A 57,671-nucleotide genomic window follows, 5' to 3' on the forward strand; every position below is an offset into this window, starting at 1 on the left:
GGTCGCACGCAAGGGCAAAAAATCTGCGCAGTTCTCGTCCATGAAGGGTGTGTCCATTAAAAAACCGTGGACACATCCTGCGCTGTTTTCAGTTCAGGATCTATGTGAGGAGAAACTGCCGCTTACGATTCAAGGTAGGTGATCTGGTCGCGAAGACAAACAATTAAAACCGGCGTCATGCCAGCATTCCTGGCTCGCTGCAGCAGAGGTGCCCATCGCTCGGGTCGGCACAACGACCTTTCAAAATCTTCGCTCGACAGAATGACATTCCCGTCGAAGGATGAAATGGCTTCAAATAGCGTATCCAGATCGCCGTACCGATGATGGAAGCGCCGATCGTAGAGAGCGTCAAGCAGCGTGGCCGGTCAGCGACAACTATTTTGGCCGGTCAACGGGGTAGTTGTCGGTGGTTATCAGGTCATATTTGACGTTGCTCCTTCGTAGTTGTCGTTGCGTGATCGCGTAGTTGACGCTCATCGCTACTGCGTAACGTTGCCGTCGTCGGGCAATCGGTCGCTAAACGGGTTAGCAGGGTTGTCGTCGTGTAATTGACGCCGCCGTGCATTCTGTTTGTCGCCGGCCTTGCGGCGGCGGCAACTCTCGACGTTGAGCTCGAAGATCGTCGAGTGATGCACAAGCCGGTCGATGGCGGCGACCGTCATGCCGGGGTCGGGGAACACGTCATTCCAGCCCGAGAACGGTTGGTTTGCAGTTATCAGAAGACTTTTACGCTCATACCTCTCGGCAATCAGCTCGAACAGCACGCTGGTCTCGGCCTGGTCCTTACGCGCGTACGACAGGTCGTCAAGGATGATCAAATCGAAGCGGTCAAGCTTGGCCAGCGCAGAAGGCAACTGCAGGCTCTGGCGTGCGGCCTGCAGCTTCTGGACGAGTTCGCTGGTGCGCGTGAACAGCACGCGGTATCCGGCGTCGATCAATGCATGACCGATAGCCGATCCCAGGTGACTTTTCCCGACCCCGGGCGGGCCGAACAGGAGAACCGTGGCGCCTTTCTCCAGCCATGATTCGCCGGTAACCAGCGCCGTGACATGCGCTTTTGAGACCATCGGCACGGCGCCGAAGTCGAAGGCGGCGAGCGTCTTGGTCGGGTCCAGATGCGATTCGGTGCGGTGCCGCTCGATGCGTCGTTTGGCGCGTTCGGCCAGCTCGTGCTCAAGCAGTGCGCCGAGCAGGCGTGTGGCCGGCCAGCCTTCCTTGTCCGAGCGCTCGGCGAACTCGGGCCACAACCTGCTGATCGTTGGCAAACGCAGCTCGTTGAGCATCAGGGCCAGGCGGCCACCATCATGCGCGGGCGCGTTCATGCGGCCATCTCCTCGAGCAGTTCGTCATAGACGGCAACGGGCGGCATCTGAACCTCCACCTCGGGGCACTGGGCCTCACGGGGTGCGTACTGCTCACGCAGCGCCTTGAGATCGGGAAGCTCGCCGGCTTCGAGCAACGCATCAAGCTGCCCGGCCAGTACGGCCTCCACGCCGTGCAGGCCTGCGAGCTCAAGCAGGCCGACCATCGTCTTGCATGCGTCGCGTTGTGACAGGCGGGCATCGAGTTGTTCCCAGATTCTGCGGTACGCCTCGCGCGGGAACAGCGCGTCGCGAAACGCGAGCCCCTTGAATGCCTGGGGTTTGCGCTTCAGGGACTCAATGAAGTGGCGGTAATCGAGCGCGTGGCGGTTGTCGTGCGCACGCGAGCCCCGGGCGGTGCTGTGGACCAGCACGCCGGACCGGTAACAGTCGAGCCGGTCGCCGTAGATGCGCACCTTCAGCCGGTGGCCGATCAGGCGCGACGGCGCACTGTAGAGGATGCCTCGCACCGTAAACGTGCTGCAGCGGATCACAGGGGCCTCTTCCTCGACGAAGTCAGTGGTACGGTACTCCGGCAGATCCTGAAGCTGCTGGCGCTCGATACGGAACGCGGCGGCGCAGCGCCGGTTTCGGCGCATCACCTGTTCGCGGATGAATTCGTCGTAGGCGGCACGGTCACCGAAGTCGCGATGGCCACGCAGCATCAGGGCTTGATCGACTGCGTCCTTGAGATACCGGTGCGAGGATTCGACGCTCCCGTTCTCGTGACCCAGTCCGCGATTGTTGCGCGTGCCCTGCATCTCGTAGTGATCGAGCAGCGCCTTGTAACGGGTCGTGAAGTCCTCCTTCTCACTCAGGTTCTTGAAGGCGGCAGAGAGGCTGTCGGTGCGATGCTCGCGCGGGCAACCTCCCGCCTGCCACAGAGCATTCTGCAAGCCGTTGGCGAGCGCTTCGAAGCTCTCGCCGCCCTCGACCACGCAGGCGTACTCCCAGCGCGAGAATGCCAGTACGAAGTGATACAGCCGGTGCTCGAACGGTGCGCCGCCGATCGTCACGCACAGCTTGCTCATATCGGTGAAGTCGGACAGCCCGCGCACGCCGGGTTGATGCTCCTGGGGGAAGAAGATCTCCTGGCTGGGACCTTCGAGCGCCCGCCATTGAGAAATGCGTCGTTCCAGCGTGCGACGCATGCCGTCGGGATAGCAGCCCGGGTGATCATCCTGCAGCTTGCGCAGGATCGTGATGCCCATCAGATGTGGAGCGTTGCGCAGCAACGGCACGACCTCACTGTCCCAGACATCGGCGAACGGATCGGGACGGGTGCGCCAGGAGCGCCGCGGCTTCTGGGATGGCAACGTCGCGTCACGCTCGATGCGGCGTGCGCTGCGCACGCTTATTCCTGCCTTGGCGGCCGCGACTTCCTGCGGATGGTGTTTGCGCTTGTTCATGTAGAGGCGAACCTGTTGGTCGGTGATGCGGGTTCCAGACATGTGCTGACCGCTTCTTCTTTAAGAATCGATCAGCCATCCTATTGCCCCGCCGACGCGGCGCCGCCGGTGGTTCGTCGTCTCCGGCGGCTACGCCGCCTCCGACTCCTCACCACCGGCCAAAACAAACGTCAGCGACCGGCCAAGCTAATTGTCGCCGCCCAGATCGTGTGATACTTCCACGCGATATTGTGATGGCCACTGATATCCCCCGAGACGTCCGGTTTGCGGATATAGAAAACCCTGGGTTCGGAGCTTTTCGGCGTGGGTCCTCAGCACCACCTGCAAGGCGGTCGTGGCCGTTTTGTGCGATCCGCAGTGCAGGTAAAGCACTCTCATCGTTGTGTGGTCGTATCGGTGAGTCTGTTGTATCCGGGCGTATTGCGACGGTGTCGGGCATCCGGTGTCGTGGGCAACGGCCAATTGCCACTACGCGCTAGCGGATAAATAACTTTCCCGCGCCGCTCCCATTATCGTTTTTGCTGTTTCGCGTCCCGCTCGTGTTTCCTGACCTGTGTTTTTACCGTTCCTCGAGGTCCGGAGGGTCGACTCGGGGCGGGCTTTCCACGCATGTCTTGCCGCCGTCTGCCGGCCTTGTCCTGTCTGAAATGGCTGTTTCTGCGCGTAACAAAAGGAAAAGCAGGTTGCCCAGAACGGGTATTTTGAGCAAACTTGCGGCTTCGATGTGGCCTTATCCAATAATAAAGTGTCACGCATAAGACACGTTACTTTTTTCACATGAATACTACAAGTGAGCCGGGTAACGGAATCGAGGATCTGACCGTATCCTTGGTCGTTTATCGGCCAGATCTGCAGCAACTTGCACAGACACTGAAAAGTCTTGGGGCCGCTTACGATGCGCTCAGAGAGACGCATCCCGCTTTCCGAATGGCTGTTTGTCTCGTCGATAACGGTGGATTGCCCGATGCGACGGGTGCTCTCTTCGACGAGCTGCGCTCGCGCGGCGCGGCCTTCTCGATCATTGCGGGGCAGGGCAACGTCGGATATGGCCGCGGCCACAATCTGGCAATCGAGCGCGCTTGCAGCCGCTACCACCTTGTCCTGAACCCGGACATCGATCTCGACCGGGCGGCGCTGGTGCGCGCGCTCGATTTTTTCGAGCGGCATCCGGATGTCGGCCTGCTCACGCCGCGCATAGGCGATGAGGCGGGTCATATCCAATACCTCTGCCGCCGCTACCCGACGCTGCTCGACCTCTTTGTGCGAGGCTTCCTCCCTGCCGGCGCGCGCCGTGTTTTCGATCAGCGACTGGCGCGCTACGAAATGCGCGACGTGATCAACGAGCGCGACATCGTGTGGGACCCGCCCATTGTCAGCGGCTGTTTCATGTTGTTTCGAACGGATGTGCTGAAAACGCTTGCCGGTTTTGATCCGCGCTACTTTCTCTATTTCGAGGATTACGACCTAAGCCTTCGCACACATAAGTTTGCGCGCGTCGCTTACGCGCCCGCCGTGCGCGTGTTGCATCATGGTGGCGGAGCGGCCCGCAAGGGTTCCGGGCATATCCGCATGTTCGCGGCTTCCGCGTTCAAGTTCTTTAACCGCTTCGGCTGGAAGTGGCTATGAGTCATATCCTTGTGAGCGGAGCGAACGGCTTCGTCGGAAGAGCGTTGTGCCGCGCGCTCATCGACGCCGGGCATCGCGTGACGGGTCTCGTGCGCCGGGCGGGCGGTTGCGTGGACGGCACGACGGAATGGATCGATTCGAGTCCTGACTACGCCGGCGTCGGAGGGGCGTGGTCCGCCGACCTGAACGTCGACTGCGTCGTGCATCTGGCGGCGCGCGTGCACGTCATGAACGATCAAGCCGCTGATCCTGACGCCGCGTTTCGCGCGACCAATGTCGACGGTACGCTGCGTCTTGCAGCGGCGGCGCAGCAGCACGGTGTGCGCCGGTTCGTGTTCGTGAGCAGCATCAAGGCGGTCGCGGAACGGGATAATGGCTGGCCGTTGCGAGAAGACGACCCCGCCCGCCCGGAGGACGGGTACGGCCGCTCGAAACGCGCCGCAGAAGACAACCTCCTTCGCTTCGGCGAGGAAACGGGGCTGGACGTCGTCATCGTGCGGCCGCCCCTTGTATACGGGCCGCACGTGCGCGCAAACTTTCTGCGGCTAATGGACGCCGTATGGCGCGGCGTGCCACTGCCGCTCGGCGCCGTGCAGGCGCGCCGCAGCATGATCTATGTGGGCAATCTGGCCGACGCGCTTATGCGCTGTGCGACTGATCCGTATGCCGCGCGCCAGTGCTTTCACGTCGCCGATGCGAGCGCACCGACCGTTGCCGAACTGTCGCGCGCGCTTGCCCACCATCTAGGCAGGCCGTCGCGAATGCTTCCTGTGCCGGCCGGCTGGTTGCGCGCGGTGGGCCGGCTGACGGGCCGTTCGGGGCAGGTCGATCGTCTGATCGGCAGCCTGCTGGTGGACACGACGCATATTCGCGAGGTGCTTGGCTGGCGAGCGCCGTTCTCAACCGATGAAGGCCTGTCGGCGACCGCCGCCTGGTATCGTTCGACTCATTGAGCCATCATGGAAATACAAGCCTCGTCGTTGGCTCCCTGGATCGTGGGTACAGTCGCCATTCTGGCCGTTACTGCATGCGCGGCAATCCTGTATGCATTGCTCAAGACCGGCCTCGCCTGGCGGCTCGCAACCGATATTCCGAACGATCGCTCGCTTCACGCGCGTCCAACACCCCGTGTCGGCGGCTGGGGAATCGTGCCCGTCGCACTCGCAGGGATGCTCCTGGTCGCGCCGTCGCTGTGGTGCGCCGTGCTCGCAACGGCATTCCTTGCCGCTGTTTCTCAAGTCGACGACCGTCGCGGACTGCCCGCGCGCGTGCGGTTCGCCGCGCATCTGATCGCCGTCGTCGCGTTCGTCGCGCTCTTTCCTGCGGCGGCGCCGTGGTGGGCGCTTGCCGCGTTGGCGTTTTTGATGATCTGGCTCGTCAATCTCTATAATTTCATGGACGGTTCGGACGGCCTGGCCGGTGGCATGGCGCTGTTCGGCTTTGCAGGTTATGCCGCGGCTGCCTTGTCGAGCAGTCATCCCGCCTCGGAATTGGCGCTTGCGTCGATCGCGATCGCTGGCGCCGCGCTCGGTTTTCTGCTATTTAATTTTCATCCGGCCCGGATTTTTCTCGGCGATGCCGGGTCTATTTCGCTGGGTTATCTAGCGGGAGCCCTCGGCTACTGGGGCTGGCTCAAGGGAACCTGGCCCATCTGGTTTCCGGCGCTGGTGTTCGCGCCTTTCATCGGCGACGCATCGGTCACGCTGTTGCGGCGGCTCGCGAGAGGCGATAAGTTCTGGCAGGCGCACCGCGAGCACTACTATCAGCGCATGGTGCGTTCGGGAGTCGGTCATGCAGGGACCGCGTGGGCGTGGTACGCGGTCATGATCATCGGTATAGGACTTGCATTAGTTGCGCTTGGCTGTTCCCCGGCTGTTCAGTGGGGCATTGTCGTTGGTTGGGCCGTCGTGCTGGTCGTCATGGGAGGCATCGTCGATCTGCGCTGGCGTCGTTTCAAGTCAACACTGTCCAAACAATCCGAGGTATGACGCTGATGCTAAGAACCAAAGCCAGCTGGCTATCCTTCAGCGCTTTCCTTTTTGATCTGGCTGCCGTCGCAGCGGCGTGGCTGATTGCGTATCTGATTCGCTTCAACGGCGCCGTCCCAACAGACTTCCGCGACAGCGCCCTGCATGCGCTCGTCTGGGTGTTGCCCGTCTACGGCATCATGTTCCGCATCTTCGGCCTGTATCGCGGCATGTGGGTGTTCGCGAGCCTGCCCGATCTTTTGCGCATTTCGAAGGCGGTTGCAACGGGCGCCTTGCTCGCGATGATCCTCGCGGTGATGGTGCAACCCCTGCCGATCATTCCGCGCTCGGTGCTGCTGGTGTCGCCGCTCCTGCTGTTTCTTGCGATGGGCGGCTCGCGCGCGTTGTACCGCGCGGCGAAAGAGTTCTATCTGTACGGCGGACTAGTCGCGCAAGGCAAGCCCGTCGTCGTGCTCGGCGCAGGGACGGCGGGCGCGATGCTCGCGCGCGAGCTGTCGCGCTCGGGCGAATGGCGGCTGATCGGCCTGCTCGACGACGACGTGTCAAAGCATGGCCGCGAGATTTACGGCTACAAGGTGCTGGGCTCGTTCGCGCAGTTGTCCGAGATCGCCGAGTCGATGAAGACCGAGTACGCGATCATCGCGATTCCGTCGGCGCCCGTCGAGCAGCAGCGGCGTGTGGCGACGCTATGCGTGCGCGCGGGCGTGCGGGCGATGGTGCTGCCCGCGCTGACGGACGTCACGGAAGGGCAGGCGTCGCTTTCGCGCGTGCGCCACATCGATCTCGAAGATCTGCTGGGCCGCGAGCCCGTGCATATCGATACCCCTCACGTCGAGGCGCTGTTGCATGCGCGCGTGGTCATGGTCACGGGCGCGGGCGGCTCGATCGGCTCCGAGCTGTGCCGCCAGATTCTGCGCTTCAGGCCGGCGCAGCTCATCGCGTTCGATCTGTCCGAGTACGCGATGTATCGCCTCACCGAAGAAATGCGCGAGCGTTTCCCCGGTGTGTCCGTCGTGCCCGTCATCGGCGACGCGAAGGACTCGCTGCTGCTCGATCAGGTGATGGCGCGCTACACGCCGCACATCGTCTACCATGCCGCCGCCTACAAGCACGTGCCGCTGATGGAAGAGCAGAACGCATGGCAGGCCGTGCGCAACAACGTGCTCGGCACGTATCGCGTGGCGCGCGCGGCGATCCGTCACGGTGTGACCCGCTTCGTGCTGATTTCCACCGACAAGGCCGTCAACCCGACCAACGTGATGGGCGCGAGCAAGCGTCTCGCCGAGATGGCTTGCCAGGCGCTGCAGCAGACGAGCGAGCGCACGCAGTTCGAAACCGTGCGCTTCGGCAACGTACTCGGCAGCGCGGGCAGCGTGATCCCGAAGTTCCAGGAGCAGATCGCGAAGGGCGGCCCCGTGACGGTCACGCACCCGGAAATCACGCGTTTCTTCATGACGATCCCGGAGGCATCGCAGCTCGTGCTGCAGGCGTCCAGCATGGGACAGGGCGGCGAGATCTTCATTCTCGACATGGGCCAGCCGATGAAGATCGTCGATCTCGCGCGCGATCTGATCAGGCTGTACGGTTTCACCGAAGAGCAGATTCGCATCGAGTTCACGGGGTTGCGTCCCGGCGAGAAGCTCTACGAAGAACTGCTGGCAGATGAGGAAACGACGATGCGCACGCCGCATTCGAAGCTGCGTATCGCGCAGGCGCGCGGCGTGCCGATCAATCTGCTCGACGAATTGCTTCCGTGGCTGATGCAGCATCGCGTGCTCACGGACCACGAAGTGCGCCGCGATCTGCGCCGCTGGGTCGCGGAGTATCAGCCGACGCTGACCGCGCCGCCGTTGCGCAGTGTGCCAATATCTGTTGGGAAGCGGGCTGCGATGTGATGTCTCAGATGTGATGTGAAAAAGGCGCCGAGGCGCCTTTTTTCTTGCGTGTTCGCGTCCCACTCAAAACTGCCGCTTCTTCCTCACCACCAGCCATTTCGGCGACTTGAACCGCACAATACTCACATAAAGCCAGACATAAGTCGCCGCAAACACAACAACGAAACAGAACAGATGCAACGTATGCCGCCAGAATAGCGTAGCGGGAATAACCGCAATCAGACAAAGCAGCCACAAATAAGGCGACGTCAACGAATTGCGCCGCGTCAACTCTCGCGCAGTACGAGCGCCCACGGTCCACCGCATCAGCCGCTTATAAACGAGCATATGCAGATGCACGCCATCGGGAATCCCCGGCGAGATTCCGCGAATGAACTTCTTCCGGTAGATCGAGAAGCAGGTCTCGAAGATCGGGTACATGAAGAGCAGCACGGGATACCACGCCGACACGTCGCGATTGCGCATGACGAGCATGATCGAAAGCTCGCCGAGCATGAAGCCGATGAAATACGCGCCGCCGTCGCCGAGAAAGATCAGGCCGGCGGGGAAGTTCCAGATGAAGAAGCCCATCACCGCGCCCATCATGATCAAGGACGCCGACAGCACGATCGGGTCATGCACCTGAAACGCGACATAGGCGAGCGATGCGAACATCATGAACGCGACCATCGACGCGAGCCCGTTGAAGCCGTCGATGATATTGATCGCATTCGCCAGCGCGGCAACGGCCAGTACGGTCACGGCGCACGAAATCGCCGCATACGAAAGCAGAAAATCGAGCGGCGGCACGCTGATGCGCGTGACCGCGATCCCAAGCACGAAGTACGCGAGCGCCGCCGCAACCATCGTGCAGATCAGGCGCACGAGCGGCGAGACCTTCTTCGTCAGATCTTCGACCAGGCCGGAAGCGAACGCCGGCATCCCGCACGCGACAACGCCCAGGATGCCCGCCGACACGCCCGGATACGCGCCATGCAGCTGGATCGCCGACGCGACGAGCCCCACCAGAATCCCCGTTCCGCCGATACGCGGTACGGGCCGCGCGTGGAATTTCTGCACGCCGCCCAGATCGGTGTCCGCGAACGTTTCATGCAGATGCGCATAACGCACGATCACGAGCGTGACCAGTAGTGAAACGATGAAACCGAGCGCGAAACTGAGCATGAAAGTGGGGGCCGGAAAGCAAACGGGGGATTATACAAATGAAACGCAGCCCGCCCGGACGGGTTGACCGCGCGCGCCCGGCACGCGCCATCCCATATGCTGCGTCATGGATTTTCCCTATCCAGAGCGCGCGAGCCGTTGCCGTTAGCCATCGATGAGGCCGCCATCCCGGCTGCCCATTGCATGTCACGGACTTTCCATGCTCAACAACCTCACTATCCGACAGGGACTGACGCTCGTCATCTGCGTATTCGCAGCGCTTCTTTTGACGGTGATCGGCGTCGGTTGGGGCGCGCTCAAATTCAGCAACGACGGTCTGCAGAACGTGCAACAGACTTCGGCCGCGATGAACGCGCTTTCGTCGAGCTCGGAGAAGCTGTTGCAGGTCCGCCTGTCGCTCGGCAGCTACGAGACGCTCTTCAGCGTCGGCAAGGAAACGGAAGGGCTACTCGCGGCCGCGCACAAGATGCTCGAAGCGTCGAACGACGAGTTCCGCGTCTATATGGCCGGCCCGTTCGGCAGCGACGAAGAGCGCAAGCTCGCGCAGACCGTCGCGGACGCGCGCACGGCGCTCGTCAGCCAGGCGATCGAACCGGAGCACAAGGCCCTCGTCGATAACGACTTCAACACGTTCCGCACGATTCAGGGCGAAACGGGCGACCATTACTACGGCATCTACGCGAAGGCGATCGACGCGCTCAAGCATGCGCAGGCCGATAACAGGCAGCGCGAGGCGGACCAGCTGAGCCAGCGCTTCAGGATCTCGACGGGCATTTTCATCGCGATCGGCGTGGCCGCCATCGTTGTGGGCGCGCTGGCGCGCGCCGGTCTGTCCGCCGCTGTCGTGAAGCCCGTGAACCAGACGATCCGCCACTTCCGCAGCATGGCCGAAGGCGATCTGACCTCGACGGTCAAGGTGCGCTCGCGCAACGAAATGGGCCAGCTGCTGCAGGCGCTCGCGCAGATGCGCGACGGGCTCGTCGAAACCGTGTCGAAAGTGCGCGGCAGCACGCAGTCGATCACGCTGGGCGCGAACGAAATCGCCGCCGGCAACGCTGATCTGTCGAGCCGTACCGAGCAGCAGGCAGCGGCTTTGCAGCAGACGGCGGCGAGCATGGAAGAGCTGTCGGCGACCGTCAAGCAGAACACCGACAACGCGAAGCTGGCGAACCGTCTCGCGCAAGGCGCGCTGGAGACGGTCGTGCGCGGGAGCGACGTGGTCACGCGCGTGACGGAAACGATGGACGGCATCACCGAGTCGTCGCGCAAGGTCGGCGAGATCATCGGCATCATCGAGGGCATCGCGTTTCAGACCAATATCCTCGCGCTGAACGCGGCCGTCGAGGCGGCGCGCGCGGGCGAGCAGGGGCGCGGCTTTGCCGTCGTGGCATCGGAAGTGCGCGCGCTCGCGCAGCGCTCGGCGGCCGCGGCGAAGGAGATTCGCGACCTGATCGGCGATTCGACGGCGCAGGTCGAGCAGGGCGCGTCGCTAGTCGCCGATGCGCGCAAGACGATGCAGGAAGCGATGACGTCCGTCGAGCGCGTGACGGGCATCATGACGGAGATCGAAGGCGCCGCGCACGAGCAAAGCGACGGCATCGAGCAGATCAACAAGGCGATCGGCCAGATTGATGAAGTCACGCAGCAGAATGCGGCGCTCGTCGAGCAGGCTGCCGCTGCGGCCAAGTCATTGGAATCGCAGGCGATTGTGCTGCGCGAGTCGGTGGCAGTGTTTCGACTGTAAGCCGACGCCTGCGTGCCGCCAGACCATTAAGTCGTCTCGCGCCAACTTGAACGGTAATACCCTTCCTTTTAATTATTCGGTGACGGACGAACTCGAGTTTTGCACAGAAATCGCAAGATCAGTGATCGACACAGCCCGCGTGGTCGACGGCAGGCCAGCATACCGGAAGAATTTCGCCTAGCGCTGCTGGTTCGCCCGGATCTGCCAATAATGAATGCTGTGACCCGCGTGCTGCGACCCGCGCCGAAGCTTAGACATCCATCGCAAAGCGCGACGCCCGCATAGTTGGCTGGCTGACAAATATCAGCGGGAGCAGAGAGTCAAGGGCAAACCAAATCCAGAAAGTGGAGAGATGCCTCGTAGGAACATTCGCGCCTGACAACGGATCGATGCGCACTCGATGCTCCTGACTTGCGTTGCAGGTTACGAATGAGAAGCTGGACAGGTTGCGACGACCTTCGGATACTTTACATGTCAGTGCCACCTTGTCCTACGCGCGCGTTCAGCCGCGCTCGTTTCCGCTACGCTGATCGCGTACATGCGGTCACCGATGGTGAGAATGCCTTCGACATACTCATTGATGGTCAATTGCGGTTCCGATTGGAGGGCGACAGTCAATGGCCTACTCAATGGCGCCTTTACCCCGTTACTGCCGGTGTTCGAGAGGCGCAGTGGGTCGCGATGGAGAACGAACGCTGGGACATTATTGGACAACTTGAACGTGGCGCGCACTGGATGTCTGCGACTGATATTGAGCCAGAATCACGGCACGCTCGGTGTTTGACCACGCACACCCGCTTTCCCGAGTATCTGGGAGAAAACTAGTCAGAGACAGGGCATGAAGGCCATATCGCGCTACCTCGTCCGAGCATCATTAACATAGATGTAACGCGACGAGGTAGTTCGACGAACAACCAAGTCTAGTTCAGGGCGCTAACTATGCCGTTGCCGGCAGCAACGGACAATGCGAAACCAGTGATTTCAGCAGCATCCAGTATTGTCCGTACCTGATGGAGCGGTTTTGTCGAAAGCAACGGCGCATCCATAAACAGGTTGACCATCAATCCGAGTTGCATTTCCAGCGCAAACACGTGTCGGCATTTGGGAGTCGTTTAAGGATGCTCCTTGCAATAAGTGCTGCATCCATGAACCGATCAAGATCCGAATCCCGGATCACGGCAGTACTCACGCCCAAAAAGGGTCCAAAAACTTTTAAACATCCGCGTGGCAGCGGTCGGTGTGCATTGATTAAACTTCGTTATCCTATGTAAAATAGTTCCAGCGAATTTGGAATGATGGAATGCGGAAAATGCTGCTACGAGCATTACCGCGACAGAGGGAATGTCCGGGGCGCAGATTAGGCGCAGCCGGTCAGCAATTGTCCGGGTGAAGGGCTAGATACTTCGAATGGAAATGGGCGTTGGGAGGCAACCCGTTCTGCGGCAAATGAAATCGCGATCAGCGGGTCGGTGACCGAGAACGAAGGGCTTTTTGGTCGAGACGACCAAATCTGAACATGGTCGAGTACGAGATAGACGGTACAGATCCGTGACGTAGCATCATGCGATCCGAATCTGCGGCGCCGCCAGATGTTGGAGCGCGGTGATTCTTTGTTGCGTGTTGTAGTCAGCCGCTCATATGGTCGTGGGGAAGAAGAGCGGATCGGAACATTCCCGCGAGGGGCTGATGAAGTAACCTGCGGGGGAGACTTACTACTTGAATCGGACCCCGGCGGCTAATGGAGGCGAAGAATCGGTGTGTATCGAAGTCAAGGCCAAGACCGAATAAGGTGTGACCCGGCCGACGTCACACATTCCTTTCCCCCGTGGACCACCCCAGATAGCCTTCACCGTGCCGCACATCCAAATCGGTCGACCACAGCGGCTTTCTTCCGATCCGTCCCTTGCTCCAATAGCGCCGGTAACGCCCAGGCTTCCAGTGCTCCCCGGGAGAACGCCCATCGCTCATCTACAGATGCTGGTGATATCTGCATTTCTGAGGCCTTTTCGTCGTAGCGGATCGCCGATCGAATGGAGCGCGTCTATGGATACACCGGCTTAACCTCGTGCCCGAGCTCTCAGCTGATAACGCGGATTGATACGCGTCACGTACATTGCGAAGACGCCGGAGCTTTTTGTATCTCGTCTTTGCGTCCCTTCGAGATCCGGCAAATCAACTTGCTCTTCGCAACGCTGCCAGATCGTCGCCAACGACCTCTTACGGATATTCCGGACTTGTCCACGTCCGTTTAACTCTACTGCTCGCGCCGACGGTGATTTGCGTCGGTGAGATATCGCTCGACAATCGACCTACGGATCCAAGCGCGGTATGCATAGCTCGGATTGGGATTCCTAACTATAGAGGGGATAACATGTTGGGACTCGTATTTGCTTTCGTTGAAACGATCTGCTTGGGATTGCCGGTTCTCTGGGGGGCGTTGCTGTTTGCTTCCATATCCGGGCCATACAATCTGGTGGGCGAGAACGGGTTCAGGTTTTTCGGATGGACGGTCGTCGCCGCAGGGGCAATCGTCTTCCTGAGCGCCGGGCGCCGGGGCTGGAGGTGGGCTGCTCTCGCCGTAGTGGGCATCGGGACGCTACGGCTGCTGCTAGCCGCAAATGTGTATGGTGTATGCGGCGTGTTCATCTGCTGCACGGGATTGCTGCTCCTTATATTCGAGCGAAAGCGACAGATGAAGCTCGCTGCTCACGAGCAGTTGCGTCCTGCTCAGACTAGCGTTCAGCAGTCGAGTGATTCTCCACAGGCTGTGCAATCTGAGTACGGTTATGAGCATCTGATACAGCGGGTGAGGTACAACTTTAGCGATATTGTCGGCATGACTGATATCAAGAAGCGCCTCATTCTTGCCGCGCGCGAAATCATCTCGTCTAGCGATCAGAAGACACACCTCCAATCACGGGACGATCCGCGCAATGGAATATTGTTATTCGGGGATCCGGGAAATGGAAAAACGATGTTTGCAGAAGCTTTAAGCGGAGAGCTAAGAATACCATTTATTAAGGTTGCCTATGGTGATGTGGCATCTCGCTGGGTAAACGAGACACCCGCCCGAATCAAGGCGGTGTTTGATACAGCGCGACGTATGTCACCGTGCCTGCTATTTATCGATGAATTCGATTCCCTGGTTAAAAGCAGGGGCTCTGAACGCACGCACTCGATGGATCATGATATGGCCAACGTAATGCTGACTGAAATCGTAGCATTGCGCGGCGCACCCGTAGTGCTCGTGGCAGCCACCAATTTCATCGACAGTGTCCTTGATCAGGCATCGATTCGCGATGGCCGATTTGACTACAGGATTGAGGTGCCATCGCCTGATCTTGAGGCGAGAAAGGCCCTTCTTCACAATAGCCTTTGCAGGGCGTTGGGGCAGGATTGCATTGACCCAGACACGCTGGCGAATCTTGCACAACGTTGGGAAGGTTTTAGTGCAAGCCGACTGGACGCACTTGGCAGGCAGCTCGGAGAGATGCGTGACAACGGGTTATTGTCCTCAGGCAATGTTACGTCCGAGGCCGCCATGGCAGCCATGCGCATACTGCAAGGCCGGAAGGGCAAACTGCCGGAAAACGTGAAGTCAACCGACGAGATCATCATGCCGGAGTTGTCACGAGACATATTACGCAACCTCGCATTCAGGATGAAGAATGCGGTTGATCTCGAAAAGATTGGCGGACGTATTCCAACCGGGCTGCTGTTTGCCGGGCCTCCCGGAACCGGGAAGACAGCCGCTGCGATGTCGCTTGCCAAAGAGAGCGGCTATGCATTCCTTTCGACCACCGGTGGTCAGATCATCGCCCGACCGGAAATCTGGGAATCGCTGGTGCGCGAGGCACGCGAGCTAAGGCCGACTGTTGTGTTGATTGACGAAGGCGAGGATATTCTTCGCACCCGGCGATACTCGAATGTCGCCTCGCTGACGAACAGGATTCTCGCGACAATAGACGGCGCGGCGGGCCGGACGCGGGACATCATATACATATGTACCACAAATCACTTAGACCAGATTGATCCAGCGGCCTTAAGGGGTGGGCGATTCGAGGAAACAATCATGTTCGACGTACCGAGCTCGCAGGACATGATTCAGTACGCCTGTGCGCATCTCAAGAAGCTGGCGGGGAGTACTTACGTGATCATGCCTGGAACGCGCTTGCGTCTACAACAGCTTCTCGCGGGCAGATCAATCGCGGACGCCGACGCGGTTTTGCAAAAAATCGTTGATATGGCCGCCGTGCGCGCCTTACGCGAACGTGTTAATGAGATTCGCGCCACGGACGTTGAGCTGGCAGCCGCTAGCGTATTCGCTGCTCAAGACTTTGTTCACTAGCGGGAGGTGTTGGGTCGACGCTCGTGAAAACCGCTTACGACGCAACACGGATCTTGAATCAACTTCCTGAAACCGTGCAAGGAGGACGTTAATGCCACCCCTGAATGAAGACGACGACTTCACAGTCATCATGCGCTTCCTGCGTGCCGTCGCGCTCGTCGTGCTTGCGCTCGCCACGCTCGCCATGACCGTGGCAATGTTCTGGCGAGACATGGGGATAGCTTCTTTCTTCGACGACTGGTTTGGGCAGTGGTCTGAAGGAAAGCTGACGACCGTCGCAGGTGTCATGGCGATCGTTTCGATTGTCGCCCTGAGGGTTACCCAGAAGTCCGAGGATCGATATCGGCAACGCTCGCGTATCCGGTGAGATCCGCCTGGCGCCGCTGGTCCGCGCGTGGAGAGCGCTCGGCGGGCCGATCAAATGCCTCCCGGCGGCGGAAGGCCCCGTCCCGATATGATTGGCACCGTCTGAGGTAATCTCCGCTCCTCAACATATGCATTGAGCACCACTGCGAACCGCGACGGCGCGCGCTCGAGCGTATGCGTTCCTTTCCTGCGCTGAATGTACCTGGGTGCCAGGCTAGCATTTACATATTAGAAGTATGGCCGATCGAAATGCAATCGGCACGTGCCGCGCGTTCGACATATTGCTTCCTGTTGTGTCCGCTTGTCGCCTCTTCTTTTTTAGCCGGCACCCTGTCAGGCCTCCCCGCGAAATAAGGATAGCTGGACTCCAGGCCTGCCCACTTGCGTAGCGGGCTCGCCTGACCATTTTCTGGCTGCCGGCCGTCAGTGTGTGTGGACTCTCGTTTCGGTTTCCGGGCTCCGTGCCTGGACAACATCGCCTGCGGTGGCGATGTGACGGACGTCATGCCTTTCGTGCCTCGACTTGCGTCGACGCATCTGTCCTCGACACTGTCGTTGCGGACGATTTTATCGTGATCCGCTTTGTAAGCTTAACTAAGGAGAATTTCGTGCGATCGAAAATATTAGCATTATTCAAACGTCTTTTACGTATTGATGTCATAGGTTCTCAAATGGCCGGAATTGCATTGTTTATCTACTGGTTGACGGGAGTCTGGACTGACGTCGCATCGGGACATATTTTTACGTCGACTGAACGGGGTGTCTCTCTGTGGACGGGTGTAGCGATAGCGCTCCTGTTCCGTTCTGCTTTTCGTCGGTGGGCAATGTTCCGCTGGTTCGGCCGGTCGACGTTAGTCTTTGCCGTGGCGCATACGTTTCTGCCATTTGACGGGTTTTCTGTCGTATCCATGCTCGCTCTGTCTACGGCAATCGCGTTGGAAGTTTTCATGTCTCGATCATGCTCGTCTACCTCCTACATTCGATCAAGGCTTGACCGAATGTACGGACGCGCTGGGGGCGATGATGCTTTGAACCGGCACGATGCGCTTCTGGTGCCCGCTGGATCGCGACGTTCGATCATAGATGCCGCCGCCGCTACAGAGCGGGGACTTCGGGATAGTTGCGTCCGTGAGACCGCGTTCGTGACAAGTGCGGATGATGCGGGAGCTCAGACCCGCGCAGGGAAACTTATATCGGTCAGCGCAATGAACAGCAGCGCACTTTCCGATGCGCGGGCGCGTGACACCCGACGCGCGGACCAGCCTCAGCTTGCGGTGCCGGACCCCGACGCTGTCGCATCTTATATACGCGTCGAGCTTCGCCTGATGGCAGGGGAGCTTCGTATATCGCGTTACGTGATGCATTATGCCGTGTTTGCAATGCGCGACGTGCCAGTTTCAGAAATCGGCGCGATATTGGAGCGGATCATTGATGAGGCGATGCGGCGCCGGTGCCGCGAAGGCGGCGGAGCCACAATCACAGCGGAAGATGTTCGTACGGCGCTTCGCGGCTACTGAAGGTGGCGAGACAGCACCGGGCGGCGGAAAGCATTTCGCTAGCGTAGGTCGGACGACCATTCAATGGCGCCATATCGTCATTAACGTTGCTGACCGTTCGCTTGCCGTCGCAGCCAGGAACTCGGGTCGGCCGGGATGGGGGCGTCCTGGTCGCTTGTGGTGCGATCCACATCTGGCCTGTGAGTGAACGCAGGACTCCTGGACTCCGAACTCCCGGTGCGTCCGGCGGGACCTAACCGGAGTAGTAGCGCACGGGAGATGCGGTTTGTGTCCGCAGATGTTCATCTGGCGTCCGGACAGCATTGCGGGCGATCGACGACGTCTATAGTCTATGCATATTCAGTTTTCTTGATGTCGCAAAGTAATCGGGAATGCGCGACCTTTCTCGTCGGCAAGGCCTGGCATTACGGTTATAAGGCAGTCAGCGCGAGCTGAACAGACATTTGCCATGCAAAGCACGGCAGTTATTCGGCTCGACGTTGACGCCCCGGACCGGTCGCTTCCGGAAAAGGCATACCGGTAGTAGCTGAAGATTGGCGGCGGCATGACCCCGGGCGCGAAGTTCGCGCGGCAGGTTGCTCAGGTAGCGGTGCACCAGATGCTGCAGGCCGCCTGGGGCTGGAGGGCTATAGCACGCAGTGCTTTCGGATTGATGTGGGTCTATCTGGCTGACGTGTCACCGATCGTCAGCGCACGGCCGGCACTGCGGGTTTCCAGGTTGATCGCCGAAAACCTGTAAAAAACTCGAAGAAAAGCGCGAATGCGTGCGCTGGCTGCACGCGTGTCCATACAGGGAAGTAGCGCCTGCTGCAAATTAATGACAGGCGCGCGCATAATGCACGAACACCGGTTCAGTTGAACTTGCTCGGAGAAGTTGATTAGTGCCTGTAGGGCATGTCACAAGTATGCCGGCTAGTACAATGAGCACGCGGAACAAACGCGCAGTAAATTCACCATTGATTGTCACGCGTATGTCGGCACTGCCGTTGAAGCCAGCCCGGTTTTTGCCTCAGAGGAGAACGGGTCCGACGGGAGTGATGTGACTCAAAGCTTTCTGCCCGTTAAGCGTGTTGCGCGATATCGCGTGTGCCTGCGTGCGCGGTGCGGCGGAACAGGTTCATCGATCCGGCTGCAACGGCGTTTGTGGTTTTGCGACTCTTGCTTGCCAGAGGCGACGATACTTCGCTGCGTGGCACGCGGGATCTGGTGACCTGACCGTACTAAACCAGCGATCGTTTGACGATGCGTGTGGAGCGTGGGCGTCCATGGTAGTGTTGATAAAGATCGAAATAGCGTGAGTCCGAGCCACCGGCGCATTTCTGGTGAAAACTCTTTTACTGGCCCCCCAATTTCCGGTCGATCAGCCGGTTACAGCGTTCAAACGCTCTGTCGTCGGGGCGAGTGTTTGTCGGCCGACGCGCTCTCGCCCTCGTGGTTCTATGCGGCCCATAAAAAAAGCGACTGCATTGGTACATGACGGGAGACTGTTGCGAGAGGACCGGACGCGCGCGCGACGTACCTTGGGCGAAGTTCCGTGAACTCGACCGATGGCGACGGTTTCAGTTCGCCTTCTTGTTCTTCGATAGCCGAACTCGTTGGTCAACCACGGCGACAATGCTGGTTCTTCCAGCGCGATGTTCTTGTCACAGGAGGCAAGCTCGCACACAGTTGAATACTCTTGGCGCTCTTCTTGCCGCGGTCGCGGCCAACGAGATGACTTCCGCTGGGCTGCCGGAGCGTTTCATCGTGGATATCCGCATCAACCCTTCACCATGTGCTTCCCGGTTCGCCCCGACGTTGTGCAGAGCAGATTGCGTAAGCGGACGTGTTGTTGGGCGACTTCCGATTGCCGCACCCGTCTGCTTGCGTCTGCCAGATCACGTGCGAACCTGCGATCGCAAGGAAGGAACCGCAGCGGCAGGGATGTGAATTGCGCTGCCTGCGCATCGCGAATCTTTCGTCAACAACAGGCGGCGAAGAGCGCGTCACCTCCGATCGTCGTCACATGCAGAGGCATCCGAATGAAAGTACGATACTTCGTTTCATCGACTAACCACCAGAAAATCGCGAGCATCAGCGAAGGGAGCGCCACGGTCATATTTCCTGCGCGACTTCCCTTGGAAGTTCTCGAGCATTTCAGGCGACGCATACGCGACAGGGTCGCGCGCCCGCTCGCATGGAGACGGCGGGAAGCGCGAAGACTCTTGAAGGAACAAACGGCGCGACGACACGGGCGTGAGCGCATTGAACGACATGTGGCCGTGCGCGCATCTAGGCAGAGGCGCGATGGTGTGCGCCACCCGGGCCGCCACAACCTGGATGTCCGGCTTTGACATACGCGTAGGTCTGCTGGCGCGCACGCAGACATTCTGATGTAAGGTGCGTGGGCCAGCACGGGATGATTAGAGTTCTATGGATTCTGTGATATGGATTGCGCCGGTCAACGGGCCGTAGCGGCCTCACGATGATGGATATGAGGATGTCAAGTATGCGCTGCGGATTCAACCGGTCGATGCAACGGGTCGACTGCTGCCGGATACGACGCGCTTTGGCCGCGCCCACCTTGTCGGTTCAGCATCGGACCGGGTTCGGCCAGGTACGGTCGTTGGCGTGCACGCTTGCGCGGACATTTGAATGTCGGATCCGTTCAGATTAAGGACGTTCGCGACGCGCCGATCTAGCTCGTCGCGTCGCTGCCTGAAGATATCGTGCGTCCGGCTCCGAGCGGTCGTTCGCCCGCCGCGTATGAAAACGGGCGCTCAACATCCGATGCACAGATGGTGGACCGGAACGCGCACAGACAGACTCACGACTAGTTATCGAAGAAACGGCCGCATGTGAGCAGGAGAAGTTTGACAGGAGACGTCCATGGGAAGCTATTTGCGATCTGTTTGGTGATGGTATTTCTTGCAGTCTGTCAAGGTGCTCCGCATCGGCCAACTGAAGCGATGGAAGTCAAGAAAGTCAGAGTCAATGATACTGAAATGGCGTATGTCGAAAAAGGGCAGCGGAGAGACAATAATTTTTGTTCACGGGGCGTCGGGAGACTGGCGCACATGGGAAGGCCTGCGCCCCTTCATCGCAGAAAAATAACACTACGTAGCATTGAGCGGCCGCTATCATTATCCGAACGACTCGAGCGGTGATGGCAAAGACTATTCCGTGCTTCAGTACGCGGAGGATGTGGCGGCGTTCATCAGAGCGCTAAACGTTGGCAAGGTGCACCTTGTGGGAGGATCCTATGGCGGTCGCGTCGTTACCTATATGGCGCTGAAACACCCCGAACACCTACCGAGTCTAGTATTCTGTCCCAGAAATAACCTTGCATAAACGCCCGATGTTTTCGAGGATGGAATCGGCGGTGGCCGTCCACATGAACGGGCGTTTATGAAGGTTGTACTGATCGACGTAACTCTGGATGCCGGAGACCAACTGACGCACGCTCTCAAACGATCCGCGGCGAATTGCCCGTTGGGTGATCAGACAGAACCAGCGCTCGACCTGATTCAGCCAACTCGAGTACGTCGGCGTGAAGTGCACGTGATAGCGAGGTCTCCTGGCCAACCACGCTTTGACCTTCGGATGTTTGTGGGTCGCATAGTTGTCGACGATGAGATGCACATCAAGATTCGCGGCCACCGCACGGTCGATGTGGTTGAGGAAGGCGATGAATTCCTGATGCCGGTGACGGGTTTGCATTGAGTGATGGCCTCGCCGGTAGCGGCATTGAGCGCTGCGAACAGCGTCGTGGTGCCATGGCGAACGTAATCGTGCGTGACGCCCTGGATGTAACCGAGTCCCATCGGCAGCAGCGGTTGCGTGCGCTCCAGCGCCTGGCACTGACTTTTCTCATCGACCCACAGCACCAATGCGTTGGACGGGAGGCTCAGGTACAAGCCGACGATGTCGCGCACCTTCTCGACGAAGAACGGGTCGTAACCCCGCACTGCGCGGCAATCTCAGTACTCGAATAGCCATCAGCTGCCATGAGAACATTCTTCGCGCGACGTACCAGCGAATGCGGCAGTGAGCGGGAGCGGCTCATTGCAACCAGTTGCTCTCTTTCGCTGGTGGATACTTCCACAGTAATGCCGGGTCGTCCCATGGCCATTCCTCAAGTCAACTCGATCAGAGGACATCACCCGTTTCATAAAGTTTCTCCTGGGACAGAGAACACTAGACGTTAGGCGTGCCGCTTTGCGGATCAGCGGGAGTAGCCGGGTCCGGGTTCGCTGCCGGCGGCGCATAGTTAATGACATTCGGCAGCCTTGGATTGCTCGTGTTGGTACTGTCACGGATGCGAGACTGAATCGTCGTATTGTCAGTCACACCCCAGAAGTTATTCGAGAAGTCGAACGTATGAACCGTCGTAGCATTGTAGGTGCCGTGAGACTCGATCACGATGCGATTGACGTTGGGCGAGTTCTGCTTGAAGAGAAACGAGTTATTTTTCGCAATGCCTGCGGGCACCTGGCCGCCCGTCGGAAATGCATCGATCAGCACGAGCGGATCGACCATATTGATGAACAGGTTGTTCTGCACGACGACAGACGGGTCGAAAGCAAAGGCGGCGGAGTCCACGAACATGTTGTACTTCAAGGCCGAATTGCTAAAGCTCGGATATCCGTTCGTGCCCGCCTGGTAGGTGGTGACGCCCGCACGGACGATAGGTGTCACATTCAGACGATAGGCCTGACAGTAGGTCATCGAGAACGGTGCTGCGTTGCTGATCTGCACGAAAGCGTCTTGCAGCAACGTATGCTGGATGCTGACGGTTCCGCCGCCGGCTTGAGTGTCGAGGTTGCTAATAGTGACGCCGAGCAGTTGAGGCGGGTTGCTGCCGCCTACATTCATGACTCCCGCGACGTTGATGATGCCTTTCGTCGGAATCTGGCCAATGCAGTCCGACGTGCAAGGCACAGGCTTGAGCCCTTCCACGATGGTGTTATCCGCGACGGTGAGCGTTGCGCCTTTTGCAATCTGCAGGGTGCCGGCGATGATATACGGCGAACCGCTCGCGGACCACGTCGTATTCGAAGTGATGACTGTTCCGTCCGCAATGACGGTTGTGGGCAGCGCGTAGACATATGCTGTCACGACGTTGCCGTTCGCATCGGTGCAGACCTTTGTGACATCCGTTGTAAAAGGACCGTCGGAGCATACGTGGCTTGGCGCAGGCGTCGAAGCAGGCGTGGCCGACGCTGCGCCCGTGCCGCTGTTTCCGCTTCCTCCACCGCCGCCACATGCGGCGAGCGCAACAGCGGACAATACCACCAGATTTGCTTTCATTTTTGTTCTCCCTGTGATTGTTTGAATTGCGAAGTAGAAAGACAAAGACGGTGCCACTACTCAAAAAGAGGCCGGGAAAATTTCTTCCGGGTGACGCCCGGGAGACGGATAAGCTGGCGGCGTTGCGGAAGGCGCTGCAAGGCTCCGACAATCGGGCGGGGCGCCGCGGTTGCAGCGTTCGTCGTCCGCACGGCCTTCGGTCCTTTCGCACGCAGCCGCACGGTATTCGGTCGTCGTAATGCCCTTCAAGCGCCGCAGGAGCTTCCCGAGCCGGTCCCCGCTGCCTAGTCCCACGCGACGCGCGATCTTGTCGGCGGGCAGCGATGTGGTCGCGAGCATCTCGCACGCAAGTTCTAATCGTGTCCGTTGCAAATATTCGGACGGGGACGTTCCCAGGTAAGCGCGAAAATGGCGCAACAGGCTGCGCTCGCTCATTGCGCAGGCATCGGCCGCGTCAACGACGGTCAGCGGACGATGGCAGTTCTCCCTGATCCATCGTGCCGCAAGGCGGACTCTGTCGACGGGGTCTCCGGACGCATCTGTAGTCACCACGATTTCCTTGTCGCCGAGCGCATATCGAATCGCTTCCTGCGCTAGCGCTTCACCCAGGTCAAAACGGATGACGTCGAAGGCGGCGTGGATCGTGGACGACAAGCGATCATCTGACGTAGCCAGGATTGCGCGTTCCAATTTCCCTGGCGACAGCGCGGGCTCCGATCGAGGATCGCTGATAACGCACGCGGGTAGAAAGCGAATGATCGTGCCATTGCTTCGCATCGCCTGGAGCCACGAGGATTGAACGACGTTCTGGCATGCGCTGTCTGCGTTCGGTCCCCGAGCGACGAAGATACGATCGATCCGTCGATCCATGAATTCGGCGAGCGCTTTTGTCGAAACGGACAACGACCGGCTGCAATGAACGTATCCGCCTTTAGCCGACAGAGACAGTGTCTCGTACAAGACACCTGATGAGATGTTCTGGCGCGACAGTTCGTTTGCTCGCTCAAAGGCTTCAGCGAGAATGCCTATGCCAAGAAGATCGCAGCCCTCCGACAGTACGACTGCGATCGTTCTTTTCAGTGCGAAGCTCCGTTCCCGCACCGGCCCGTTCTCTCTGACTGCAATCATGATCGTCCCCGCAAAGAATTCCGTTGCACCACTACATGGCGATGTGTTGAGTGGATAATGCAGGGGAACAAAACGTACGATATGTTAGATATCCAACGAAACTCGGAGATTGGTTAATAACTACATCGGATACCTAACCAAATGGAAGTATTTGCCTGTTATCAATTAGATTGACTAATAGAAACATCGTATTCGGGCACTCGGAATGCGTTTCGATTTCGATAGCCTGACAATGTGCTTGCGCGTTCACTGTCGAGCGAACGCCCATCGCAGTTAACGACTGCTTCAGTGCCGCGCTGCAGGAAGTCCGGCCTATCGCTGACGGGAAAGGCGTGTTCGTCGCGGATCTTGTGGCGGACGAGGTGCATGTCCTCGGCGACGGACCGCGGCTGCAGCAGGTGTTCAGGAATCTGCTTAACAACGCCCTGAAACATACGGAGCGGGGCGGGAAGGTGCTGCGTTCGCTCGTCGTGACGGGGAACACCGTGCGGATCTGCATCGCGGATACAGCGCGGGTATTCCAGAGGAGCGGCTGGACGAAATCTTTGAACCCTGGTTCAAATCGAAAGCGCGATCAACCTGGAACGTGCAGGTCTGGGCCTGGGGCTCTCCATCGCCCGGAGCATCGTGGGGATGCACGAAGGAGAGATTACTGCACAGAGCAGCGACCTGGGACAGGGTTCAACCTTCACGGTTGAGCTACCGACCGTGGACCACCGTTCGCCGGTTGCCCCGGCACACCAGCAGGCGGATGCCACGTCGATCATTCACGGTCGGTCCGTCCTGCTCGCCGAAGACCACGCCGACACATTGGAGGCCCTTGCATTGACGCTCAGGCTTGAGAATGTGCATGTGCAAACAGCCAGGTCGGCGGACGAAGGCCGCGAGGCGCTCGAGCGCCACCTGCCCGACGTGATCGTGTCAGATCTCACGATGCCCGGCGAACATGGCTGTGACTTCACGAAAGCCGTGCGGGAGCAAGGCATCAACGTCCCGGCCGTGGCGCTGACGGGGTACATGAGAAAGGAGGATGAGCAGATGGCGCGGGACGCCGCCTTTGAGGACTATCTCGGCAAGCCAGTTGATCCGGCGAAACTGATGAACGTCATCGGGAAACTGATCCGTCAGTGAGATCTGATGCGCGTCACATTTGAGCGGCGCGCAGCTTGCTGCTCAATTCCCCGATATAGGCCTGCGAAAGAGTTGCAAAAAATGGACCGTATTCTTCTTGTAGAGGACGATGAGCCAACGCGGTCCGCGCTGCGATGGTTGCTTGAGGCGGAAGGTTACCACGTGATCTGCGCCGCCAACGGCGCTGAAGCGCGAGCGCACCTTGCTGTGGCGACGGTCGACCTCGTTCTTTGTGACTGGTCGATGCCTGAGCTGGACGGCGTCCAGCTTAGCCAGACATTGCGTTCTCGCCCAGCATGTCGATTGCTACCCATCGTCCTGATGTCGTCGAATGCTGCTCCAGAACAGGATCGATCATGGGATGCTTTTTTACGAAAGCCGTTCGTTTTTGACACCTGACCCGAACAATTCGGTCTCTCCTTCGCTCCCGGGAATCAATCGTCACTGCGGAGAACGACCTGCCCGGTGCTGAGCCGCGTGCGAATCACCGTTGGGCGTTTGACAGCCGCCATTGAGTTTTCGATGGGTGTCGGCTGCTTCGGGGTCGCGTGCAACCGATCGCAGTCAGGCAGATGTCACCCAAGTGCGGTCTGTCGGCATTTATGCTCCGAAGTAGTCGAGTTGGGACGTCACGCGCTGGAGATCTGCGACCGAGAGCGTTATGTGCTCGCCTGTTGCAGGTGCCGCTCCATATTGATGCACGGCTCGTAGAATTCGGCGTTTGTTCAACTCGAACGCGAGTCGCACCTGCTGTAAAGTCTCATTGCGAGCGCCAAGCTCTTCGCAAACGACTTCAAATGGCAGCGCGAAGGCGACGTATCCCCAGCCGAACCCATAGGCGGAAAACAACGCCGAGTCGGCGCAAAGAATGGGGGCGGTAACGACAGTACGTGGCTGATCCATCGCAGTCACCTTTGTCAGCGATAGGGTGAAACCAAAGTGTTGCAACGCGACCTTACAATATACGGGTTCTGTCGACACAACGTTACCATTCCATCGAGATTTGTCTTGTGGCGGAAGTGTGATTTTGGGGATCGGGACTGACTCGAACGGGTCGTGTCCTGCGGATCTCCAACAGGCAGGACCCGGCCAGTTTCTGTCATTCGCAAGCTCTTCATCGACGACCGCTTGGCGCGGTGAAGCGGTCAGTCCGAATTTATCGATGAGCTGGGGTGTATTCGGGCCGTCGTTCTCTTGCGTCCTTGCGCCCTTGCGCCCTTGTGTCGAGACAGGTGCCTGTCATGCGCATGCGGTTGATTGTTCTGGCATCAGGTATTGCCGGAGCAAGCGCTCCTTCCTGTTCGCTGCTGCCTGGACATTGCGCTCCTTGACTTGACCGAACCCGCGTATGTCGTCGGGCAGGTTGGCCAGTTGCAGTGCCACAGGAAGACGTTTGGCATTGAGCGTCGCGCAGAACTCATCGGCGAGCGCGATGTATTCGACGATCAACTGGCGTTCACCGCGCCGCTCAGCGGTCCTTCCAAACACATCCAGCGCGGTGCCGCGAAGTCCCTTCATCCGTGCGAGCACACGAAAGACGGGTAGTATCCACGGGCCGAAGCGCTTCTTCTGCAAATGCCCATACTCGTCGCGCTTCGCGAGCAAAGGCGGCGCAAGGTAGAAGCTCAACTTGTAGTCGCGTCCCGGTACACCTTCGAACTGCTGACGCAGTTTCTTCATATAAGCGGGATCGGCGTAAAGACGGGCGACTTCGTACTCATCCTTGTAAGCCATGAGCTTCGCAAGGTTCACAGCAACGGCTCGTGTAAGCGGTAGATTCGAGTGACCGGCGATCTCCGTTTCCTTTGCCCGAATCCCGTCGATTACCCGGCGATAGCTTCGAGCGTACGCTGCGTTCTGGTAGGCCGTCAGCAACGTTTCTCGCGCTGCGATCAGCGTGTCGAGCGATTCGGGCATCTGCACGACGATTCGCTGAGGCGCGACAGCCGGCTTGATCATCGCCTGAACGGCGGCATCGCCGTGATGCGCGACATAGCGTCCCCAGTTGAACGCCTGCCGGTTCTTCTCGACCGCAACCCCGTTGAGTTCGATCGCACGAACAAGACTCGCCAGTTCCAGCGGCAGCCAGCCTTTCTGCCACGCAAAGCCGAGCAGCAGCGGATTGCTGTAGATCGTGTCGCCGAGCAGCGTGAGCGCGAGTGCGTTCGCATCGATGAACGCGCAGCCGTCTCCCATGCTCTCGCGTAGTTCGGCTTCCGTCTGCGTTCCCGGAAAGGTCCACTTCGGGTTCTTGACGAAGTCTGCCGTCGGCGTCGCGCCGCTGTTGATCGCGGCGCATGTCACACCATGCTGCGTGCGAGACAGCACGTCGTTCGAAGCCGATACGATCGCGTCGCAACCGATCACGAGCCGCGCTTCTCCCGTTGCAATGCGTGTCGCGTGCAGCGCCTCGGGCGCGGACGCGACCTGTACGTGGCTGAGAACAGCGCCGCCTTTTTGCGCGAGGCCGGCCATATCGAGCACCGTGACGCCCTTGCGTTCGATATGCGCCGCCATGCCGATCAGTCCGCCAATCGTCACGACGCCCGTACCGCCGACGCCCGTCACGAGAATGCCATACGGCCGGGCAAGCGCGGGCAACGATGGCAGCGGCAGCGCATCGAAATCGGCCTTGCCGATGCCAACGTCGCCCGCGCGTGTGGCTTGCGGCTTGCGAAGCTGCGCGCCTTCAGCCGTCACGAAACTCGGACAAAAGCCCTTCACGCAAGAGAAGTCCTTGTTGCACGACGACTGGTTGATCTTGCGCTTGGTGCCCAGCGGCGTGTCGAGCGGCTCGACCGACAGGCAGTTGGACTGCACCGAGCAATCGCCGCAGCCTTCGCAAACCGCGTCGTTGATGAACGCACGGCGCGCGGGATCGGGATACGTACCGCGTTTGCGGCGGCGCCGCTTCTCGGTCGCGCAGGTCTGGTCGTAGATCAGAACCGTGGTGCCGGGCATGTCGCGCAATGTGCGCTGAACGGAGTCCAGCTGATCGCGGTGGTGAACGTCGACGCCGGCGGGCAGCACGATGCCCGAGTGATATTTCTCCGGCTGGTCGGTGACGATGACAATGCGCTTCGCGCCCTCGGCATGGACCTGATGCGCGATCTGCGGCACGCTCAGCACGCCGTCGACGGGCTGGCCGCCCGTCATCGCAACGGCATCGTTATAAAGAATCTTGTACGTGACGTTCGCATTCGCCGCAATGGCCGCGCGAATGGCAAGCAGCCCGGAATGGAAGTAAGTGCCGTCGCCAAGATTCACGAATACGTGCCTGTCGCCGGAGAAGTGCATTTGTCCAAGCCAGGCCACACCTTCGCCGCCCATCTGGCTGAACGTTTCCGTCTTGCGGTCCATCCACATCGACATGTAGTGGCAACCGATACCAGCAAGCGCGCGCGAACCTTCGGGCACGTTGGTCGACGTATTGTGCGGACAGCCCGAGCAGAACCACGGCTTGCGTTCGACAGCCACACGCGGCTTTGCCGCTTCGCGTTCTTTCGCTTCGATCATCGCAACGCGTGCGAGCATCCGCGCGCGCACGTCCTCGGGCAGATCCGCGCGTGCGAGGCGCCGCGCGATGGCCTTCGCGATCAGCGCGGGCGACAGCTCATAGTGCGCGGGCAAGAGCCAGTCGCCGCGCGGCACGGACCATTCGCCGCCTTCGTTGTCACGCTCGTCGAACTTGCCGTAGATCTTCGGGCGAACGTCCTCGCGCCAGTTGTACAGTTCTTCCTTCAGCGCGTATTCGAGAATCTGCCGTTTCTCCTCGACGACGAGTATCTCTTCGAGCCCCGTAGCGAATGCGCGGGCATCCTGCGCATCGAGCGGCCACACGCAACCCACTTTCAACAGACGCAAGCCGATCTGCGCACACGTGTCGTCATCGAGGCCAAGGTCGCTCAGCGCCTGGCGCACGTCGAGATACGCCTTGCCCGCCGTGATGATGCCGAAGCGCGGCTTCGGCGAGTCGATGACGACACGGTTCAGCTTGTTCGCGCGCACGTAGGCGAGGGCGGCATACCACTTCTCGTCCAGCAGCCGTGCTTCCTGTGCGAGCGGCGCATCGGGCCATCGGATGTTGAGACCGCCAGCAGGCATCGTGTAGTCGGTCGGCGTGACGATCTCGACGCGATCGGGATCGAGATCGATCGACGCGGTGGATTCGATCACATCCGTCACGCACTTCATCGCGACCCACAGGCCCGAGTAGCGGCTCATCGCCCATCCGTGCAGGCCGTAGTCCAGATATTCCTGCACGTTCGCCGGATAGAGCACGGGAATGCCCGCCGCGATGAACGCGTGCTCGGATTGATGCGCGACGGAAGACGATTTGGCCGCGTGGTCGTCGCCTGCCAGCACGAGCACGCCGCCGCGCGCGTCGCTGCCTGCGGAGTTCGCGTGCTTGAACACATCGCCCGTGCGGTCGACGCCGGGGCCCTTGCCATACCACATGCCGAACACGCCGTCGCGCGTCGCGCCCGGCCACAGATTGATCTGCTGCGTGCCCCATACGGACGTCGCGGCCAGATCCTCGTTGACGCCAGACTGAAAGACAATGTCGTGTGCCTGCAGATGCTTTTTCGCTTTCCACAGTGACTGATCGAGCGCGCCGAGCGGCGAGCCGCGATAGCCCGAAATGAAACCTGCCGTGTTCAATCCCGCTTTCAGGTCGCGAGCCTTTTGCAGCATCGGAAGACGCACGAGCGCCTGCGTGCCGCTTATGTACACGCGGCCTTTTTCAAGCGTGTACTTGTCGTCGAGCGTGACAGGCGGGGCGGGTGTTTCGACGGTCAGGTCGGATTGGTCGGACGTAGCGGCTAGATCGGGCGCATTCATGGGGGGCTGTCTCCGGCGGAATCGCGATTTTTCCGCCGAGTATAGAAAGCCGGATTGCTATCGTAAAATCACAAATAGACAATTCTGGTATTTGAAAATCAGATGGCGTTCGATCTCACACTGCGGCAATTGCGTTACTTCGTAGCGGCGGCGCAAACTGGCCAGTTCTCGATGGCGGCCGCCAACGAGCACGTGTCGCAATCGGCGATCACCAATGCTGTTCTCGCGCTGGAGAGCGGTCTTGGCACGCGGCTGTTCGAACGGCTGCCGCAGGGCGTCGCGCTCACACCCGACGGCCAGGACTTTTACAACCACGCGCGGCGCGTGCTGGACGCGGCGCGCGATGCGATCCACAAGCCGCCGTTCCGTTCACACGACATGCGCGGCACCGTGCGGATCGCTGCGTCGTATACCGTGCTGGGCTACTTTCTGCCGGAACTGCTCGCGCGTTTTCGCGCGACGTATCCGTTCATCGACTTCGATCTGCGTGACATGGAGCGAGCGGATATCGAAAGTGCGGTACTCGCTGGCGACATCGAGATCGGCGTGGTGCTGCTTTCGAATGTCGAGAACCTCAACCGCTTCGGCAAGCAGGTGTTGATCCGCTCGCGGCGGCAGTTATGGGTCGCGCCGACGCACCCGCTCGCGCAACTCGATGCACCGTCGCTGAAGGACATTGCGGCGCATCCGTACATCCTGATCACGGTCGACGAAGGCGAGCAATCGACGCTGCGCTACTGGAAGAAGAAACGCATCGAGCCGACTATCGCGTTTCGCACGAGCTCGATGGAAGCGCTGCGCGGACTGGTTGCACACGGCTTCGGCGTGACGGTCCTCTCGGATATGGTTTTCCGCCCGTGGTCGCTTGAAGGCAAGCGTATCGAAGCACGTCCGATTCTGGATGCCGTTCCGCAAATGGATGCGGGCATGATCTGGCTGAAGGGCGCGCGACTGAGTGGACCAGCAACCGCGCTACAGCAGTTTCTGATCCACGCGTGCGGCGGATGAATGGCGATGCGCCGCTCAGTGTGAAATGCTCTCGAGCGATTTGCCGAGTGTTCGCGGACCCATCAGGCCGATCGCGACAATGACGAGCGTCATCGCGCCCGCGATGAAAACGAACACCCCCGTCACGCCGAATTCCTTCAGCGTGAACGCGACAACAAACGAGCTGAACACGGCCGAGAGTCTGCTCCACGAATAGACGAAGCCCACTGCGCGTGCGCGGATCGCGGTCGGATAGAGTTCCTGCTGATACGTGTGATAGGTGAACGAGATGATGTTGCCAGCCAGCGTCAGCAGAACACCGAGCGTCACGATCGCAACCGCCGACGCGGCCTGGCTGAACAGCAGGCCACTGACGATATTCAGCGCAGCCATGCCGACGATCAAATGCTTGCGCTCGAAGCGGTCCGCGATCCAGTACCCGAGCAGCGGTCCAAGCGGCGCCGCGAGGCCGATGACCGTCGTGTACAGCAGGCTCGACGTAACCGTAATGCCTTGCTTGACGAGCAGTGTCGGCACCCAGTTCGCAAAACCATAAAAGCCGACCGTCTGGAAGATGTGGAAGACGATGAGCATCACCGTGCGCTTGCGATACGGCGGTTTCCACATATCGGCGAAACCTGCCTTGCGGGGCACGGGGTCGGACGGTCCCGGTTCGGGCAGCGGCTGTCCGCATTCGCTCGCGACTTTTGCTTCGAGACGTGAGAGCACTTCGTCGGCTTCGCGAATCCGGCCTTTGCTCGCCAGCCAGCGCGGACTTTCCGGCAGGTTGCGACGGAAGTACCAGATAAAGAGCGCGCTGATGCAGCCGAGCAACACGACCCATCGCCAGCCATCGACGCCGAACGGCGCGTTCGGTACAAGCAGCCAGGAAAGAAACGCGACGACAGGCACGGCCGAGAAGCCGAGTGTCTGACATATGGCGAAAGCCCTGCCACGCAGATGCTTTGGAGCAAGCTCGGACATGTAGGTGCCGATCGTCACAAGCTCGACGCCGATCCCCATGCCCGAAACGAAGCGCCAGAAATTCAGGCCGCTCGCGGTGTCCTGGAAGGCCATGACCGTGTTTGCCGCCACATACCACAGCAACGACCAGGTGAAGATGGCTCTTCTGCCGAAACGGTCGGCAAGAAAGCCGCATGCGACGGTGCCGAGAAACAGTCCGCAAAAGAGCGCGGCAATGAAGCTCGCGACGCCCGATGTGCCGAACAGGCCTGACGTAGTCGGCGTGAGAATACCGCTCTTGACGAGGCCCGGCGCGACGTAGCCGGTAAAGAGGAGGTCGTAGAGTTCGAAGAAGAACCCGAGGCTGAGCAGCACGATCAGCTTCCAGACGGCGCGTGTTGCGGGGAGCCTGTCCAGACGTGCGGAAATTGCGCCTGTGTCGAGGGCGGAAGCTGTTTCGGCTGGCGCGGGACGGTCTGCGGCGCGCAATTGTGGCGCGCCCTCCAGCATGGCCATGATTGTCTCCAGTATCGTAGTTGTATGTCTTGCAAGCGAACCGTCAGGCCCGCTGCGCGTTCGCCTTCAATTCATCGAATGAAGCGATTTGGCCGGCGAGCGCGCTGGCCACCACGGTCGCCGGACTCGCGAGCCAGACCTGGCCCGGACCCGAGCGGCCCGGAAAATTACGGTTGATCGCGCTGATCGTGACCTGGCTCGCGTCGACGGAAGCGCCCGGCCCGCAGTTGGCGCAGGCTCCGCACGACGGTTGCAGAAGAATGGCACCGGCTTGCTCGAATGCCTCAATGTAGCCGCGCCGTACGCAGTAGTCCCTGACATCCGATGTGCCGAACTGAAGATACAGCTTCACGCTCGACGGGACGCGCAGGCCGCGCACGGCAGCCCATGCGAGGACTTCGTGATAGTGGTCGAAGTCTTCGCGCTTGCCGGCCGTGCACGAGCCGCCATAAGCGATATCGACGCGCGGGCGTTCCGCGAGATCGCGCAGCGCGATCCCGTTCCCTGGATCGCCGGGCGCGGCGAGCATCGGCGAAATGTCCGTACAGTCGATCTCGATCACCTCGCTGTAGCTCGCGCCCGCATCGCTGCGCATCCACGGTTCGATCACGAAGTCGAAACCGCGCCGCGACTTCAGAAAGCGCACGGTTTCCTCATCGGGCGCGACGATGCCGGTCAGGCCGCCGAGTTCGGCCGTCATGTTCGTCAGTGTCGTGCGTTCATCCGTCGTCAGTTGCGCGATCGCGGAACCCGCGAACTCGAACACTTTGCCGACGCCTGCGCCGGCGCGTATTCTCGGGGCGGCGAGCAGATGCAGCACGAGGTCCTTCGCGGTGACGCCGGCTGGAATGGAGCCGTTGAAATCGACACGCAGCGATTGCGGCACGGTCATGCGCACTGCGCCGGTGACGAATGCATTCGCCATATCGGTGGTGCCGACGCCGAACGCCACGCACCCGAGCGCGCCGCTATGCGGCGTGTGCGAATCCGTGCCGACGATCAGCTGGCCGGGCAGCGCGTAGCGCTCGGCCATCATCGCGTGCGAGATGCCTTCTGAGCCTTCGCTGAAGCGCCCGTCGATCTCGCTGAGATAGCCGTGATTCTTCAGCCCGTGGTCTTGAGCGAAGTGCCTGTGCGCCGCGGACAGTTCGTTGACGTCGGGCAGCAGACCGTTTCTGATGTGAAGCTCGCTCTTGTGCGAATACGAGAGGTGGTCTTCGAAGGCAAGAATGGTTTCCGGCTGATGCAGCGACAACGGTTTGCCGAACGTCGCATGCAGCATGTGTGTCGCCATGCCCGTGTAGTACTCGTGGATGAAGCGCCAATCCGCGCGCACGAAAACGCCGGAGCCGGGCGTGAGCGATGCGCCCGTTCCTTCTGTGTGCAGCGCATGGCGCTCGATGATTTTCTGCGCGAGCGTGCGCGGCTCGCCATCGACGGCGCGGTCTGCGACTGCGATATGCCGCATGTTTTGCGCGCCATAGCGCAGCAAGCCGCCGCTCCTGAGAATCGATGCCGACAGCGCGTCGCGCGATGCGACGAGTTCCTCGATGTCGATCGGCTCGCCGCGCCGGATGCGCTCGATCAGCCCAAAATCGGTCGACGTGAAGAGCCCGAGGTTGTCCGCGTTCTGACGATAGATCCGTTCGAAGCTCTTCGCGATCACGAGCCGGATGCCCGCGCGAGATTCCGCAAGCGGACTATGCTCGCGCGACGATCCTTTGCCGTAGCGGTTGCCCGCGACCGTCACGCAGAAACGGCCGTTGCGGATCGCGTCGGGGCCGATGGGATTGCGTCCTCCCGTGCGAAAGCCGAGATAGGGGAAGCGGCCGAGACGCTCGTCGAAGCGGGTGAGCACGCTCATCGGCGTGATCTCATCGGTCGAGACGTCGTCTCGTAGCGCGCCCGCTGCCGCCTCGGTCAGATCGAGGCCGTCGAGTTGCCGCTCGACCCGTTCCGGGTCCTGGCAAAGAAACAATATCCGGCCCGTCAATTCCAGTTTTGCCATCCGATTTCTCCTTGAACGGAAATCTAGACGGCGGCGCGAACGGGCAAGAAGTGCTCGATCAGCAAAGGGGGCATCGCAAACCGCGATGTTCTCGTTAACCCTCGGCGTGCGTCAGCGAGTCGATCAATGCCTGCACCGCCTTCAAACGCGAAGACTTCCGGAGCGCATGAACCCGCAGGCTGCGACGCGACGCCCACGGCTCGTCGAGCGGGCGGCGCACGAAGCCGTGCGATCCGGCGAAGGCGGACGCAGCGCTCGTCGGCACGATGCCGATGCCGAGTCCCGCTTCGACCATCCTGCACTGTGCGTCGAAGCTGTTGACGGTCACGGCCAGCTTGAGCGGCGTGCGAATCGCGTCGGCGCGCTCGTTGATGATCTGATCGAGCGAGCCGCCCGCCTGAAGCGCGACGAGCGGAAAGCGGATCACATCGGCGAAAGCAGGCGCATCGAGCGCGGCAAGTTCATGATCGGGCGGCAGCACGACCATCAGCGGATCATCGGCGAAGTGCCACGAATCGAGGCCGCCCGGTATCTTGCTGCTCGCGCAGATGCCGACGTCGGCCCGGTCTTCCACACACGCGCGGATCACCTCGTCGCTGATCTGTTCCGTCAATGCGATCTGAACAAGCGGGTATCGGGCCTGAAACGCTTTGAGCCGCTCCGGCAGGAAGCCGACGATTGCGGATGCATTCGCATACAGTCGCACGACGCCGGCGACCTGGCCGCTGAGCGACTGAACCTCGCGTGCCAGTGATTGCAGCTGGTCATGCACTGACACCGCGCGCGCGAAGGCATGCCGGCCCGCTTCCGTCAGCTCGACACCGGACGGGGAGCGGATGAGCAAGGTAACGCACATTGCGGTTTCGAGGTCTGCGATGCGCCGGCTGAGTGCCGAAGGGGCGATGTGATTGCGGCTGGCTGCGCGAGCAATGGAGCCCTCCTGCACCACGGAGATGAACAGTTCCAGGCTATATGGATCGATTCGCACGCCGCCAGAATCCTTGTCGAGTTTGATGGCCTGTCGTATGGGCACGTCGAAGCAGTGCCTCAGCGGACTTGCTTCCGCACGACGCACGTTTCTCCGCACCCGGGCGCTTCGATAGTCCGACAGCGGCAATAGTAGCAGCCGTGCTTTTGCGATCAGGCTGGCTGCCGTTCAAACGCTAACGCCTATGTCGCAATCGGAGCACAAACCGGCCGGTGGGCTGCCGGGAACGACCGGCTGATGCGGGTCGACTCCCGTCGACCGCATTGGGCAGACCTCGGCCCATCTACGGTCGTTGCCGGGCTTTCTTACAGAGCCGATCAAACGTCGCTCCGTCTGGCGACGGACATTCGAGCGCCAATCGTGGTTGTCGCGTTTCGGGCGCGTCACGAAAGCGCCTCATCTTCGCAAAGCACTATTTCTCGACTGACGTCTCCACCAATGTCCCGATCAGGCGCAGAAGTTCGGTGTGCTCCGGCCCTTTGCTATCTCGAACAAGGAAGTCGCCAATTGAGATGTCGGACGGCCGACCACCCGACGAGAGGTTGGGCTCATGTCGGACGAAAACTCGGCCAGAGTCGTATTCGTAGACGAGCGACCAACGGTCTCCGTTCGCGCTCCTGTAAAGCTCTCGAGCCTTTTGAGTCATGATCCTCTCCTATTCGCGGCTAAGCATACAACAGCCGAGACGGCGATGGCAGGCGGTCAGAATGCCGAATGGCCAACGGACCCCATCATGGCAACAGGCGAGATCGACGCAAGGCGTGAACATCGGATCACGATGGAGATCGTGGTCGACACCTACACCGAAGAAGAAACCGCGTTCGGCTGTCCGCCCGGAATCCGGCCGACAATGGCAGGCGTTCAAGAAACCCTCAACGCAACGACCAGCAGATGGCGATCGCGGCCACGGCGGGTGAATTGCCGGTCGGCGAAACGAAGCCGTGGCGGGTCGAACATGTGCTGCCGGTCGAAAATGGTCGCGGCGAGGTCCGCATGCTGCGCGAGTTCGATAATGCGCTGGCGACCGGTCGCGGGTTTGCATTTTCGGTCATTGCCGGCGAGAAGCCTAGGCGTCGCCGCTGACTGGTTCGTCGCGTAGATCTGTAAGGATCAGGACGGTTGGAAGTGGGCTACGGCCGAGCCGGCAGTCGAGCGATGGGGCACCTTGCAGTAAAGCCCAGTCGGAACGCGCGCGCAATCGCTTGCTGCCGCGTGCTCGGCAACGGGTGGATGGTTAGGAGGCTAATGTCCGAGCGGAGATCCGCCAAGATGGGCATCGATCGCGCGCCTGGCGAGGTCTATCGCGTCGCTGACTGCGGCCGCTCCATTGACCAACGAGCGGTAGTGCTCCGGCTCAGGTATGCGGCCGCCCTTGCGGTCGATGCCGCCACTCCGCGACATCCGCTCCACCAGTACTGTGACGGCCGACCCGCCGTCACAGTCATCTCGCACGCTGACAGTGATAACGAAGCCTCGGTGCATCTGTTGCTCTTCCATGTTATTCAGCGATCCCGGCGAGTTCCTCGATGTCGTCTTCAACACGCCCTCTCGCTTCAACCGCCGCTTCCTCCGTCGTTTTTGCGATCAGTGGGAAAACCAGCCCATTCCCTTTGAATGCGCCCGCGAAATGGACCCAAGCCGCGTAGGAACATACGCCCGATTCAGCTGGCGAATATTCAGAACTACATCGTAGGTACGCTGCAGTCCCTGTCGACGTGTGTATTGAAATTTGTACACCTCGGTATCAGCCATGACGACCTCACATGCACGGACCCTTGCAACGCACGTTCCGGCACGCGCGTGCGCAGAGGGTTGACTTGCTTCCCTGCGCGACGCCAGGGGCACCGCACTTGGCCGAACGTCGCCAACCTGCTCGGCAATGTATATTGGGGGCCACTTGATCTGGTTCGTCCGTACCCCGGGCCAACAGGCGACCTTCGCGGGCAACGGGGCTCGGACATTCAGATGTCCGTTGCGCCCTGGATGCGGCCATTTAAAATCGCGAGTACAGCCTGAGAGCCACCTGAGGGATGGCTGGAAAGCAACGCAGCGCAGCGCTCCCGTAGAAAGGCATGCAACTCGGTAATCGCCGGCGTTAATTGCGCACGGTGCAGCACCGCAGGCATTGGCTTCCCTATCGCCGGCACTTTGGGGCGGGAGGGCGCGCGCGTGATCGTGAATGGCCGCTCGCAGTCATCGGTGAATGACGTGGTCGCACTCGCATGACGTGCTGATTCTTGACAGCGATGGACGGCGGGTTTCGAGTCTGGCTCGCGCACTGACTTCTCGCGGACTCGTTTTGATGTGCTACGACTCGCCAAGCAGCGCGCCGGATGCACTGCATCGGCTGCGACCGGGCGTGATCGTCGTCGGCAGACCGCTGTCGATTACCGACGTCGTCAGGATACTCGAGGCGTCCGGAGAGGAGCAGCGTCCCGTCATGATCAACTATTCGTCCACGACAGTGTTGTGGACTGGGCGCTGTGGGACAACTGGGTCCAGCAGTCCACTGAAGTGGTCCGTCGTCGTCAATGCGGTAACCGAGGCGCTCAGTCACGAACTAGAAAACTGATCGAAGTAGCCGATGTCGAAGGAATGGAAGACCTGTCCAATGTTATCGCCTTCATACTGCCGCGCGGGTTTTCGACCCGTGGGAGCCAGTGGCGTCGCCTTTTGACGCGCACCAGCTTTTCCAGATCGCCTGTGGGATTTATCAGGCTAACGATCGCCATATGATCAGGCGTTGTCGATTCGTGGCTTGGCGTCCCGTTGGGTCCGGTTATCGTTCGGTGTTGTGCTCTGACCCGTCGCATTTCAGGTAACAGAGACATTACATGGCGGCTTGGGCGTCGGCTCGTTGTCGACGAACGCTGTGGCATAGCGGATCGCAAATGCAAATGCTGACTGCCGATTTGCAAAGTGTCCGAGGTCACCGAGCGATGTCGCCTCACCATCTTCTTCGAGAATTGAAGCGCGTGCGACGAAGAGGTTGCCATTTCTGAATACAGAAGGCTTGATGACCACGCCGTGGTGGCTAACGAGCATCGTCTCTCCGGATCGCAGATTCCTTACCCGCCACGGGCCGCACCTGGTGTTGATCGCGCAGTGGCATTCAGCGCCGATTTTAGGCCATACAAACGTTCATAGTTGCCGAAACCGGGTGTTCGTAAGCTGACGGTTTCCAACAGGACCGGCCGCGTGCATCTTTAGGCCGATCCGGGCGACATAACATTCAGTTGCTGCCGCTGTGACCCGCAAGTTGCAACGGGCTTTGCGCGTGAGGCGCTCGGTTTGCCGCAGATGCCAACTTGATGGCGCTATCAAGTTTGGAGAACAACGTCTCCGAGGGAGAAGGCATTCGCTCGACTGCTGATGCAATATCCGGCTGAATCGAGCCCGTCGGAAATCTTGGAAAACTGATAAGAGTTATTGGTTGAGAGACAAGCTCCAAATACTTCGTGAATAATGGCGCCCGCCGCATTGCGGGTTCGATGTATACGAGGACCGCAGCGAAGCGTGATGTCCGTGCCGCGGTGTGCAGTTCACTCACGGTTGCGACGGCCGTCGGAACATATGCGTGGGCTTTTAGGAGAGCCACGAGTGAATGCCTTATGTTCTCGGTCGCGCTGTAGATCAGAATGCCTTTTGATTGGCGAAATCGAGACGGGCTGGCGATTCCGAAGCTGCGCAGCCGCAAGTCACACGACAACCATAGGAGCCGCGTGCGTTCATACGCTTCCCGAGCGCGCTGGACAGCCAGCGGGTCGATCGAATCGCCTTCGCTCAAGGTACGCACCGCCTCGAAACGTTTTAGTAGTTCGGTTAGCGCGTGCTCATATTCTCGTTGTAACGACCGCTCATCGATGGCCATCGCTTCGAATGTACAGCCCGTATGTCGGACCGTAAGCGTAGCCGTTCGGAGACTGCCCCGTGCATCCGGGGAAAAACGGAGGGTGCGCATTCAGGCAAACTGTATCCAGCTTCCGACGAATAACCACCTGCCGACGGCGCGTGCAGCAGTCGGCACACGATGCAGGCATCACGCCGATTTTGCCAATCGGGAGAATCGGCTATCTCAGACGGGTCCGGGGTGCGTCTTTGCCTCTAAGGGAGAAGGTTTATTGTGAACCTTTCGTGCAGGCACCCAATGTGCAAACGCCGATGCTGCGCGGAAAGCATATTGACAGGAAAGGGCCCGGGTACCGGACGCACGCGCACCGTGCCGGCGAGTGCGGTCGGCGACGTTGCAGACGTCCCGATGGCCGTGATTACTGTAAACACTTACAGCGAGTCAGGCTGCTTGAAATTTATCATCGTGCGTATATCTTTTCCGGCGCTGGCGGGCGAGGCGCGTGAGCGCCGATCATCGCCTGTGAAAGCTGCGCCAACGCCAGGTGGGAACAGAATGTGCCCTCTCGGTGGGTGCCCCTTCTCCATCGTTTCGGGCTAACCGCCGACAAGGAGCGATCAAATCCGGGTTTTGCGGTGCGGCTGTTCCGATTAACGAGCAACGACCATGACCGATTACCGGCTACGACCACAACTGGAAACCGTTGAGCAGACACGGGATCGACTGCGGCGAGCAGCGGAAGCTGCTGAAATCGGGACCTTTTATTGTCCGTTGCCTCTGCAACGACTCTACTGGAATGCGCGGTGCAAGGCGCATTTCTGGCTGGACCCTGACACGCCGGACGAGGAGATCGATCTCGACACGTTCTACCGTGCGATCCATCCGGATGATCGCGCCCGCGTGCGCGCTGCCGTTGAAAACTCCATAGCAGGCGGTGAGCCTTACGATGTCGAATATCGCACTGTGTCACCGGAAGGTGAAGTCCGATGGCTCAGAGCGAAAGGAAACACTTCTTTCGACGACAACGGGCGCGCCGCAAGATTCGACGGAATTACGATCGATATCTCGGAACAGAAGCGGCTGGAAGCCGAGCGCGACGCGTTAATCGGAAGTGAGCGTGCGCTGCGGCGGGCGGCACAATCGGCGAACGAAGCAAAGGACGCTTTCATTGCCGCTGTGTCTCATGAGTTAAGGGCCCCGCTGACCGCGATCCTGGCGTGGGTGGACTTGCTCGCGCAAGGCGCTGACGATCCGGGTTTTGTCCGGAATGGTATCTCCGTCATCCGCCGCAACGTTGTCACGCAGACGCGACTGGTGGACGACCTGATGGACGCGAGTCGTATCAACAAGGGGAAGTTCACTGTCGAGCGAACGCCGATCGCAGTTAACGACTGCTTCAGTGCCGCGCTGCAGGAAGTCCGGCCTATCGCTGATGAGAAAGGCGTGTTCGTCGCGGATCTTGTGGCGGACGAGGTGCATGTCCTCGGCGACGGACCGCGGCTGCGGCAGGTGTTTAGCAATGTGCTTAACAACGCGCTGAAACATACGGAGCGCGGCGGGAAGATTCTGCCTTCGCTCGTCGTGACGGGGAACACCGTGCGGATCTGCATCGCGGATACAGGCGCGGGTATTCCAGCGGAGCGGCTGGACGAAATCTTTGAGCCCTTCGTTCAGATCGAAAGCGCGAACAGCCGGGAACGTGCCGGTCTGGGCCTGGGGCTCGCCATCGCCCGCAGCATCGTGGGGATGCACGAAGGGGAGATTGCTGCACAGAGCAGCGGCCCGGGACAGGGTTCAACCTTCACAGTCATGCTACCGACCGTGGACCACCGTTCGCCGGTTGCCCCGGCACACCCGCAGGCGGATGCCGCGTCGATCATTCACGGACGGTCCGTCCTGCTCATTGAAGACGACGCCGACACACTGGAGGCCCTTGCATTGACGCTCAGGCTTGAGAACATGCATGTGCAAACAGCCAGGTCGGCGCACGAAGGCCGCGAGGCGCTCAAGCGTCATCTGCCCGATGTGATCGTGTCAGACCTGACGATGCCCGGCGAACATGGCTGTGACTTCATGAAAGCCGTGCGGGAGCAAGGCATCAACGTCCCCGCCGTGGCGCTGACGGGGTACGTGAGAAGGGAAGACGAGCAGATGGCACGGGACGCGGGCTTCGACGACTATCTCGGCAAGCCGGTTGACCCCTCGGAACTGATCAACGTCATTGGAAAACTGATCTGTCAGTGAAATCCGACGTGAGGCACGTTCGAGTGGCGCGCGGTTTGCTCAACAATTCCCGAACAGAACCTTGCGAAAGAGTTGCAAAGATGCACCGTATACTTCTGGTAGAGGACGATGAGCCGACGCGATCCGCGTTGCGCTGGTTGCTTGAAGCGGAAGGCTACCACGTGATTTGCGCCACCAACGGCGCGCAAGCGGTAGCGCAACTGGCGGTAACGGCAGTCGACCTTGTTATTTCCGACTGGTCGATGCCTGAGTTGGACGGTGTCCAGCTTAGCCAGACATTGCGTTCCCGCCCGGCATTTCGATTGCTACCGTTCATCCTGATGTCGTCGAATGCTGCTCCCGAGCAGCATCGGTCGTGGGATGCTTATTTACGAAAGCCGTTCGTTCTTTCACATCTCACCCGAACAGTTCGATCGCTCCTTCGTGCCCGGGATTCGGTCGTCACTGCGGAGGACGACCGCGCCGTACAGGCGGCGGTGCGGTTTGAGCCGGCGCCCATGTCGGGCACCGTCGACGCCCCCCTGATCCGCGGTTCGCGCTGAACGTTTGGACAGCGGCCGGCCATCCTTCCGACGATGTCGCCGATAGCGTGCACCCGGATGACGATCCCATTGCTCAGCCTGCCGGTCGGATGCACCGTGGAAGTGAGTCTCGTACTTGTGGTCGATGCCGCGCAGGCAGTCAAGGACTGGTCGAATTCGTCAGCTTGCTCCAGGCCAGGACGAGTCAGGTTAATTTTGGCTCGTCGGGCACGATCGAGCACGCTGACCAGCGTAGTGTCCGCCCGACCGACAGGCTTCTGATGGTGAGGGACTATCGGCGCTGACTCGCAGCTAGTCTGCATTCCATTCGCCTGCCGTCTGGCTTCTCCTTCCTCGCCTCGCTTGTCGACGTCGTCGGCGACGAACGCGAGCGACTGGCCGTTGCACTTCGTGAATAGACGCTCGGTGTACCGGGTATCGACCGGTCGAGTTGGGTCGAAGTACGTCCTCCCGACTGTCGTCACCATTTGGTGAATGGTCTCGTCGGTATCCATGGAGAGTCTGTCTCTTGACGCCAACTGTCATGCTCCCTACGGGCCGGGTAGTGGCAGCTCGCGATATGTGGCTGATATCTGCGACTGAGAGATTCACCTCACGAGCCAAGCGCTACCGCCCCCGGGGGCCTGCCGCTGCAGCAAGCTCCTGTAGATTTGCGAAGTGTCCCGGCGCATTTTCAGCAAGCCACTCGCGCACATGCACGTTATTGAGCAAGGTGTTGACGTAGCTGATCGACACGCTGAGATGGAGATGTTCGACGCCGTATCGATCTTCGACATCGGTGACCTTCGCCTGAAGTGAGACGATTTCACGCTCCAGACGGTCGATCTGTTCTCGCGCTGCCTCCTCGTCGCCGCCTCGCGAACCGGGAGCGGGCATCAGTTGCTCGGGTGGCGTGGCAAGCTTGATGGCGCGGGCAAACGCCGATGTGAAATTGGACTGGCTGCACATGAGCTCCGCTGCCTCGATCTGACGCAAGGGCTTCATGCACTTCAGGATCTCGTAGGTTGCCGCAGGGCAATTTCTGTCTGCCAGCAGTGCGGCTGCGTCGTTGCAGATTCCCGTGAGCAATCTGACCTTCGTTTTGACCGTCCGCCCATCAATGCCGAGCACGGCTGCGATGCGTTCTTGCGATACTCCGCGATCAACCGCCTGTGCGATCATGCGCGCGTCCTGACCCGCCGTCAGCCGGTTGACATGCCGGTTGTAGGTGTACGCCTCGTCTTCGGTTGCCAGAAGGCAGGTTGCCGATGGCTTGCCCAGACGGCGCAGGGCCTCCAGCCTCAAGCGACCATCGAGTACAACGTAGAGTCCTTCAGCATCGCGTTCGGGCATGACAACAAGTGGCTCGACGAGTCCCACAGTGGCCACTGACGCAAGGACCTGAAGGAATTTCTTGCAACGCGTAGCACTTGGGACGAGAGGGCGGTGGGGACGCAGCACGCTCAGGGCCAGTTGCACAGTTTCACCTTCGAACGCTCGCGCTACGGTGCAGGTACGTATGACATCAGGCTTGTTCATGGCTGTTCACTCCTTCAATCCGATCTGACAGAACGCGTGGCATGCTCTCCAGGTCCTCGTTCTGCAGCAGTTCTACAAAATGCTCATCGGCAAGCAGGCTTCGGAAGGTAGATACGACCATCGCGAGCTGGGCGTGCACCATATCGGCTTTTTTGACGAGGAGCATCTGACGCTCGCTCTCGCGAACATAGAGTTTGCGCAGTTTTTCAGGACTCAGTGAACCCCTTGTCCCTTGTGACTTACCGCGTGATCTGTCATATCCACGGCGTCTAAGCCGCTGGTCGATGATACGGCGAACGACTGCAAGCTGGGTTCTCTTGAGCGTTCCCTCCGCATACGCGTCCGCCAGGGCGAGTTGTAACTCACTATCGCTCGACCTCGCGATGGAGATAGCGAGCCCGATAGGCAACGTTCCCCGTTCGACGGCTGCAACCAGTCGTTCCTCGCCATGTTCCAGCAGCGTGAGGATGCTGTGCAGATACGAGACCGATAATCCGACTTTCGCCGCGACGTCCTGAAGGGGCTGTCCAGACTTGACCATCTCTTCCACGTCGCGCAGCAATTCGATCGGGGCGTGGTTGCGCCGGGCGACATTCTCGACGAGGCTCATCTCAAGGCAGCCGCACTCGTCGCGGTCAATTACACGGGCCGGAATGGAGGCCTGCCCGAGCATGCGCACCGCTTCTATGCGTCCTTGGCCGCACACCAGGTCGTAGGATGTCGTTCCGTCGGGGGCGTCGTGAGGACTGACAGTAATTGGGCGCTTCAACCCTACGGCAGCGATGCTTTCGACGATTGCCCGGTGCTGCCTTCTTCCGCGCCCTCGCGGGTTGAGGATTCGAATCTGGTCTAGGGGAATATCAACGATAGTCGTTTCTGTCACTGGATCCATGGCAAGCCTCGATTGTTGCGCGGGCACAAAGCGTTAGCAGCACGGACAGGTCGGTCGTTCTGAAAGCTTCCACGCCCGGTATTCGTGAGGGGGACAGCATGGTCTCTTCGTTGTCCCCCAGAAGTGTCTCTGGCAGCAGGTAAAAGCATTGCAGTACGAGACGGGGGCGCGGGAAGTAGCCGACCAGGATCAGGTCGGCGGGATGTCGGCGAGATCTGGTTGCCACCGCGTATGGGATACAGTTGATCTCTTTATGCCCAAGAGTGACGGTGACCTTCAACCTGAGCGCATGATCGACACAGAGCATTGAAAAAGTGCTGTCGTGCTCAACCACATGACCTGCTGCCTCGAGTTTGGATATGAGCTCGGACAGGTGTTCTGTCATTACCCGCTTAGCCGCGATCCGCTGATCCACGTAGGTCATATCGAAAGCGGGACAGTAGCCAACCTGGCGATACAGGTCGGCGAGGGAGGGTATAAGTCGCCGCACCCGTGATTTCCCCGGGATATCCAGTCGGTCGCCGATATCTTTTAGGGAGAGCCGCCCCGACTCATGAAGGAGTCGTGAGATGCTAGCCAGTGCCTGGCTAGCATCAACTTTTAACCTGTTCCGGGTCAGCCGTGCCTGCGCGGCCGCGAACGTCTCGCTGTCGACGATCGGTTCGAATGCGCCGTCAGCGCGCACCCACCGCGCGGAAGGATTGCGTACGAACTGGCCATGCAGCTTCTTCGAACTGCGATTCCAGAGCATGTTGCCGATGTATTTCTCGTTCTTCAGCAACCCGTAAATAGCAGAGTCCGTCCACGGCCGCCCACTAGCGTTGCAGATGCCGAATGTGTTCAGTCGGTCAGCGATTTTGCCCACACCAAGCTTGTCATGGAGGTACCAGAAAAAAATTTGTCGCACCAACGCAACCTCATTCGGTGGCCCTGGGACGAGGACAATGTGGTCGGTCTGGATGCTTTTCTGTTCCGCAAATCGTAGACACCCTTTGGGCTGGCGGCTGGCGTCGACGAGCATGCGACGAAGCCCGTAACCGGGCATTGCCCCCTGCCAGAATCCTCGCTCGACGTGCCGTGATTGCCCCTGGAACACTTTTTCGGACAGTTCACGACTGAACTCGCCGGCCATCGCGCGTTTGATGCTCTTGATGATGTTCGATGCAGGTGAGCCATCGTTTGCGAAAGGCTCGGCGCAGTAGATGACCTTGACGCCCGCCTGGCGACACAGGTACTCGTGGTGTGCACTTTCATCAACGTCCTGAAATCGTCCCCACCGGCTGATGTCGTAGACGAGCACCGCGTCAAACGACCTGGCCTGGTCGAGCACGTCCTTGAGCAGCTTCACAAGCGCGGGCCGGTTATTCAGCGTTACGCCCGACCGCCCATCATCCTCGTAGGTGTCGACGATGTCGATGTTGTGATCGAGTGCATAAGCGGCTATCGCGCTCTTTTGATTCTCCGGCGAATATTGCTGATGCTCGGTGGACATCCGTACGTACTGTGCCGCGCGCAGTCGTACACCGACATCGGCCACGACGGTGGACGTGTGCATTGGCGAGAGGGAGGGCGTGGGATATTTATTGATACGTCGCTTTCAGGCGCAGTCAAGGCGCAAAACCGGATGACGACTCGTCGGCGATGGGCGATTATCAGTAGATTAAAATATCCGAGCAGCGCAATTTCCACGAATGCGAAATGAGCACGCCACTCAATCTTGATTTGCAAGCGAGAGCGGAACTGCTCGCGTATCTCGTCGTTTCTCAGTTGTTGGCCAAGGCCATCACTGGCGAATGGCTGTCACCGCTGCATACAGTTGAGTCAACCAGGCTGTGGCTCTTGAAGAATGGCGGCGGGGCTGACCTCATTGACCGGGCCCGACTCTCCAGTTGCGCGGCCGGACTCGCGAAGCGCGTTGCCGAGCGCACGCCGGCCCTCCTGAAACGGGATATCGTTGGCGGCTTGATTACAGAGAACCTTCGGATCGATTTTCGAGTCTCGATCACACGTGAAATTTATCAGGCGTATATCAATCACCTGGTCGATATGGGATGGACCTGAAGGGGCGTTGGTTGTTCTGATGTCTCCGCACGACGAAGAGCAGCCGCTCCCAAGCGCACAATCGATCTCCCTTCTTAGGAAAGGAGGTTGATATGGAAACGCTTAATCCTACCGGCAACCGGCGAGTGCCATGGAACAAGGGGAGGTTGACCGGCCAGAAGCCACCATTGAAGCTCCCTGAAATTTGGGCAATCCGAACTAGACTTCAGATCTCGTCGAATGTTCGCGAGTTGGCATTGTTCAACCTCGCAATCGATAGCAAGCTCAGGGCGTGCGATCTGACTCGGTTGCAAGTGCACGACATTTGCACGGGAGCTCACGTGGTCTCGCGAGCGACATTCATGCAGCAGAAGACTCAACGACCTGTGCAGTTTGAGATCACCGAGCAGACCCGGAAAAGCGTGGCCGCCAGGATTTCTGCGCAACAACTGAAACCGGCAGACTATCTCTTTCCGAGCCGTCTGCATGCTTCGCCACACCTATCGACGCGCCAATACGCCCGCATCGTTCACCGTTGGGTCGCATCGATTGGACTCGATGATGCTGGGCCGGCCCCCGGTTGTTCGTTTAATCGCCGGCGTAAAGGCTCCGCTGAAATGCCGTCGGCTGAGCCGACTACAATGAATCCTGGCCAAAAAACGAATACGACCAGCCATGCCTCCTGTCTCGATCCATCAAGCGCGGAAACGAACAGCCCGGCCAGTCTGGCTCGCGGTGTACGTCGCGCTCCTACTGTTGCCGGCAGCCCTCGAACTACACTGTCTATCCGGATAGTTAGAGGAAACGCCGTCGGTTTACCAACGTGGACGTAAGCAGCGACGAGCAGAAACCGGCAAGCAAGAAACAGTGCAGTAGAGAGCAAGACCGTTGCAGCATCACGGCAAGCCGCCGTTAAATCCCAACGGGCGACAGCTTCTAGGCGAGGACAGGCAAAGAAAGAATGGCGAGCACAGCAATGGTCGTTGGGAGCTCTACCTTGCTCGCGAAGCGATCTGCCAAGATCAAGGACGTGTTGCTTCGGGAAGCGCGCGAGAGCGGGCGGCGTGGTGTGAACACCCTGATCTACGGGCCGCCCGGGACCGGCAAGTCGGAACTCGCCAGGGTGCTGGCCCGCGACCTCGGCTGCGAACTCTTTGAGATCGCGAGCGAGGATGCCGATGGCGAGCCGATTGATCCACTAGCTTGCACGGTTCCCACCCCGCGAGCCAGCGCCTGCCGAGTGGGCATTTCACGTATTACCGTGTGAACAAGATCACGCCCCAATCAAATGGTTCCTCGCGTACCGAACCGGTGCCTGCCGCGCCCGGCGCGCGCGGAACTTCATGGGACCGCTCGCCAATCTCCCGCAGGTAAGTGTCGAGGAACATATGGGCCCGCAGGCCTTGGCCGACTGATGCGAAAACACGCTCCCGCGCCTGCTCGGGACTTGCTCCCGCGTCCATCAGCGCATTTGACAGCGAAACCGCGTAAGCATGGCGAAGCGACTGCGAGCTCAGTTCGCCGCTGATCCGGGCAGACTGCAGCAGCGCGCGCAGCCGGTTGCGCTGCGTTTTATGATCCGCGCCCGCGATCAGCTTGCCGTCGTGGGTCTCGCAATGTTCCAGTGCCGCTTCGATTGCGCGAATGGTGTCCTCACGCAGCGGGTCGATAATCTCAATCCGGCGCGGGCGGCTCGTCCCGACACCGCGTGGGAGCCGAAGGTATTGCACACCGATCCGAAGCAGGACAAGCCAGTCAGCCAGTTCTCGCACGCACCGCAGCGCTTCGACCGGTCGCAGTCCCAACAGGCGAATGAGGCACAGCAGGTGCGCAAGTCCCGGATCAACAGCCCGTGCCCGCCTGAGGGTTTCGGCGAACTCCGATTGCGTCTGCGCACGGCGTACGCCCGTGCGACGGCGACAGGGTGCCCCGGGAGCGTCGTTAGTGCAGGCGGTGTCGACGTTGCCGCATCCGGCTTCCGCGTTGTTTTGTTCCATCTGTTAAATCTCCAGAAAATCCTTCCGACGAGAAGGGCCTGCCCAATGCGGCGGAAGATTCGCAGTGCGTGGGACCTGGCACAGGATCGTCCGCACCAGGGGGTTAATTTAGAACTCCAGAAAGTCTTAAGAGAGAAAGCGCATGCCGGCTGCGGCGGAAGATTCGCAATGCATGGCCCTTGGCACGGGATGGTCCGCGCAAGTTACATACGTCGGGTTGCACCGGATGCTGCAGGCCGCCTGGGGCAGAAGCGGCAGAACACGCGGTGCTTTCGGATTAGTGTGGGATTGTCTGGATGAGTTTCTTCGGATCGCCAAGGGCATTACTGCACCGCTGGCTCTGAATCTGATCGCCCGTGTTCAAGGGCTTGACGCGCGTCCATACAGGTGTGACGCATGCTGCGTCGGACGATTAAGCTCTGCGTCGGACTATTGAGGCTGCCGTCAACGGCAGGTATTGGAAGCGTGCGCATCAAAACGCTGCGCATGTGCTCAATGGAATTTTGATCGGCGCCTTCAAGGCGCGTGTCAGTTGGGTCGGCCGCGCCTCGCAGATTCGCCCTTACAGTAGCGAATCCAGGCGGGTCATGAGATCACGGAAGACCTCAGATGTCTGACTTTGGGGTGCCAGGACGCATTTCGGGAACACCTGCTGCCTGATTGCTGCCGTGCCCCGTCGAGCCGGGCACGGAATTTTCACTTTTATATTGGGTACGGCGGTGTAACCAACCCGTTATGCCTCAGCGGAGGCCGGGTAAACCGTTGCTGAACCGATAGTTGTATCGTCACACAACGGTCTATCGCTGTCAAGAGACAATGTTGCAAGATCGTTGTTTAATCAGCATACCCGATTAAGGCGCACCCGTAGCACGGACACTTTCCGGCGGGTATCGCGGCACTTCTTTGCCCACCTTGGACACAACGTTCGCCGCACGCCAGGACGTTCACGCATACGCATTGCACGTGGAGCCGGGTGTCGCGGGGATACCTGGCGCAGCAATCCGTTGAAAATCACTGTTCGACGCGGTTGGGGCGTTGTCGGCTTGAACATCCTGTCGATTTTTGCAAACAGATACTCGTCCAGAGTGATCCAGCTCATCTTTACCTGACTCCTGTAATAGCGTGAGTTATTCCTTCACGCGAAAGTTGATGAAAGACATGCAGCCAGTCGCCGCAGTGCTTACTGCAACATCGTAGAATCGCTTTACCCTCCGCTGACGATCAGTTCGCAGTGTTTAGCGTCTGATATGACGCCGCGGGTATCGATGATCCCGCGCTTTCCGGAACGTATATCGCTATCGGCCTTCGATCTGCGCCGACGTCGACCAGCCTTTGTGACTTTCTGATCATCTGTGCGTTTGCAGTCTCCAGACTGCAGTCTTCACCATGGTCTGTTGAATCGATGCACGGGAAGAACGCGCATCCTTTTGCTGCACAGGCGGGCTCGCGGACAGGCTTGCACCGTGCCCTGCCGCATGCGCCGTGATGCCACTGACGGTTGCATCCGCGGCGTAGCAGCTGATACAGGGTGCAAGCCATGACGTGTTCAGCGGGAGGTCGCGCGGTGAGTCGATGCGCCAGCTTCGCGCAGCCACTCGTCTTTTCCAATACGAGGCAGGCCAAGCAGATCGTAGGCACGCTCAAACTCACGTGCAGCGGCAACGACAGTGCGTGCTGCCATCAGCCGACGGCTCAGCGTGTGAAGCTTCTTTTCGCTTGCACCTTGTGTGCGCGCTGCTGCGAACTCGCCTTCGATGTCGACGGCACGATGAATCAGCGCGCCAAGCGAGAGCTTGTGTGCCTGTGCCTGTTCGAAAGCACGAGAGGCGCAGACCACCGCGGGCACAACCAGCCCGTCGAGCTGTTTATCGCCCAGATACGTGTAAACCTGTCCGAACGCGGACTCGGGTTGCGTATCCCGCGGGCAGTCGACAAGCAGCAGGCGACACTGTTCGGGTCCAAGGCTGCCGGGCACAGTTGCGTCGAGCAGGGTAACGGCGTTGCGCTGCGACTCCTCATCCGGCGATACGATCACGACGACGCAGGCCAGCTCGACAAGTGTGTCTTTACGTTCATTCAGGAACGTCACCAGATCCTGCCGGTTCTGCGGCGAAACTTCGAGCAACCCCCCATGAGCCGATGCCATCAGCGTGCAATATGACTCTTCCATTTCCTCACGCCGGGCGGCCGGCTCCGTAATCCCGGGTTGGGCGTTCATGTCCGTTGCGTGCCGTTTGATACTGGCGCCACGATAGCCGTGCACGACGTCCGTCATGCTACGTTGCGTGAGATCATCCGATGTACGCACAATAATGGTGATTGAATGCATGTGTAGTCCTTATGGGTTTCGTTCGTTGGTAAAAAAGGTCGAGCAATGCCTGCGTCGGAAGATCCGGTGCCGGGCTATCGCGCGGGTACCCGATGCCATGCCCTGCTAAGCTTCCCGGCGGATCGCATCAGGATGTCTTCTCCTCTCCGCATGTGTCGCTGTCACCGCCGGCCTGCGTCCCCGTCTTACCGGGGACTTCGCGCGGTCGCGTGACTTCATGGCGATACGCCTTGTCCTTGTTTTGCACGCGTTTTCGGCGGCGCGGAGCGCTCAGGGCCGCGAGCGCCTCACGGTCATAACCGCAGTGAAGCAGGATAAGGCGGACGGCGCCCAATATGAGAGGAGCTTCCTCGAAGGCGACTGCACCTTCGAGGTCGCAATGCCGGGAAAAGGCCTCCAGCGTTTCCACCGGGACGTCGGTCACCGACGCCGGCGCTGCGCCGAGTCCAAGCACAAAGCGCGCGAAGATCTGCCAGGGCGGGTCCAGCACGCGGGCGGCGTCTGCGTGCCATCCTTCTCGTCCGATCACTTGGCGTGCCGTTTCCAGCAGACCGACGCCGTCTGCAGCGGTCTGGATGTCGATCATTTTCTACTCCTTAACGTATGTTGATGGACAATAAAGCAGATTAAAAGGCTGTTTTTGGCGATATATCAGGATTCCTTTTTGAACTGCATCACCCGGTTCGATCGGATGGTGCGTTGCGGACCAGGCAGATGTCTGCGGCGCCCGGCACGTTTCGGGTTGCGAGACGTGACTCTCGGAATGGTCGCCGACGCGAACCGCTCCTTGATCTCGCGCAGGTATGTGTTTAGCACCATCGGCGCCCGGTCCCCGTGTCCCAAAGATTGGGATACGCGATCGAGGACATCGTCGGGGCTTACCCCTGCATCGAGCAGCTCTAGCGCCAGGTTCACTGCATATGAATAGCGGCAACAATGTGACACCGTGTCGCCGCTGAATCCGGCAGCCTGGAGCGCGGTGCGCATTCGATTGCGACCGGTCTTAAGATCGTTACCGATCCCGTTGAGCAGCCTGCCGTTGTGCGTCTCGCAATAGGCAAGCGCCTCCTCGATTGTCTGGATCGTCTGATCGCGCAAGCTGCTGATGATTTCGATGTTGCGGAAGCGGTTGGTTTTGGCACCATGCGAAAACGGAAGGGAGTTCGCATCCATCCGAAGCAGGGCGAGCCAGCCCGCGAGCGTGTCCGCGGATCGCAGGGCTTCAATCGCACGCGGTCCGAGGTAGTACATGATCGAGATATGGTGCGCCAGCCCTTCATCGACACACCGCGCACGTTCGCGCATCTGCGCAAATTCCTCGGGCGTCAGCGCGCGACGGGTGCCCGTGCGATCGCGGCGAGGCACACCGAGCGCATCGTTGGAACATTCCGTATTGACACGTCCACGGCCGGCCTCGTCGAGAAGGACGCGCACGGCAGTGGTCGTGTTGCGCGCATGTGGGGCCGCGATCCCTTCGCACAGGCGCATCTGGAAGTACAGTGCAATCATCCACAATGGGATATCGCGGATGTGGGCAACGCGGATACCGAGCCGGGTGGGGAAAGTCCACAATTCATGGGTGAGCTGCCGGCGGTTGTCCTGGGTTTTAAAGGACCCGCCGCGATAGCGGGAATACTCCCGTGAACCGTGCCGCAATCGCGAAGTTTGACCCATCGTTCTCTCCTGAAAAGGTGAAAAAGCGAAAAAGCGAAAAAGCGAAAAAGCGAAAAAGCGAAAAAGCGAAAAAGCGAAAAAGCGAAAAAGCGAAAAAGCGAAGACTTCCTGAACGAATCATGCCCGGCGGCGGAAGGCCCACGGCGGACATGGCCCCGCACGGAGTGATCCGTGTCACCGTTACTTAAGTGGGAGTGCGCTGGTCCACCGGGCCGCCTGGGGGCAGCCAGACTGTACGCAGCACTTTCAACTTCATGGGAGGCGGGGCTCGTTAAGATGGAGTCCTTCGAAAAAGAAGGAATTGTTGCAGTCGCGCCAGTTTGAGATTGGGGCAGCCCGCTGACTTCGCCTCGCGAAATGCGAGGGCGCGCTCAATGGCTTGAGGCGCGCCCGTTCAGGCGTGTCTGACGCATTGCTGCGTCGGGGGGCTTTCAGAAATGCCGCGCGAACACGGCATGGAGGAAGAAGCGGCTGCTGCGCATGGCGGATACAGCCGGTTCGCTTGATGTGGTCGTTTGATGGGGCAGCGCTGAAGGCGCCGGAGGCGCATGGCGGACTGCACTGGCCAGACGTCGAGGACAGGGCGCGTCACAATGCACCCAGGCTGGCCACGGCAAGGACACGAGGTTGTGAGCTTGCCTTTTCAGTTAATGGTGTATTCAGAAACGGGATTGCACGGCGCTTCGTTGACGACCTGCGCTTAGTACCAGGTGCGGGAACGCCGGCACCGTTAAGCTTGCGATGGAGGGCTGCTTTCCAGACGTTTCGCGCCAGAATTAAAGGCTATCAGGATAGCCACGAACGGCAGGCGTTGAGAACGCTGGCGCATCAGAAGGCATGCGCACTGGATCAATTTGAATCTTTGATCGCTATATTGATTGGCGCGCCTTCAGGCGCGTGACAACTGCGTCGGTTTGCCGGTAGATTCGCGTGTACCGCTTGCTGGCGAAATCCGCTGAGCCAGGAAACCATACAGGAATTCCTAAACACTGACCGGGTGTCGGGACGCAATGCCTGGACCTTGTACTGCGTGATTTCTCTCGTGCCCGCAAACGGGGCGCGGAGCTTTACATTTTGAACGGCAGCCGTTCGGAAGGCGAGCACATCAAAAACGATGCGTAACCGTTTCGATCGAACTTTTCGTGAGGACGAGTTGATCACAGCCTGTCTGCCGTGCGGCAGTTGCATCGCAGACTCGCCTGTACGTCCGGCCATTCTCGATGCTTTGAGACCGTGAAAAGCTCTCAAGTAGCGTATTTGGGGTATGAGGACGCAATGTCCAACCCATTTGCTTGATTCCTGCCGTGCGCATTTACGAGCGGGCACGCGAATTCATATTGATGACACGTCGGGTGCGGAACTATGCCGCTCATGCCGCAGAAGCGGCTCAAGGAAACCGACGGACGGATCCTAACATGGGAATATTTCGTTTGCCAAGCCCAAGATGCAGAAATTTTATAGCCAACGTGCGCCCCCCGGGGCGTGACGGGTGACGGGCTCTGCATGAACCCAGTTGTTCCGGCTCAGGGTATGGCACTGAATCGCCACTCCACGCGCATACACGCACAGCGCGCCCGCGACATTAAAGTCTGCCCATTGGCGTGCCGCGCCCATATTGATCGTCAAAGCGCACGATATCGTCTTCGCCGAGATAGCCGCCCGATTGCACCTCGATGATTTCGAGCGGCGTCTTGCCCGGATTCTCCAGCCGGTGCTGCACGCCGAGCGGAATATAGGTCGACTGGTTTTCGGTGAGCAGGAACGATTCGTTGCCGCGCGTCACGCGTGCCGTGCCGCGCACGACGACCCAGTGCTCCGCGCGATGATGATGCATCTGCAGCGATAGCCGCCCGCCCGGCTTCACGACGATCCGCTTCACCTGGAAGCGGTCGCCGCGATCGATCGAGTCGTAGCAGCCCCACGGCCGCTCGACTTTGCGATGCGCCTTCGCTTCCGTGTCCTTCGCGGCATTCAGCCGGTTCACGATGGCCTTGACGTCCTGCACGCGGTCTTTCGCGGCGACGAGCACGGCATCGGCCGTCTCGACCACCACGACCCCCGTCACGCCGACACACGCGACGAGGCGCCCTTCGGAATGCGCATACGTGTCGCTCGCGCTCTCCAGCAGCACGCGGCCGCGCGCGACGTTGCCCGCTGCATCCTTCGCGCTGATGTTCCAGACGGCATCCCATGCGCCGACATCGGACCAGCCCGCCGTCAGTGGCACGATGATGCCCGTCAGCTTCGGATCGTCGCCGATGCGTTCCATCACCGCGTAGTCGATCGAATCGCTCGGGCATGCGGCGAACGCGGCGCGGTCGATCAGCATCGCGCCGTCGCGATCGCTGCATGCGTTGTCATACGCCGCGCGGCATGCGGCCGCGATGTCGGGCCGGCACGACGCGATGGCCGCGAGCCACACCGATGCGCGCATCACGAAGATGCCGCTGTTCCACCAGTACTTGCCCGACGCTACATAGCGCTCGGCCGTTTCCTGCGCGGGCTTTTCGACGAAGCGCTCGATGGTCCGTGCGCCGCGCGCGTCGGCGGGCAGGCCCGTCTTGATGTAGCCGTAGCCCGTTTCCGCGCGCTCGGGCGGCACGCCCAGCGCGACGATCGCATCGTGCAGCGCATGCTGGACGGCTTGCTGCAACGTCGCGGCGAATGCGGCGTCATCGACGATCAGATGATCGGCGGGCATCACGACGAGAACAGGGTCTTCGCCTTGCGGCGCGTCGGCGAGCGCGGCCAGCGCGGCGACCGTCAGCGCGGGCGCCGTATTGCGCGGCGCGGGTTCGAGCACGACGCGCGATTCGCACGCGCAGCGTTCGAGCCGTTCGCGCGTCGGCAGCCGCAGTTCTTCGCTACAGACGACGAGCGCCCGTTGCGTCCTCACGATATGTTGGGTCGGAAGACCAGGTGTGGGCACGCGCAGCCCTTCCGTTCTGCGCAACGTGGCTTCGAGCAGCGATTCGTCGCTCGTCAGACCGATCAACTGTTTCGGGCATTGCTCGCGCGACAGTGGCCACAGACGCGTGCCCGAGCCTCCAGCCAGCACGACAGGCTGGACGATGCAAGCGGGCTGTGTCTCATGCCCAAGGGCGTCTTTGACGGACGCTTCTGCAATGACATTCATTTTCCCTCCGGGGACGCCGGGCCAAAGCGGATGCCGCAGCGCCCGTCATGTCCGGTGATTGAAGCATCGGAGGGAGGGAACTTCTGTGCGTCGGTGCACAGAAGAGGAAGCGGAAGGAGATGGAAAGATGTGGAACGGATCGCAGCGGAGCGATCCGTTCGCGCGCGCAATGCGTGGAGTGTGCGTGCGATCGCGCTTACTCGAACCCGCGCGGATTCTGCGCCTGCCAGCGCCAATGATCGACGCACATGCGCTCGATGTCGAACTGCGCGCTCCAGCCGATCACGTCGCGCGCCTTCGCCGGATTCGCGAAGCACTGCGCGACGTCGCCCGGACGGCGCGCGACGATCTCGTAAGGCACCGGCTTGCCGGATGCTTTCTCGAAGGCCTTCACGATTTCGAGCACGCTATAGCCCTGGCCCGTCCCGAGATTCACGACGAAGCTCGCATCGCGTTTGACGAGCGCATCGAGTGCCGCGATATGACCGCGCGCCAGATCGACGACGTGAATATAGTCGCGCACGCCCGTGCCGTCCGGCGTGTCGTAGTCGCCGCCGAATACGCGCAGCTTGTCGAGCTTGCCGACGGCCACCTGCGCGACATACGGCATCAGGTTGTTCGGAATGCCGCCCGGATCTTCGCCGATCAGTCCGCTCTCGTGCGCGCCGACCGGGTTGAAGTAGCGCAGCGTCGCGATGCGCCACGACGGGTCGGACACTTCGAGGTCGCGCAGAATCTGTTCGGCGATCAGCTTGCTCTGGCCATACGGGTTGGTCGCCGACAGCGGGAACGTTTCGTCGATGGGCGAGCTTTCCGGCACGCCGTACACCGTCGCCGACGAACTGAACACGAACTGCTTCACATTGCGCGCGCGCATCACGTCGAGCAGCACGAGCAGGCCGTCGATGTTGTTGCGGTAGTACGCGATCGGCTTCGCGACCGATTCGCCGACGGCCTTCAGCGCCGCGAAGTGAATCGCGCCCGTGATCGGGTGCTGGTCGAAAATAGTGTTGAGCGTGGCTTCGTCGCGCACGTTCGCTTCGTAGAACGCGATCTTCTTGCCGGTGATCTTCTCGACGCGCGCGATCGATTCGCGCTTGCTGTTCACGAGATTGTCGATCACGACCACGTCGTAATCGCTGTTGAGCAATTCCACGCACGTATGCGAGCCGATAAAGCCCGCACCGCCCGTCACCAGAATTGTGCCCTTCGTGGTCATGCTGAACTCCCTTAAAGTGATACGCCCGTCAATTGCCGGATGACATCCTTGTACCGCTCGACGACGCCGCGTTCGTCGAACTCCTTCGTGACCTTCTCACGCCCGCGCGCGCCCATCGCGCGTCGTTCGTCGTCGCTCATGTCGAGCATCTGCGCGAGCGTTGCCGAGAGGCTGTCGACATTGCGCACTTCGCACACCAGGCCGTTGACGCCGTCGGCGACGCATTCGCGGCAGCCGGGCACGTCGGTGGCGATGACGGGCCGGCCCATCGCCGATGCTTCCATCAGCGTGCGCGGCACGCCTTCGCGATACGAAGGCAGCACGACGCAATCGGCGGCTTCGATCAGCGGACGCACGTCGTGCGCTTCGCCCAGATACTCGATCACGCCTTCGCGCACCCACGCATCCACTTCGGCCCGCGTGATCGCGCTCGGATTGTCGACGCCCACGGGGCCGAGCAACTGGAAGCGCGCGTGCGGATAAGTCGCGCGCAAACGACGCGCGGCCTCGACATATTCGCCCACGCCTTTATCCCACAACAGCCGCCCGATTAATACAAAAGAAAATGTCTCGCGCGCATCAGACAACGGCGTGAAAGCAAACTGGTCGAGGTCCACGCCTTCGCCATGCAGCAGACGCGCGCGCTCCGGATGCACCAGCAGATTCTGATCGAGAAAGGCGGCCTGATCGTCCTTATTCAAGAACCATACTTCGCGTGGAAAGCGAAACGCAAAGCGGTATAGCAGCTTGGCGATTTGCGCGGCCCGACTCTGCTGGATAAAAACATAGCCCAGCCCAGTCGTCACGGCAACCGAGTCGACGCCTGCAAGTTTCGCGGCAATCGTGCCAAAGATATTCGGCTTGATCGTGTAATGAAACACGATATGCGGACGGATCGACCGATAGAGCCTGTACAGCGACGCCATCGTGCGCAGATCGTCGCGTGGGTTGGTGCCTTTC

General features: G+C 60.1%; 43 protein-coding genes and 2 pseudogenes (1 of these 45 running past the window's edge). 20 read left to right on the plus strand and 25 right to left on the minus strand.

The window, feature by feature from the left end:
- Positions 1 to 479: 479 nt before the first annotated feature.
- Positions 480 to 1,322, minus strand: coding sequence for an IS21-like element helper ATPase IstB (gene istB / locus AABE10_RS33105; RefSeq protein WP_342937320.1), 843 nt, complete (start codon positions 1,320 to 1,322; stop codon positions 480 to 482).
- Positions 1,319 to 2,812: an IS21 family transposase gene (istA, locus tag AABE10_RS33110; RefSeq protein ID WP_342937321.1), complete on the minus strand. Its 1,494-nt coding sequence runs from the start codon at positions 2,810 to 2,812 to the stop codon at positions 1,319 to 1,321. Before istA ends, istB begins: the two co-directional genes overlap by 4 nt.
- A 735-nt stretch (positions 2,813 to 3,547) precedes the next feature.
- On the opposite strand from istA, the gene AABE10_RS33115 reads away from it, so the two are divergent.
- Genes AABE10_RS33115 through AABE10_RS33130 form a run of 4 tightly spaced genes read left to right on the plus strand, consistent with a single transcriptional unit; the run spans position 3,548 to position 8,279 of the window.
- Positions 3,548 to 4,396 carry a glycosyltransferase family 2 protein gene (locus AABE10_RS33115; protein ID WP_342937322.1) on the plus strand — a complete coding sequence of 283 codons (849 nt, stop codon included), beginning with the start codon at positions 3,548 to 3,550 and terminating at the stop codon, positions 4,394 to 4,396.
- Positions 4,393 to 5,349, plus strand: coding sequence for an SDR family oxidoreductase (locus AABE10_RS33120; protein ID WP_342937323.1), 957 nt, complete (start codon positions 4,393 to 4,395; stop codon positions 5,347 to 5,349). The genes AABE10_RS33115 and AABE10_RS33120 overlap by 4 nt, the downstream gene beginning before the upstream one ends.
- Positions 5,350 to 5,355: 6 nt before the next feature.
- The gene (locus AABE10_RS33125; RefSeq protein WP_342937324.1) at positions 5,356 to 6,384 is read left to right on the plus strand and encodes a glycosyltransferase family 4 protein; all 1,029 of its coding nucleotides are present in this window, start codon (positions 5,356 to 5,358) and stop codon (positions 6,382 to 6,384) included.
- A gap of 5 nt (positions 6,385 to 6,389) precedes the next feature.
- Positions 6,390 to 8,279 carry a nucleoside-diphosphate sugar epimerase/dehydratase gene (locus AABE10_RS33130; protein ID WP_342937325.1) on the plus strand — a complete coding sequence of 630 codons (1,890 nt, stop codon included), beginning with the start codon at positions 6,390 to 6,392 and terminating at the stop codon, positions 8,277 to 8,279.
- 63 nt (positions 8,280 to 8,342) lie between these two features.
- Here AABE10_RS33130 and AABE10_RS33135 read toward each other — a convergent pair whose 3' ends face one another.
- Entirely contained in the window at positions 8,343 to 9,443 is a 1,101-nt protein-coding gene (locus AABE10_RS33135; RefSeq protein ID WP_342937326.1) for a glycosyltransferase, read from the minus strand.
- A 199-nt stretch (positions 9,444 to 9,642) separates the two neighbouring features.
- Here AABE10_RS33135 and AABE10_RS33140 point away from each other — a divergent pair, with 199 nt between their 5' ends.
- A complete protein-coding gene (locus AABE10_RS33140) occupies positions 9,643 to 11,187 on the plus strand; it encodes a methyl-accepting chemotaxis protein (protein ID WP_342937327.1) in 1,545 nt (514 codons plus the stop codon).
- 920 nt (positions 11,188 to 12,107) lie between these two features.
- On the opposite strand, the gene AABE10_RS33145 is transcribed toward AABE10_RS33140, so the two are convergent.
- Positions 12,108 to 12,278 carry a hypothetical protein gene (locus AABE10_RS33145; protein WP_342937328.1) on the minus strand — a complete coding sequence of 57 codons (171 nt, stop codon included), beginning with the start codon at positions 12,276 to 12,278 and terminating at the stop codon, positions 12,108 to 12,110.
- Positions 12,279 to 13,558: 1,280 nt separating this feature from the next.
- Between AABE10_RS33145 and AABE10_RS33150 the strand changes: the two genes are divergently transcribed.
- The 4 genes from AABE10_RS33150 (at position 13,559) to AABE10_RS36515 (ending at position 20,748) form a co-directional block, all read left to right on the plus strand.
- Positions 13,559 to 15,535, plus strand: coding sequence for an AAA family ATPase (locus AABE10_RS33150; protein ID WP_342937329.1), 1,977 nt, complete (start codon positions 13,559 to 13,561; stop codon positions 15,533 to 15,535).
- Between the two features lie 91 nt (positions 15,536 to 15,626).
- Complete coding sequence (locus AABE10_RS33155; protein WP_342937330.1) at positions 15,627 to 15,902, plus strand: hypothetical protein; 276 nt, start codon at positions 15,627 to 15,629, stop codon at positions 15,900 to 15,902.
- 607 nt (positions 15,903 to 16,509) lie between these two features.
- Positions 16,510 to 17,418, plus strand: a complete 909-nt coding sequence (locus AABE10_RS33160; protein ID WP_342937331.1) for a hypothetical protein — start codon at positions 16,510 to 16,512, stop codon at positions 17,416 to 17,418.
- A gap of 3,183 nt (positions 17,419 to 20,601) precedes the next feature.
- Complete coding sequence (locus AABE10_RS36515) at positions 20,602 to 20,748, plus strand: alpha/beta fold hydrolase (RefSeq protein WP_428983425.1); 147 nt, start codon at positions 20,602 to 20,604, stop codon at positions 20,746 to 20,748.
- Here the strand turns inward: AABE10_RS36515 and AABE10_RS33165 are convergent.
- The 3 genes and pseudogenes from AABE10_RS33165 to AABE10_RS33175 all read right to left on the minus strand — a co-directional run.
- Positions 20,716 to 21,353 (minus strand): annotated as a pseudogene (locus AABE10_RS33165) (IS630 family transposase); the annotation flags it as partial. The gene AABE10_RS36515 and the pseudogene AABE10_RS33165 sit on opposite strands and share 33 nt — an antisense overlap.
- A 241-nt stretch (positions 21,354 to 21,594) precedes the next feature.
- A complete protein-coding gene (locus AABE10_RS33170; RefSeq protein ID WP_342937332.1) occupies positions 21,595 to 22,752 on the minus strand; it encodes a hypothetical protein in 1,158 nt (385 codons plus the stop codon).
- Between the two features lie 15 nt (positions 22,753 to 22,767).
- On the minus strand, positions 22,768 to 23,835 hold the full coding sequence (locus AABE10_RS33175) for a helix-turn-helix domain-containing protein (protein ID WP_342937333.1): 1,068 nt from the start codon (positions 23,833 to 23,835) through the stop codon (positions 22,768 to 22,770).
- 362 nt (positions 23,836 to 24,197) lie between these two features.
- On the opposite strand from AABE10_RS33175, the gene AABE10_RS36520 reads away from it, so the two are divergent.
- The 3 genes from AABE10_RS36520 to AABE10_RS33185 all read left to right on the plus strand — a co-directional run bounded on the left by AABE10_RS36520 (position 24,198) and on the right by AABE10_RS33185 (position 25,365).
- Positions 24,198 to 24,533, plus strand: a complete 336-nt coding sequence (locus tag AABE10_RS36520) for a sensor histidine kinase (RefSeq protein WP_428983426.1) — start codon at positions 24,198 to 24,200, stop codon at positions 24,531 to 24,533.
- Positions 24,430 to 24,966, plus strand: coding sequence for a response regulator (locus tag AABE10_RS33180; RefSeq protein ID WP_342937365.1), 537 nt, complete (start codon positions 24,430 to 24,432; stop codon positions 24,964 to 24,966). Before AABE10_RS36520 ends, AABE10_RS33180 begins: the two co-directional genes overlap by 104 nt.
- A gap of 81 nt (positions 24,967 to 25,047) precedes the next feature.
- Positions 25,048 to 25,365, plus strand: coding sequence for a response regulator (locus tag AABE10_RS33185; RefSeq protein WP_342937334.1), 318 nt, complete (start codon positions 25,048 to 25,050; stop codon positions 25,363 to 25,365).
- Between the two features lie 201 nt (positions 25,366 to 25,566).
- Here the strand turns inward: AABE10_RS33185 and AABE10_RS33190 are convergent, their stop codons facing one another.
- On the minus strand, positions 25,567 to 25,869 hold the full coding sequence (locus AABE10_RS33190; protein ID WP_342937335.1) for a hypothetical protein: 303 nt from the start codon (positions 25,867 to 25,869) through the stop codon (positions 25,567 to 25,569).
- Positions 25,870 to 26,205: 336 nt separating this feature from the next.
- Positions 26,206 to 29,808 carry an indolepyruvate ferredoxin oxidoreductase family protein gene (locus tag AABE10_RS33195; protein ID WP_342937336.1) on the minus strand — a complete coding sequence of 1,201 codons (3,603 nt, stop codon included), beginning with the start codon at positions 29,806 to 29,808 and terminating at the stop codon, positions 26,206 to 26,208.
- Between the two features lie 102 nt (positions 29,809 to 29,910).
- Between AABE10_RS33195 and AABE10_RS33200 the strand changes: the two genes are divergently transcribed.
- Positions 29,911 to 30,816, plus strand: coding sequence for a LysR family transcriptional regulator (locus AABE10_RS33200; protein WP_342937337.1), 906 nt, complete (start codon positions 29,911 to 29,913; stop codon positions 30,814 to 30,816).
- 15 nt (positions 30,817 to 30,831) lie between these two features.
- Here the strand turns inward: AABE10_RS33200 and AABE10_RS33205 are convergent, their stop codons facing one another.
- The 3 genes from AABE10_RS33205 to AABE10_RS33215 form a co-directional block, all read right to left on the minus strand.
- Positions 30,832 to 32,274 (minus strand): MFS transporter, encoded by a 1,443-nt coding sequence (locus AABE10_RS33205; protein WP_342937338.1) that lies wholly within the window; start codon positions 32,272 to 32,274, stop codon positions 30,832 to 30,834.
- Between the two features lie 43 nt (positions 32,275 to 32,317).
- Positions 32,318 to 34,282 (minus strand): aconitase family protein, encoded by a 1,965-nt coding sequence (locus AABE10_RS33210; RefSeq protein ID WP_342937339.1) that lies wholly within the window; start codon positions 34,280 to 34,282, stop codon positions 32,318 to 32,320.
- A 94-nt stretch (positions 34,283 to 34,376) separates the two neighbouring features.
- Positions 34,377 to 35,270 (minus strand): LysR family transcriptional regulator, encoded by an 894-nt coding sequence (locus tag AABE10_RS33215; protein WP_342937340.1) that lies wholly within the window; start codon positions 35,268 to 35,270, stop codon positions 34,377 to 34,379.
- An 891-nt stretch (positions 35,271 to 36,161) separates the two neighbouring features.
- Here AABE10_RS33215 and AABE10_RS33220 point away from each other — a divergent pair.
- Positions 36,162 to 36,353 carry a hypothetical protein gene (locus AABE10_RS33220; RefSeq protein ID WP_342937341.1) on the plus strand — a complete coding sequence of 64 codons (192 nt, stop codon included), beginning with the start codon at positions 36,162 to 36,164 and terminating at the stop codon, positions 36,351 to 36,353.
- 159 nt (positions 36,354 to 36,512) lie between these two features.
- On the opposite strand, the gene AABE10_RS33225 is transcribed toward AABE10_RS33220, so the two are convergent.
- From AABE10_RS33225 to AABE10_RS33235, 3 genes are all read right to left on the minus strand, one after another.
- On the minus strand, positions 36,513 to 36,809 hold the full coding sequence (locus AABE10_RS33225; RefSeq protein WP_342937342.1) for a hypothetical protein: 297 nt from the start codon (positions 36,807 to 36,809) through the stop codon (positions 36,513 to 36,515).
- Between the two features lie 1,275 nt (positions 36,810 to 38,084).
- Positions 38,085 to 38,315 carry a hypothetical protein gene (locus tag AABE10_RS33230; protein ID WP_342937343.1) on the minus strand — a complete coding sequence of 77 codons (231 nt, stop codon included), beginning with the start codon at positions 38,313 to 38,315 and terminating at the stop codon, positions 38,085 to 38,087.
- A 187-nt stretch (positions 38,316 to 38,502) separates the two neighbouring features.
- Positions 38,503 to 39,141 (minus strand): hypothetical protein, encoded by a 639-nt coding sequence (locus tag AABE10_RS33235; protein ID WP_342937344.1) that lies wholly within the window; start codon positions 39,139 to 39,141, stop codon positions 38,503 to 38,505.
- A gap of 645 nt (positions 39,142 to 39,786) precedes the next feature.
- Here AABE10_RS33235 and AABE10_RS33240 point away from each other — a divergent pair.
- Together AABE10_RS33240 and AABE10_RS33245 are read left to right on the plus strand one after the other, a co-directional pair.
- Positions 39,787 to 41,364 carry an ATP-binding response regulator gene (locus tag AABE10_RS33240; RefSeq protein WP_342937345.1) on the plus strand — a complete coding sequence of 526 codons (1,578 nt, stop codon included), beginning with the start codon at positions 39,787 to 39,789 and terminating at the stop codon, positions 41,362 to 41,364.
- An 80-nt stretch (positions 41,365 to 41,444) separates the two neighbouring features.
- Positions 41,445 to 41,906 (plus strand): response regulator, encoded by a 462-nt coding sequence (locus tag AABE10_RS33245; protein ID WP_342937346.1) that lies wholly within the window; start codon positions 41,445 to 41,447, stop codon positions 41,904 to 41,906.
- 606 nt (positions 41,907 to 42,512) lie between these two features.
- On the opposite strand, the gene AABE10_RS33250 is transcribed toward AABE10_RS33245, so the two are convergent.
- The 3 genes from AABE10_RS33250 to AABE10_RS33260 are packed head-to-tail and all read right to left on the minus strand — an operon-like array spanning position 42,513 to position 45,871.
- Complete coding sequence (locus tag AABE10_RS33250; protein WP_342937347.1) at positions 42,513 to 43,424, minus strand: plasmid partitioning protein RepB C-terminal domain-containing protein; 912 nt, start codon at positions 43,422 to 43,424, stop codon at positions 42,513 to 42,515.
- Complete coding sequence (locus tag AABE10_RS33255; RefSeq protein WP_342937348.1) at positions 43,411 to 44,316, minus strand: plasmid partitioning protein RepB C-terminal domain-containing protein; 906 nt, start codon at positions 44,314 to 44,316, stop codon at positions 43,411 to 43,413. The genes AABE10_RS33250 and AABE10_RS33255 overlap by 14 nt, the downstream gene beginning before the upstream one ends.
- Positions 44,285 to 45,871: a recombinase family protein gene (locus AABE10_RS33260; RefSeq protein WP_342937349.1), complete on the minus strand. Its 1,587-nt coding sequence runs from the start codon at positions 45,869 to 45,871 to the stop codon at positions 44,285 to 44,287. The genes AABE10_RS33255 and AABE10_RS33260 overlap by 32 nt, the downstream gene beginning before the upstream one ends.
- A 143-nt stretch (positions 45,872 to 46,014) precedes the next feature.
- On the opposite strand from AABE10_RS33260, the gene AABE10_RS33265 reads away from it, so the two are divergent.
- The 3 genes and pseudogenes from AABE10_RS33265 to AABE10_RS36525 all read left to right on the plus strand — a co-directional run bounded on the left by AABE10_RS33265 (position 46,015) and on the right by AABE10_RS36525 (position 47,623).
- A complete protein-coding gene (locus AABE10_RS33265) occupies positions 46,015 to 46,377 on the plus strand; it encodes a hypothetical protein (protein ID WP_342937350.1) in 363 nt (120 codons plus the stop codon).
- Between the two features lie 92 nt (positions 46,378 to 46,469).
- Positions 46,470 to 46,967: pseudogene (locus AABE10_RS33270) on the plus strand (tyrosine-type recombinase/integrase); the annotation flags it as partial.
- 386 nt (positions 46,968 to 47,353) lie between these two features.
- Positions 47,354 to 47,623, plus strand: coding sequence for an AAA family ATPase (locus AABE10_RS36525; RefSeq protein ID WP_428983424.1), 270 nt, complete (start codon positions 47,354 to 47,356; stop codon positions 47,621 to 47,623).
- Here AABE10_RS36525 and AABE10_RS33280 read toward each other — a convergent pair.
- The 4 genes from AABE10_RS33280 to AABE10_RS33295 all read right to left on the minus strand — a co-directional run bounded on the left by AABE10_RS33280 (position 47,613) and on the right by AABE10_RS33295 (position 52,356).
- Positions 47,613 to 48,353 carry an integrase domain-containing protein gene (locus tag AABE10_RS33280; protein WP_342937351.1) on the minus strand — a complete coding sequence of 247 codons (741 nt, stop codon included), beginning with the start codon at positions 48,351 to 48,353 and terminating at the stop codon, positions 47,613 to 47,615. The genes AABE10_RS36525 and AABE10_RS33280 overlap by 11 nt on opposite strands.
- Positions 48,354 to 49,899: 1,546 nt before the next feature.
- Positions 49,900 to 50,682, minus strand: coding sequence for a hypothetical protein (locus AABE10_RS33285; protein ID WP_342937352.1), 783 nt, complete (start codon positions 50,680 to 50,682; stop codon positions 49,900 to 49,902).
- Positions 50,683 to 50,809: 127 nt separating this feature from the next.
- Positions 50,810 to 51,268: a hypothetical protein gene (locus AABE10_RS33290; protein ID WP_342937353.1), complete on the minus strand. Its 459-nt coding sequence runs from the start codon at positions 51,266 to 51,268 to the stop codon at positions 50,810 to 50,812.
- 65 nt (positions 51,269 to 51,333) lie between these two features.
- Positions 51,334 to 52,356, minus strand: coding sequence for an integrase domain-containing protein (locus AABE10_RS33295; RefSeq protein WP_342937354.1), 1,023 nt, complete (start codon positions 52,354 to 52,356; stop codon positions 51,334 to 51,336).
- On the opposite strand from AABE10_RS33295, the gene AABE10_RS33300 reads away from it, so the two are divergent.
- A complete protein-coding gene (locus AABE10_RS33300) occupies positions 52,323 to 52,544 on the plus strand; it encodes a hypothetical protein (RefSeq protein ID WP_342937355.1) in 222 nt (73 codons plus the stop codon). The genes AABE10_RS33295 and AABE10_RS33300 overlap by 34 nt on opposite strands.
- Positions 52,545 to 53,938: 1,394 nt before the next feature.
- Here AABE10_RS33300 and AABE10_RS33305 read toward each other — a convergent pair.
- From AABE10_RS33305 to AABE10_RS33315, 3 genes are all read right to left on the minus strand, one after another.
- Positions 53,939 to 55,492, minus strand: a complete 1,554-nt coding sequence (locus AABE10_RS33305; RefSeq protein WP_342937356.1) for a mannose-1-phosphate guanylyltransferase/mannose-6-phosphate isomerase — start codon at positions 55,490 to 55,492, stop codon at positions 53,939 to 53,941.
- A gap of 196 nt (positions 55,493 to 55,688) precedes the next feature.
- Positions 55,689 to 56,711, minus strand: coding sequence for a UDP-glucose 4-epimerase GalE (galE, locus tag AABE10_RS33310; protein WP_342937357.1), 1,023 nt, complete (start codon positions 56,709 to 56,711; stop codon positions 55,689 to 55,691).
- 11 nt (positions 56,712 to 56,722) lie between these two features.
- Positions 56,723 to 57,671, minus strand: partial view of a glycosyltransferase family 4 protein gene (locus AABE10_RS33315; protein ID WP_342937358.1) — the 3' portion only. 203 nt of this gene lie beyond the right edge of the window; the window shows 949 of its 1,152 coding nt (coding positions 204-1,152); its start codon lies beyond the right edge, outside the window; its stop codon occupies positions 56,723 to 56,725.

Source organism: Paraburkholderia diazotrophica (assembly GCF_038900755.1).
GTDB classification, from domain to species: Bacteria; Pseudomonadota; Gammaproteobacteria; order Burkholderiales; family Burkholderiaceae; genus Paraburkholderia; species Paraburkholderia diazotrophica_A.

What these genes read in the sequence shown, in the direction of transcription:
- istB (WP_342937320.1), bottom strand. Translation starts at nt 1,322, where the DNA reads ATGAACGCGCCCGCGCATGATGGTGGCCGCCTGGCCCTGATGCTCAAC.
- istA (WP_342937321.1), bottom strand. Translation starts at nt 2,812, where the DNA reads ATGTCTGGAACCCGCATCACCGACCAACAGGTTCGCCTCTACATGAAC.
- AABE10_RS33115 (WP_342937322.1), top strand. Translation starts at nt 3,548, where the DNA reads ATGAATACTACAAGTGAGCCGGGTAACGGAATCGAGGATCTGACCGTA.
- AABE10_RS33120 (WP_342937323.1), top strand. Translation starts at nt 4,393, where the DNA reads ATGAGTCATATCCTTGTGAGCGGAGCGAACGGCTTCGTCGGAAGAGCG.
- AABE10_RS33125 (WP_342937324.1), top strand. Translation starts at nt 5,356, where the DNA reads ATGGAAATACAAGCCTCGTCGTTGGCTCCCTGGATCGTGGGTACAGTC.
- AABE10_RS33130 (WP_342937325.1), top strand. Translation starts at nt 6,390, where the DNA reads ATGCTAAGAACCAAAGCCAGCTGGCTATCCTTCAGCGCTTTCCTTTTT.
- AABE10_RS33135 (WP_342937326.1), bottom strand. Translation starts at nt 9,443, where the DNA reads ATGCTCAGTTTCGCGCTCGGTTTCATCGTTTCACTACTGGTCACGCTC.
- AABE10_RS33140 (WP_342937327.1), top strand. Translation starts at nt 9,643, where the DNA reads ATGCTCAACAACCTCACTATCCGACAGGGACTGACGCTCGTCATCTGC.
- AABE10_RS33150 (WP_342937329.1), top strand. Translation starts at nt 13,559, where the DNA reads ATGTTGGGACTCGTATTTGCTTTCGTTGAAACGATCTGCTTGGGATTG.
- AABE10_RS33155 (WP_342937330.1), top strand. Translation starts at nt 15,627, where the DNA reads ATGCCACCCCTGAATGAAGACGACGACTTCACAGTCATCATGCGCTTC.
- AABE10_RS33175 (WP_342937333.1), bottom strand. Translation starts at nt 23,835, where the DNA reads ATGATTGCAGTCAGAGAGAACGGGCCGGTGCGGGAACGGAGCTTCGCA.
- AABE10_RS33185 (WP_342937334.1), top strand. Translation starts at nt 25,048, where the DNA reads ATGGACCGTATTCTTCTTGTAGAGGACGATGAGCCAACGCGGTCCGCG.
- AABE10_RS33190 (WP_342937335.1), bottom strand. Translation starts at nt 25,869, where the DNA reads ATGGATCAGCCACGTACTGTCGTTACCGCCCCCATTCTTTGCGCCGAC.
- AABE10_RS33195 (WP_342937336.1), bottom strand. Translation starts at nt 29,808, where the DNA reads ATGAATGCGCCCGATCTAGCCGCTACGTCCGACCAATCCGACCTGACC.
- AABE10_RS33200 (WP_342937337.1), top strand. Translation starts at nt 29,911, where the DNA reads ATGGCGTTCGATCTCACACTGCGGCAATTGCGTTACTTCGTAGCGGCG.
- AABE10_RS33205 (WP_342937338.1), bottom strand. Translation starts at nt 32,274, where the DNA reads ATGGCCATGCTGGAGGGCGCGCCACAATTGCGCGCCGCAGACCGTCCC.
- AABE10_RS33210 (WP_342937339.1), bottom strand. Translation starts at nt 34,282, where the DNA reads ATGGCAAAACTGGAATTGACGGGCCGGATATTGTTTCTTTGCCAGGAC.
- AABE10_RS33220 (WP_342937341.1), top strand. Translation starts at nt 36,162, where the DNA reads ATGGCGATCGCGGCCACGGCGGGTGAATTGCCGGTCGGCGAAACGAAG.
- AABE10_RS33230 (WP_342937343.1), bottom strand. Translation starts at nt 38,315, where the DNA reads ATGCTCGTTAGCCACCACGGCGTGGTCATCAAGCCTTCTGTATTCAGA.
- AABE10_RS33235 (WP_342937344.1), bottom strand. Translation starts at nt 39,141, where the DNA reads ATGGCCATCGATGAGCGGTCGTTACAACGAGAATATGAGCACGCGCTA.
- AABE10_RS33240 (WP_342937345.1), top strand. Translation starts at nt 39,787, where the DNA reads ATGACCGATTACCGGCTACGACCACAACTGGAAACCGTTGAGCAGACA.
- AABE10_RS33245 (WP_342937346.1), top strand. Translation starts at nt 41,445, where the DNA reads ATGCACCGTATACTTCTGGTAGAGGACGATGAGCCGACGCGATCCGCG.
- AABE10_RS33250 (WP_342937347.1), bottom strand. Translation starts at nt 43,424, where the DNA reads ATGAACAAGCCTGATGTCATACGTACCTGCACCGTAGCGCGAGCGTTC.
- AABE10_RS33255 (WP_342937348.1), bottom strand. Translation starts at nt 44,316, where the DNA reads ATGGATCCAGTGACAGAAACGACTATCGTTGATATTCCCCTAGACCAG.
- AABE10_RS33260 (WP_342937349.1), bottom strand. Translation starts at nt 45,871, where the DNA reads ATGCACACGTCCACCGTCGTGGCCGATGTCGGTGTACGACTGCGCGCG.
- AABE10_RS33265 (WP_342937350.1), top strand. Translation starts at nt 46,015, where the DNA reads ATGAGCACGCCACTCAATCTTGATTTGCAAGCGAGAGCGGAACTGCTC.
- AABE10_RS33280 (WP_342937351.1), bottom strand. Translation starts at nt 48,353, where the DNA reads ATGGAACAAAACAACGCGGAAGCCGGATGCGGCAACGTCGACACCGCC.
- AABE10_RS33285 (WP_342937352.1), bottom strand. Translation starts at nt 50,682, where the DNA reads ATGCATTCAATCACCATTATTGTGCGTACATCGGATGATCTCACGCAA.
- AABE10_RS33290 (WP_342937353.1), bottom strand. Translation starts at nt 51,268, where the DNA reads ATGATCGACATCCAGACCGCTGCAGACGGCGTCGGTCTGCTGGAAACG.
- AABE10_RS33295 (WP_342937354.1), bottom strand. Translation starts at nt 52,356, where the DNA reads ATGGGTCAAACTTCGCGATTGCGGCACGGTTCACGGGAGTATTCCCGC.
- AABE10_RS33305 (WP_342937356.1), bottom strand. Translation starts at nt 55,492, where the DNA reads ATGAATGTCATTGCAGAAGCGTCCGTCAAAGACGCCCTTGGGCATGAG.
- galE (WP_342937357.1), bottom strand. Translation starts at nt 56,711, where the DNA reads ATGACCACGAAGGGCACAATTCTGGTGACGGGCGGTGCGGGCTTTATC.